At 60.7% G+C, this 57671-nt stretch carries 46 protein-coding genes and 1 pseudogene (2 of these 47 cut by a window edge); 30 read left to right on the top strand and 17 right to left on the bottom strand.

Going from position 1 to position 57671, the window contains the following annotated elements:
• Positions 1–412: pseudogene (gene groL / locus ACFSQT_RS21200) on the bottom strand (chaperonin GroEL) (it extends 1208 nt beyond the left edge of the window).
• Positions 413–1225: 813 nt separating this feature from the next.
• On the opposite strand from groL, the gene mdcA reads away from it, so the two are divergent.
• From mdcA to rpoH, 14 genes are all read left to right on the top strand, one after another.
• Positions 1226–2872, top strand: a complete 1647-nt coding sequence (mdcA, locus tag ACFSQT_RS21195; RefSeq protein ID WP_379021755.1) for a malonate decarboxylase subunit alpha — start codon at positions 1226–1228, stop codon at positions 2870–2872.
• A 14-nt stretch (positions 2873–2886) separates the two neighbouring features.
• Positions 2887–3204 carry a malonate decarboxylase acyl carrier protein gene (gene mdcC, locus ACFSQT_RS21190; RefSeq protein WP_379021753.1) on the top strand — a complete coding sequence of 106 codons (318 nt, stop codon included), beginning with the start codon at positions 2887–2889 and terminating at the stop codon, positions 3202–3204.
• The gene (locus tag ACFSQT_RS21185; protein WP_379021751.1) at positions 3201–4145 is read left to right on the top strand and encodes a biotin-independent malonate decarboxylase subunit beta; all 945 of its coding nucleotides are present in this window, start codon (positions 3201–3203) and stop codon (positions 4143–4145) included. Before mdcC ends, ACFSQT_RS21185 begins: the two co-directional genes overlap by 4 nt.
• Positions 4132–4854, top strand: a complete 723-nt coding sequence (mdcE, locus tag ACFSQT_RS21180) for a biotin-independent malonate decarboxylase subunit gamma (protein ID WP_379021749.1) — start codon at positions 4132–4134, stop codon at positions 4852–4854. Before ACFSQT_RS21185 ends, mdcE begins: the two co-directional genes overlap by 14 nt.
• Positions 4829–5509, top strand: a complete 681-nt coding sequence (gene mdcG, locus ACFSQT_RS21175; protein WP_379021747.1) for a malonate decarboxylase holo-[acyl-carrier-protein] synthase — start codon at positions 4829–4831, stop codon at positions 5507–5509. The genes mdcE and mdcG overlap by 26 nt, the downstream gene beginning before the upstream one ends.
• Positions 5506–6393: a triphosphoribosyl-dephospho-CoA synthase MdcB gene (gene mdcB / locus ACFSQT_RS21170; RefSeq protein WP_379021745.1), complete on the top strand. Its 888-nt coding sequence runs from the start codon at positions 5506–5508 to the stop codon at positions 6391–6393. The genes mdcG and mdcB overlap by 4 nt, the downstream gene beginning before the upstream one ends.
• Positions 6393–7340: an AEC family transporter gene (locus ACFSQT_RS21165; protein ID WP_379021743.1), complete on the top strand. Its 948-nt coding sequence runs from the start codon at positions 6393–6395 to the stop codon at positions 7338–7340. Before mdcB ends, ACFSQT_RS21165 begins: the two co-directional genes overlap by 1 nt.
• A gap of 5 nt (positions 7341–7345) precedes the next feature.
• Entirely contained in the window at positions 7346–8281 is a 936-nt protein-coding gene (locus tag ACFSQT_RS21160; protein ID WP_379021741.1) for an acyltransferase domain-containing protein, read from the top strand.
• A gap of 318 nt (positions 8282–8599) precedes the next feature.
• On the top strand, positions 8600–8875 hold the full coding sequence (locus ACFSQT_RS21155; protein WP_379021739.1) for a hypothetical protein: 276 nt from the start codon (positions 8600–8602) through the stop codon (positions 8873–8875).
• A gap of 181 nt (positions 8876–9056) precedes the next feature.
• Positions 9057–9482, top strand: a complete 426-nt coding sequence (locus tag ACFSQT_RS21150) for an organic hydroperoxide resistance protein (protein WP_379021737.1) — start codon at positions 9057–9059, stop codon at positions 9480–9482.
• Between the two features lie 719 nt (positions 9483–10201).
• Entirely contained in the window at positions 10202–11641 is a 1440-nt protein-coding gene (locus tag ACFSQT_RS21145) for a sensor histidine kinase (RefSeq protein ID WP_379021735.1), read from the top strand.
• Entirely contained in the window at positions 11638–12303 is a 666-nt protein-coding gene (locus ACFSQT_RS21140) for a response regulator transcription factor (protein ID WP_379021733.1), read from the top strand. Before ACFSQT_RS21145 ends, ACFSQT_RS21140 begins: the two co-directional genes overlap by 4 nt.
• A gap of 117 nt (positions 12304–12420) precedes the next feature.
• Positions 12421–12795, top strand: a complete 375-nt coding sequence (locus ACFSQT_RS21135) for a response regulator transcription factor (RefSeq protein WP_379021731.1) — start codon at positions 12421–12423, stop codon at positions 12793–12795.
• Positions 12796–12906: 111 nt separating this feature from the next.
• Positions 12907–13797 carry an RNA polymerase sigma factor RpoH gene (gene rpoH / locus ACFSQT_RS21130; protein WP_379021729.1) on the top strand — a complete coding sequence of 297 codons (891 nt, stop codon included), beginning with the start codon at positions 12907–12909 and terminating at the stop codon, positions 13795–13797.
• Positions 13798–14160: 363 nt separating this feature from the next.
• On the opposite strand, the gene ACFSQT_RS21125 is transcribed toward rpoH, so the two are convergent.
• Complete coding sequence (locus ACFSQT_RS21125; protein ID WP_379021727.1) at positions 14161–14397, bottom strand: hypothetical protein; 237 nt, start codon at positions 14395–14397, stop codon at positions 14161–14163.
• A 378-nt stretch (positions 14398–14775) separates the two neighbouring features.
• Here ACFSQT_RS21125 and ACFSQT_RS21120 point away from each other — a divergent pair, with 378 nt between their 5' ends.
• Entirely contained in the window at positions 14776–15078 is a 303-nt protein-coding gene (locus ACFSQT_RS21120; RefSeq protein ID WP_379021725.1) for a hypothetical protein, read from the top strand.
• A 125-nt stretch (positions 15079–15203) separates the two neighbouring features.
• Here the strand turns inward: ACFSQT_RS21120 and ACFSQT_RS21115 are convergent, their stop codons facing one another.
• From ACFSQT_RS21115 to ACFSQT_RS21100, 4 genes are all read right to left on the bottom strand, one after another.
• A complete protein-coding gene (locus ACFSQT_RS21115; RefSeq protein ID WP_379021723.1) occupies positions 15204–16748 on the bottom strand; it encodes an efflux transporter outer membrane subunit in 1545 nt (514 codons plus the stop codon).
• 2 nt (positions 16749–16750) lie between these two features.
• Complete coding sequence (locus ACFSQT_RS21110; protein ID WP_379021721.1) at positions 16751–18337, bottom strand: DHA2 family efflux MFS transporter permease subunit; 1587 nt, start codon at positions 18335–18337, stop codon at positions 16751–16753.
• Positions 18334–19626, bottom strand: coding sequence for an HlyD family secretion protein (locus tag ACFSQT_RS21105; protein WP_379021719.1), 1293 nt, complete (start codon positions 19624–19626; stop codon positions 18334–18336). The genes ACFSQT_RS21110 and ACFSQT_RS21105 overlap by 4 nt, the downstream gene beginning before the upstream one ends.
• 687 nt (positions 19627–20313) lie before the next feature.
• A complete protein-coding gene (locus ACFSQT_RS21100) occupies positions 20314–20991 on the bottom strand; it encodes a hypothetical protein (RefSeq protein ID WP_379021717.1) in 678 nt (225 codons plus the stop codon).
• A 72-nt stretch (positions 20992–21063) separates the two neighbouring features.
• On the opposite strand from ACFSQT_RS21100, the gene ACFSQT_RS21095 reads away from it, so the two are divergent.
• The 4 genes from ACFSQT_RS21095 to ACFSQT_RS21080 all read left to right on the top strand — a co-directional run bounded on the left by ACFSQT_RS21095 (position 21064) and on the right by ACFSQT_RS21080 (position 27937).
• Positions 21064–22236, top strand: a complete 1173-nt coding sequence (locus ACFSQT_RS21095; RefSeq protein WP_379021715.1) for an efflux RND transporter periplasmic adaptor subunit — start codon at positions 21064–21066, stop codon at positions 22234–22236.
• The gene (locus ACFSQT_RS21090) at positions 22233–25427 is read left to right on the top strand and encodes an efflux RND transporter permease subunit (protein WP_379021713.1); all 3195 of its coding nucleotides are present in this window, start codon (positions 22233–22235) and stop codon (positions 25425–25427) included. The genes ACFSQT_RS21095 and ACFSQT_RS21090 overlap by 4 nt, the downstream gene beginning before the upstream one ends.
• 1026 nt (positions 25428–26453) lie before the next feature.
• Positions 26454–27359, top strand: coding sequence for a hypothetical protein (locus ACFSQT_RS21085; protein ID WP_379021712.1), 906 nt, complete (start codon positions 26454–26456; stop codon positions 27357–27359).
• Between the two features lie 227 nt (positions 27360–27586).
• Positions 27587–27937 carry a hypothetical protein gene (locus ACFSQT_RS21080; RefSeq protein WP_379021710.1) on the top strand — a complete coding sequence of 117 codons (351 nt, stop codon included), beginning with the start codon at positions 27587–27589 and terminating at the stop codon, positions 27935–27937.
• A 399-nt stretch (positions 27938–28336) separates the two neighbouring features.
• Here ACFSQT_RS21080 and ACFSQT_RS21075 read toward each other — a convergent pair whose 3' ends face one another.
• Positions 28337–28654, bottom strand: a complete 318-nt coding sequence (locus ACFSQT_RS21075; protein WP_379021708.1) for a hypothetical protein — start codon at positions 28652–28654, stop codon at positions 28337–28339.
• 129 nt (positions 28655–28783) lie between these two features.
• Here ACFSQT_RS21075 and ACFSQT_RS21070 point away from each other — a divergent pair, with 129 nt between their 5' ends.
• A complete protein-coding gene (locus tag ACFSQT_RS21070; protein WP_379021706.1) occupies positions 28784–29842 on the top strand; it encodes an AraC family transcriptional regulator in 1059 nt (352 codons plus the stop codon).
• Positions 29843–30160: 318 nt separating this feature from the next.
• Here the strand turns inward: ACFSQT_RS21070 and ACFSQT_RS21065 are convergent, their stop codons facing one another.
• From ACFSQT_RS21065 to ACFSQT_RS21055, 3 genes are all read right to left on the bottom strand, one after another.
• A complete protein-coding gene (locus tag ACFSQT_RS21065; protein WP_379021704.1) occupies positions 30161–31687 on the bottom strand; it encodes a DegQ family serine endoprotease in 1527 nt (508 codons plus the stop codon).
• A 269-nt stretch (positions 31688–31956) separates the two neighbouring features.
• Positions 31957–32253 (bottom strand): hypothetical protein, encoded by a 297-nt coding sequence (locus ACFSQT_RS21060; protein ID WP_379021702.1) that lies wholly within the window; start codon positions 32251–32253, stop codon positions 31957–31959.
• An 87-nt stretch (positions 32254–32340) separates the two neighbouring features.
• Complete coding sequence (locus ACFSQT_RS21055; protein ID WP_379021700.1) at positions 32341–32547, bottom strand: hypothetical protein; 207 nt, start codon at positions 32545–32547, stop codon at positions 32341–32343.
• Positions 32548–32866: 319 nt separating this feature from the next.
• Here ACFSQT_RS21055 and ACFSQT_RS21050 point away from each other — a divergent pair, with 319 nt between their 5' ends.
• From ACFSQT_RS21050 to ACFSQT_RS21025, 6 genes are all read left to right on the top strand, one after another.
• The gene (locus ACFSQT_RS21050) at positions 32867–35299 is read left to right on the top strand and encodes a PAS domain-containing protein (RefSeq protein ID WP_379021698.1); all 2433 of its coding nucleotides are present in this window, start codon (positions 32867–32869) and stop codon (positions 35297–35299) included.
• Positions 35296–35943 carry a response regulator transcription factor gene (locus ACFSQT_RS21045; protein ID WP_379021696.1) on the top strand — a complete coding sequence of 216 codons (648 nt, stop codon included), beginning with the start codon at positions 35296–35298 and terminating at the stop codon, positions 35941–35943. Before ACFSQT_RS21050 ends, ACFSQT_RS21045 begins: the two co-directional genes overlap by 4 nt.
• A complete protein-coding gene (locus tag ACFSQT_RS21040) occupies positions 35940–36341 on the top strand; it encodes a response regulator (RefSeq protein WP_379021694.1) in 402 nt (133 codons plus the stop codon). Before ACFSQT_RS21045 ends, ACFSQT_RS21040 begins: the two co-directional genes overlap by 4 nt.
• The gene (locus ACFSQT_RS21035) at positions 36331–37083 is read left to right on the top strand and encodes a response regulator transcription factor (RefSeq protein WP_379021692.1); all 753 of its coding nucleotides are present in this window, start codon (positions 36331–36333) and stop codon (positions 37081–37083) included. The genes ACFSQT_RS21040 and ACFSQT_RS21035 overlap by 11 nt, the downstream gene beginning before the upstream one ends.
• A gap of 604 nt (positions 37084–37687) precedes the next feature.
• Positions 37688–40576, top strand: coding sequence for an ATP-binding protein (locus tag ACFSQT_RS21030; RefSeq protein WP_379021690.1), 2889 nt, complete (start codon positions 37688–37690; stop codon positions 40574–40576).
• A gap of 193 nt (positions 40577–40769) precedes the next feature.
• Entirely contained in the window at positions 40770–41822 is a 1053-nt protein-coding gene (locus ACFSQT_RS21025) for a LacI family DNA-binding transcriptional regulator (protein WP_379021688.1), read from the top strand.
• A 191-nt stretch (positions 41823–42013) separates the two neighbouring features.
• Here the strand turns inward: ACFSQT_RS21025 and ACFSQT_RS21020 are convergent, their stop codons facing one another.
• Positions 42014–42271, bottom strand: coding sequence for a hypothetical protein (locus ACFSQT_RS21020; RefSeq protein WP_379021947.1), 258 nt, complete (start codon positions 42269–42271; stop codon positions 42014–42016).
• On the opposite strand from ACFSQT_RS21020, the gene ACFSQT_RS21015 reads away from it, so the two are divergent.
• Complete coding sequence (locus ACFSQT_RS21015; RefSeq protein ID WP_379021945.1) at positions 42176–44908, top strand: ATP-binding protein; 2733 nt, start codon at positions 42176–42178, stop codon at positions 44906–44908. The two genes, ACFSQT_RS21020 and ACFSQT_RS21015, sit on opposite strands and share 96 nt — an antisense overlap.
• A gap of 400 nt (positions 44909–45308) precedes the next feature.
• Positions 45309–46109 (top strand): sensor histidine kinase, encoded by an 801-nt coding sequence (locus ACFSQT_RS21010; protein WP_379021686.1) that lies wholly within the window; start codon positions 45309–45311, stop codon positions 46107–46109.
• 176 nt (positions 46110–46285) lie between these two features.
• On the opposite strand, the gene ACFSQT_RS21005 is transcribed toward ACFSQT_RS21010, so the two are convergent.
• The 6 genes from ACFSQT_RS21005 to ACFSQT_RS20980 form a co-directional block, all read right to left on the bottom strand.
• Positions 46286–46558, bottom strand: coding sequence for a hypothetical protein (locus ACFSQT_RS21005; protein WP_379021684.1), 273 nt, complete (start codon positions 46556–46558; stop codon positions 46286–46288).
• A 324-nt stretch (positions 46559–46882) separates the two neighbouring features.
• The gene (locus ACFSQT_RS21000) at positions 46883–48133 is read right to left on the bottom strand and encodes an efflux RND transporter periplasmic adaptor subunit (RefSeq protein WP_379021682.1); all 1251 of its coding nucleotides are present in this window, start codon (positions 48131–48133) and stop codon (positions 46883–46885) included.
• The gene (locus tag ACFSQT_RS20995; RefSeq protein ID WP_379021680.1) at positions 48130–51303 is read right to left on the bottom strand and encodes an efflux RND transporter permease subunit; all 3174 of its coding nucleotides are present in this window, start codon (positions 51301–51303) and stop codon (positions 48130–48132) included. Before ACFSQT_RS20995 ends, ACFSQT_RS21000 begins: the two co-directional genes overlap by 4 nt.
• Positions 51304–51696: 393 nt before the next feature.
• A complete protein-coding gene (locus ACFSQT_RS20990; RefSeq protein ID WP_379021678.1) occupies positions 51697–52482 on the bottom strand; it encodes an alpha/beta fold hydrolase in 786 nt (261 codons plus the stop codon).
• Positions 52483–53006: 524 nt separating this feature from the next.
• Entirely contained in the window at positions 53007–55295 is a 2289-nt protein-coding gene (locus ACFSQT_RS20985; RefSeq protein ID WP_379021676.1) for an FdhF/YdeP family oxidoreductase, read from the bottom strand.
• A 99-nt stretch (positions 55296–55394) separates the two neighbouring features.
• Positions 55395–56471 (bottom strand): helix-turn-helix transcriptional regulator, encoded by a 1077-nt coding sequence (locus ACFSQT_RS20980; protein WP_379021674.1) that lies wholly within the window; start codon positions 56469–56471, stop codon positions 55395–55397.
• A 420-nt stretch (positions 56472–56891) separates the two neighbouring features.
• Between ACFSQT_RS20980 and ACFSQT_RS20975 the strand changes: the two genes are divergently transcribed.
• A complete protein-coding gene (locus ACFSQT_RS20975; RefSeq protein WP_379021672.1) occupies positions 56892–57281 on the top strand; it encodes a response regulator transcription factor in 390 nt (129 codons plus the stop codon).
• Between the two features lie 369 nt (positions 57282–57650).
• Positions 57651–57671 carry the beginning of a response regulator transcription factor gene (locus ACFSQT_RS20970; protein WP_379021670.1) on the top strand. 639 nt of this gene lie beyond the right edge of the window, so the window shows 21 of its 660 coding nt (coding positions 1–21); the start codon lies at positions 57651–57653; its stop codon lies beyond the right edge, outside the window.

The following is a 57671-nucleotide window of genomic DNA, read 5'->3' as shown; positions in this document are numbered from 1 at the left end:
GACCGGCCGAGATATCTGCTTGAGTGTCTCGATCGCGTTTGGTGGCGCGGTCAAGACCCCGCTTGATGTCGATCGCGCTGGCGCCGGCGACGACGTTGCGCACTCCGTCGGCAAACATCGCGTGAGCCAGAATGGTTGACGTGCTGGTGCCGTCACCGACCATGTCACCGGTTTTCTCAGCCGCCTGCCTCAGCATCCGCGCGCCAAGATTCTCCTCGGGATCCTTCAGGTCGAATTCCTTGGCGATGGTCACCCGGTCATTGCAGACGATGGGAGCGCTCCATTTCTTTTCGATCAAAACCGACTTCGAGCGCGGTCCGAGCGTCACGCGCACGGCGTCGGCGAGTTGGGTCGCGCCACGAAGGATCTTTTCGCGCGCTGCTGAACGAAACAATACCTGTTTGTGAGCCATGACCGTCTCCGAACTATGATGCGTCATAGCTAACAGGCCTAGCGTTCAGCCGGCTTTGATACGCATCAATCCGTGCTCCAGCGCCATGTTGACGAGGATCAAAGAAGGCTGGGCGGGTTCCCCGTTGGATAGCCTGCAGATTAGGAATTTGTCAGACAGCCTTGCCTGCTGTTTCCCAATGCCTGTCGTTGTACGATTGCGATGGCTTTAACATATTCAAGTTGTTGTGGTTTTCGTACTGCGCGGCTTCGGGCCAATATTTTGCTCGAGACACCGATCTGCCAGGCTTCATGGTGCTTGTGGGCAAACGGCGCAAAACATTCGTTGTCCAGCAAGGTTTCGGTTGCGATCCAACCACATGGGCCTAAGGCGCGCGTTGCCGCCGGCAGTCGCTGCTCAAGGGCCTGGAACAGACAATTCGCAACCCGCATTCTACTGTGTTGGCACGCATTGCAGCCCTCCCTCGATCCACTGCGGCGATGAGGGCTTTCGTCAGCTGGTTTCCTGAAAGTCTGGCGATCGGAGCCAGACTGTCAGGCAAGACGAAAGCGCTACCCAGCTCTACGGTGATCGCTCCACTCAGGCTAACAAGGGCATGCTTTTGATCGGCCTTCAGTCCCTGTCACCAAGCGCTACGGCATCGATCAGAAGACGGTTGCGAAGCGGAGGAACCGGACAGCGTTCGCTCTGTCATGCAATTGCCGAGTTCGGCAGCGTGCGAAGTCGAAAACATGTTTGCTTGAGGAAATACTCCAGGGAGCTCCGCGAATAATTTCGGCCAGCAATCAGGAGCCTGCTGGTGGAGCAAAGACGATGACGACCTGGCAGCGTGGCCGGGAAGCGCGCAACACCCGTATCCAAGCCGGGGCGAGGCTGGCGAAGGGCAAGGTCGTCGATGCGCGCGACGCCACCAGACTGATGGAAGCGGTGGTCCGCCCTGGCGATCGCGTCTGCTTGGAGGGTGACAACCAGAAGCAGGCGGATCTGCTCTGTGCCGCCCTCCTTGCTGTCGATCCAGCCAAGGTGCGTGACCTGCACATGGTGCAGTCCGGCGTCGTGCTGCCCGAGCATCTCGATCTATTCGACCGCGGCGTGGCGAAGAAGCTCGACTATGCCTATTCTGGTCCGCAGTCGGCGCGCATCGCGAAGATGCTGTTCGGCGGCAAGATCGAGCTCGGTGCGGTCCACACTTATCTTGAGTTATTCGCGCGCTACTTCATCGACCTCACGCCGAACGTCGCGCTGATCGCTGCAGTCAGCGCCGACCGTGACGGCAACCTCTACACCGGGCCTAACACCGAAGATACGCCGACCGTCGTGGAGGCCACAGCCTTCAAGAACGGCGTCGTTGTCGCCCAAGTGAACGAGATCGTCGACAAGGTTCCGCGCGTCGACATCCCGGGCGACCGGGTGCATTTCGTTGTCGAGGCCGACAAGCCGTTCTTCGTCGAACCGCTGTTCACGCGCGATCCCGCTGCAATCACCGAGTCGCAGATCCTGACCGGCATGCTGGCGATCAAGGGCATCTACGCGCCATATGGCGTCAAGCGATTGAACCACGGGATCGGCTTCAACACCGCCGCGATCGAACTCCTATTGCCGATCTATGGCGAGAAACTCGGGCTGAAGGGCAAGGTGGCGAGCCATTTTGCGCTAAACCCTCACCCTGCGTTGATCCCGGCCATCGAATCCGGCTGGGTCGAGCAGATCCACTGCTTCGGGTCCGAGGTCGGGATGGATGAGTACATCCGCGCCCGATCCGACGTCTTCTTTACCGGACCCGACGGTTCGCTGCGCTCTAACCGGGCCTTTTGCCAGACGGCCGGCCTATATGCCTGTGACATGTTCATAGGCTCGACGCTGCAGATCGATCTTCAGGGCAATTCCTCGACCGTCACCACTTCGCGCATCGCCGGCTTTGGCGGGGCGCCGAACATGGGCGCTGATGCACGCGGGCGGCGACATCCGAGCGAGCCCTGGCTGCAGGCCGGCAGGGAAGCCGATCCCGAGGGGTCAACGCTGCTGCGCCGTGGACGCAAGCTGGTCGTGCAGATCGGCGAGACCTTCGGTGACAAGAACGTGCCGCTGTTCGTCGAGAGGCTCGATGCTCTGGAACTCGCCGAAAGGCTGAATCTCGAGCTGGCGCCGGTGATGATCTACGGCGACGACGTAACGCACATTGTCACGGAGGAAGGCATCGCCAATCTGCTGCTCTGTCGTGATGCCAGCGAGCGCGAGCAGGCGATCCGCGGGGTGGCGGGATACACCGACGTCGGCCGTGGCCGCGACGCTAAGATGGTCCAGCACCTGCGCGAGCGGGGTGCCATCCGCCGTCCTGAAGATATCGGTATCAATCCGCTCGACGCCGACCGGAGCATGCTGGCGGCGCGTTCCATCAAGGATCTTGTCCATTGGTCGGGCGGGCTCTACGCGCCGCCCTCAAGATTCCGCAACTGGTGAGAAGGACAGCCGCGATGGAGGACCTGAGCTTCCGCCACGCCACCCGCCGGCGCGCTGCCGGCACGAGGAAACTGGCCGTCATCGGCGTTGTGGCGTCCGGCAATCTCGAAGTTCTGGCCGAACGCGTGCTGCCCGACTCCGAATGCCTGGTGGAGATCAGGACTGCGGCCGCGGGCTTCGGCGAAGTGTGGGATGCCGTGATCGCAGACTTCGTCAAAGGCTATTCGCCTGGCGGGCTCCGGTTCTCCATCAATGACGGCGGAGCGCGTCCCGACACGGTATCCCTTAGGCTGGCGCAAGCGGCCCGGCTGATGGAGGAGGACGACCAATGAGCGCCCCTCACACACAAAGGACCAGGTCCTCGGCGGAACTGGATCGCACCGCAAGCTGGTACGAGGCCTCGGCGCGGACTCGGGTCCGGCTGCTGCTCGATCCCGGAAGCGTTGTCGAGTTCATCGGACCGGAGAAGCGCGAGGTCAGTCCGCATCTCAAGCTCTTCGATCTTCCCGAGCAGTTCGACGATGGCATCGTTGTGGGACGCGGCAGGCTCGACGGTTCGCCGGTGTTTGTCGCAGCACAGGAGGGCCGTTTCATGGGCGGTGCCTTCGGTGAAGTTCACGGTGCGAAGCTGACCGGCCTGTTGCGCGCCGCGCGCGATATTGGGTCTGTTCCGGTGCTGATCCTGTTCGATACGGGCGGCGTGCGCCTGCAGGAGGCCAATGCAGGCGAGCTTGCCATCGCCGAAATCATGCGCTCAGTGATCGAAGCGCGAACCGCAGGTGTGAAAGTGATCGGGCTGATCGGCGGCCGGGCCGGATGCTATGGCGGCGGCGGTTTGATCGCTGGTTGCTGTTCGGCGTTGGCGGTCTCCGAGCAGGGTCGCATTTCGGTGTCCGGTCCCGAGGTGATCGAGACCAATCGCGGTGTCGAGGAGTTTGACTCCCGTGACCATGCGCTGGTCTGGCGTACCATGGGCGGCAAGCATCGCCGGCTTCTCGGCGGTGCCGAAGTCTTCGTCGATGATACCGTGCAGGACTTTCGCGCCGCCGCGCTGGAACTGCTCAGTTCAATCCGCGCCTTCGGCATCGACACTTTGAAGGCCGAGCAATCTCGCCTTGAAGATCGGTTGCAGCGTTTCGGCGCCTGTCCGGATGCGGTCGATATTTGGACGGCAGAGGGCATTCCTGACGCCGTTTCCATTCCTGCGCTGCCCGCTGACCAGTTCATTGCTCTCGCTGACAAAGTCCGGAGGTTCAGCCGTGACGCTCGATGACATTCTCGCCTCGCTGTTTCCCGACGGCCACGACGTGAAAAATAGTGGCGGAGTTCTGTCAGGTTCCGGCGCACTGCGATCGGGTGGCCGGGCGCTCGTCATCGGCGTCGCGGACCGGACCGCGCTCGGCGTGGACGAGGCCATCCGCCTTTCGAACTACGTCCTGGCGTCGGTTGAAAACGGAAACGCCCCGATCCTCGTCCTGGCGGACAGTGACAGCCAGCGCATGAGCAAGCGGGACGAGCTTTTGGGGTTGAACGAGTTCCTAGCTCATCTCGCCAAGTCCCTCATCTATGCGGATATGCGCGGGCGGCCCGCCATCGGTCTTCTCTACGGCCACTCCGCTGCCGGCGCCTTCCTCGCCACGGCGCTGGCCACCCGCGTGCTGGTGGGGCTGCCGTCCGCCGATCCGGCGGTGATGGATCTGCCATCCATGGCCAGGGTGACGAAGCTATCGATCGAGGTTTTGCAGGAAAAGGCGAAGTCCACGCCGGTGTTTGCTCCGGGCTTGCGAAATCTTGCTCAGACAGGCGCGTTTCATCTCACCTGGGACGAGGCGGCCCCCCTGGCTGAGCAGTTGGACTCACTTCTGGCGAACATGCCGGATGCGCGCGACCGCCGAGATGCGCTCGGCATGGAGCGCGGCGGGCGGCCGAAGGCATACGACATCGCGGAGCGCGTCCGTGAACTCGCACTTCAAGCTCTGTGAACTGCCGATGCGGCGTCACGATCTGATATTCGTCGGGCCGGCGGCGTGGCGTTCGCTGATGCTGACACGCGGCGATCTCGCCGCGAACGAACTCGTCTCATCTTGGGTCGATAGAGGCTGGCCGCTCATTAGACGACGTGCCATGCCGGGCGAGGGGCATGGCGTGCCTTTGGGCCTTGCGCTGCCGTACTTCGCCGGAAAGAAGCGACTTTCGTTTCTCATGCGGCACGAGGATATCCTGTCGAAGTCTCCGCCGCCCTCGCTGCGGTCCGCCGGCCTGTCGGCGCCGCGCGCCTGGCGACCCACGCTCGCCAAGCTTGAGGATCTCACCTCACGGCATCGTGTGGAAGCAAGGGTGTTCGGCAGCCTTGCTTTGGCTGTTGTCACAGGATTGGACTATCTGACTGACCGCTCCGATCTCGACCTCCTGCTGCAGGTCAATCGCGACACGGATCTTAGCCGCCTGACCGCCGATCTGGCGCGGATCGAGGTGGCCGCGCCGATGCGGCTGGATGGAGAGCTGATCCGCCATGACGGCGCGGCCGTGAACTGGCGGGAGCTCCATGCCGGCCCACGAAAGGTTCTGGTCAAGACCGTCAGCGATGTCGCGTTGCTCGACGCGCAGCTTTTTCTTTCTGAACGGATGCCGTCGTGACCGTCGCCCTGGCTTTCGGCACCGAGCGGCCGCTTCCGTCAAGGGCGCGGGTACCACGTTTTCCGGATGCCGGGGCCATCGCCGCGAGCGCGGTGCGTTGCCTTGTCGACGAGCTGGAGACGTGGCCCAAGCCGGGCCTTGTAAGCCACATCGATTCCGGCAGCCATGAGGACATGGATGCCGGCACTTTTCGCGCCAGCGCCTCGGCCATCGGGCCGTGCTTCCAGGCTTTGGCGGAAGCCGGCGCCGCTGGCTGCGCAATGGGCGCCTTGAGGAAAATCGGTCTCGATGCTGAGGCAGCCATGCTTGCGGCGACGTCGGGGGTCAACACCCATCGCGGCGCCATATTCGGATTGGGTCTGCTATGCGCGGCAGCCGGCGCCAGGATCGGCGGGCAGGTAGATCCCACGCTGTCGTTGGGAACTGTGGTCCTGCGGCTGTGGGCCCGCAGCATATTCGAAGGACCGATGGTTCCGCAGAGCCACGGTCAGGTGGCCCATCGCCGCTTCGGCGCTGGTGGTGCGCGGATCGAGGCTGCCCTCGGATTCCCCAGCATTTATCATGTCGGCCTGCCCACCCTGCGAAGGACCGTCCTTGAGGCCCCCGACGACGCCGAAGCCCAGCGTATCGAAACATGTTTCGCCCTCATTGCGGTTGTCGAGGACACCAGTCTGCTGCACCGCGGCGGCCTCTCCGGTCTCGGCTTTGCGCGTCGAGCAGCGCGCCGCTTTCTCGACCAGGGCGGAGTCGGCGCACCTGGCTGGCGAGAGCGCGCCCATTTTGTGCATAAGAGCTTCGTTGCCCGTCGGCTCAGTCCCGGGGGCTCGGCGGACCTCCTTGCCATGACCCTGTTCGTCGACGCGCAGGAAAGGATGCTTGCCTGATGGCTAATACAATCCTGCTGGCGCTCGCCCCGGTCTTTTTCGTGATGGCCCTCGGCTATGGAGCCGGACGATTCGGCATCGTCGAAAACCATCATGTCGACGGCTTCAACACGCTCGTCATGAGCTTCGCGCTGCCGGCATCCCTGTTCGCGGCGACCGCGTCGGCCCCACGTGGGGAGCTGCTTGTCCAGGTGCCGCTCTTCGCCATTTTCGGCGGGGTCATGCTGCTGGTCTATTTCGCCTGGTACTCCATCGCGCGGCGTTTCCTGGCGACGGGCAAGGTGGGCGCGTCGGTACAGGCTCTGACCGTTGCCTTCCCCAACCTTGGCGGCGTCGGACTGCCGATTGCATCTGCGCTGCTCGGACCGACGGGGCCGATCTCGGTCGCCGTTGCCATGGCCGCGGGTTCGATCCTGGTCAGTCCGATCACGCTAGTTGTCGCCGAAATGGGCCGCCTGAAGGAAGAGGGCGCCGTCAAGACGCCAGGAGCGCGGATGTTCGACGCGCTGAGGCGCGCGTTGACAAAACCCATTGTTCTTGGCCCCGCGCTTGGAATCCTGCTCTCACTATGCAGCCTGACGCTCAATCCTGTCATCGAAGCCTGTCTGACGGTGATAGGGCAGGCCGCAGCCGGCGTAGCGCTGTTCCTGACCGGGTTGATCTTGTCGGCTCAATCGTTCGAGTTTAACTGGAAGATCGTGGGCGCGACCGCATTGGCCGACATCGCTCGACCTCTCCTGACGGTCGCGGTCGTGTTCCTGCTACCGGTTCCCTTTGAGATCGCCAGGACGGCGATCCTGTTCGCCGCCGTGCCGGCAGGGTTCTTCGGCATCCTTTTCGCCGTGAGCTATCGGCTCGACTCTTCGACGGTAGGCTCCATGGTCATTGGCAGCACCATCGTGAGCATCGTGACGATGGCGATCGCCATCGCCGTTATGTTTCCATAGCGGCGATGGTCCTTGCAATTCTCTGCTCCGGACAGGGGCGGCAGCATCCGGACATGTTCGCCCTGACCGCCGATGCTCCGCAAGCTGCCGGCCTATTTGCCCATGCCGCAACGTTGCTCGGCGACAGGGATCCGCGCGAGATCGTGCGGACCGGATCCGGGGACGTCCTGCACCGCAACCGCATTGGCCAGATCCTCTGCTCGTTGCAGGCGCTGGCAGCCGCGGCGGCGCTGCGGGATACGCTGCCCGACCGGCTGACCGTCGCCGGGTATAGCGTCGGCGAAGTGGCGGCTTGGGGTGTTGCAGGCCTGTTCAGAGCGACCGACACGCTGGACCTCGTCGCGCGTCGGGCGGAAGCCATGGACGCTGCTTCCCCCGATGGAGACGGGCTGCTTTTCATTCGTGGCCTTTCCCGCAAATCCATCGAGAAACTATGCGAACGGCACAATGCCGCGATCGCTATCGTCAATCCGGGTAACGCCTTCGTCCTCGGCGGGAGCCGCGCGACATTCGAAGCCCTTGCCGACGAAGCGAAGGCGGACGCAGCCAGGGTTGTCGAGTTACCTGTGGAGGTTGCTTCTCATACGAGGCGACTCGCCAGGGCGTCTGCCGCATTTCGCGCGAGCCTGCGCCATGTTCGTCTGATGCGCTCTCCGACTGACGGGGCGCGTGTCTTGACCGGAGTTGACGGCTCTCCTGTCATCGACACCAAGGCGGGTTTCGACAAGCTGGCGGCGCAAATATCTCAAACGGTGCAATGGGCCGATTGCCTGCAGGGTTGCATCGAAGGCGGTGCAACGGCCTTCCTCGAACTCGGACCCGGGCGGGCGCTGAGCGAAATGGCAGTCGGCGCGTATCGCGACATCCCAGCACGAAGCCTGGAAGACTTCAGAACTCTTCAGGGCGCTTACGCTTGGCTTGCAGATCACTCAAGCAAGTGAATCTCGAGCACGTCGGTGTGCCATGGCACAGGTATTTTGACGGTGCTGGGCGGCGACCTCGCCACCAACTTGCGGGGACCTCAATCCCGTCGCCCCCCGGATAGCCCAGCCGACGCAAAGTGATGCTCGTCGTCGCGTTCATTTGCCCAACACGGCGAGCATCGTGGCTGGAGAATATTCATAATAGGAAAGACCTTCATCGGTAAGATAGACAAAAACTAGTAGTTGGAAGAAATACACAAGTCAGATTGGGCTTTAATTTCTTTACCTACCACCTCGGTTTGTCGGTGGGACCACGTTGACCCGAAGGATCACACCATGAACGTCAAAGCTATCTGCTTCGGCGCGGCAGTCGTGCTTTCCGCGTCTGCCGGCATGGCACCCGCCGCCGCGCTGGATGAGCCGGATATTATGGGGCCGTTCTTTACAGATGCCAGCATGAAGACCCTGAAGCCGCTGGACGAGTTCAAGGTCGTTTTCACGGCCCTGCCGGCCGAAAAGCAGGAGGCAATGAAGAACGCGTGCAAAAGGCAAGTGCAGCAGCCATACACCGCCTTCTGCGCAAACGTGAATACGCTGGGTGGCCATAACTAAGGCACATGTCAGTCACGCCCAACGTGATAAAGATGGCGCGGCCGAGTGGCCCGCCATCTTTAGGCGTGTGTACATGCACTGGATCTTCGAAACCGTCGCAAACCCCGCGCCGCTGCATGGAAGCGGCATCTTTACGCCCGCTCGGATAGTGGACCGAACCAGTTCATGAAGGAAATAGCAGATGACCATTCTGTACTCGACCAGGGTCACCGCGACCGGCGGCCGCAAAGGCACAATCCGCAGCGAAGACGGCATACTCGACCTGAGGCTCGCTATTCCCAAGGAACTGGGCGGCATGGGCGGAGCCACCAACCCCGAGCAACTCTTCGCTGGCGGCTACGCCGCCTGTTTCGAGAACGCGCTGCTGCGGGTGGCGCGCCAGTCGGGCCATCGCTTCGCCGATGGCGATGTCAAAGTGGTCGCCGAGATCGGGCTCAGCCGGAACCAGGCTGATGCCTTCCTGCTGCACGCGACGCTCGTGGTCAGCATCGCCGGCGTCGACCGACCGACCGCCGAGCTACTCGTGTGCGGCGCCGATGCCATCTGCCCCTATTCGAATGCAACGCGCGGGAACGTCGATGTCGTCAAGACGGTCGTTGCGCTGTGATATTAGCGGATTCGAGCGGCCAGTTCCTTCTCCGGCTTCCTGCTTTGCCCGGGCTCTTGCGGTCGCGACCAACATCTATTGGTCACCGGCGGCGGGCCAGCGTGAGCCCGGAAGCCGCTTTTGTCGGACTTTGAAAACCACCCGAGCGCTGGAGGGTGACGGCCGCTGCGGCGATATGGCGACCTATCGGTGAGATCGAAAACTGGCTGCCTTGCATCGGAGTCTCTTGGATGCTCCTCCGCTAAGGAAGGTGAAGGATTGCTAGACGGCCTTGCGGCCGATCCCAAAAATGCCCAAAGCCGGCCTCGTGCATAACTTGTGCTGCTGCGGAACCATACGGGAATACTTCTGATTTTGGTCCACGAAAAATCCAAATGAAATCAATATTATTGGCACATCCTCCGGGCGCACCAATCGCACGCTGATCGTGGCCGTGGCTCACCCGAGTCTGTGTCGTGTCGCTGCCAGAACTTGGGCGTCGCGTTTTGCCTGCGTGCTTTCCGCCAGATCGAATGCGGTGGTCGCTCTCAAGCTGTTTCGTCGATGGAGCGCTCGATCCCTGGGGATTTGGTTCGCGGTTGCAGTGACAAAGGTGCAATCAGGCACCGACGACCGCAATTTCAAACAAGCAGAAAGGTTTCAGTTGCCTAGGCTGGACGGCGCGCCACGGAGAGTCGATCGGCAGCGCAAGCGTCGACCAGGAACCGAGTAGAGACCTTATGCGGCACAGACTATCTCCGCCAGCATCCGGCAATTCGTGGCTGGTGGCGCCTCTAGCCATCCTGCTGGCGGCCGGGATATTCGCTGTCGATACGATGGATCCATTTTCTGGAGCGGTCGCGGTCCTCTATGTGGTCGTTATTCTGCTCGCAGGCGCCGCCTTCCGTAGGCGTGGCATTGTCTTGTGCTCATTCGCCTGTATAGCCCTCACCACATTGAGCTTCTGGTTTGTTCACGGAGAGGAAGCCAGTGGAGGCGCGCTCAGCCGCTGCGTCATGAGCATCGCGGCCATTGCCATAACCGCCCTTCTTGTCCTTAAGAACCAGTCGACCTCGACCGATCTATCTGAAAAAGCTCAACTGCTCGATTTGACGCATGATGCGATTTTCGTACGCAGCATGGGTGGTCTGATCGCTTATTGGAATCGTGGCGCTGAAGCCATTTACGGCTGGTCGGCCGAATACGCAGCGGGAAAGTCCACCCATCAGCTCTTGCAGACGGTCTTTCCAGCCAGGCTGGATGAGATCAATCGAGAGCTGCTCAGTTCCGACCGATGGGAAGGTGAGCTCGTGCACACGAAGCGGGACGGATCAGCCGTTTTCGTTTCCAGCCGCTGGTCGCTCAAGAAGGATGCCGATGGCAAACCGTTGGCGGTTCTCGAAACGAATACGGACATATCACAGCGCAGGCGAGCCGAAGCCGAGGTCCTGGAGGCCCAGGCCGAACTCGCCCATGTGACACGCCTCACCACATTGGGTGAATTGACGGCCTCGATCGCGCACGAGGTGAATCAGCCGCTAGCCGGCATCGTTATGAACGGCGAGGCGTGTCTACGATGGATCGATCGAGACAAGCCCGATCTGGATGAGGTCCGCAGTGCAGTCAAGCGGAGTATCGCTGACGCACAACGCGCCAGCGATATCGTCCACCGAATCCGGGCGTTGTCCAGGAAGGGCGAGGTCCAGATGGCCCTTATCGACGTGAACGAGATCGTCAACGAATCGCTCGCGTTGGTGCAGCGTGAGCTCGTTGCAAATCGAATCACTCTGAAACTGGATCTAGCCAACCGCCTGCTGCCTGCGCTTGGTGACCGTGTCCAGCTTCAACAGGTCCTGATCAATCTGCTGATCAACGCGATTCAGGCAGTGGCCTCTGGTAACAGCGACTTACGCGAAATTCGCGTTGTGACGTCGATCGATGAAACGAGCCAAGCAAATGTGAGGGTCCAGGATTCTGGACCGGGCATCGATCCCGATAGTGCGCGTCAGTTGTTCAAGGCTTTCTTCACCACCAAGGCGGACGGAATAGGCATGGGGCTGTCGATCTGCCGGTCGATCGTTGAGTCACATGGAGGCCGTGTATGGATCGTGCCCAATCCAGGCGGCGGCGCGATATTCCAATTCTCCCTGCCACGCGTCGAAAAGGATGCCGGGTCATGATCCAACGCCCCGCCTCTCCCTCCCAATCACAAGGCAACGGTGCCGTGCCTCCGACTGTTCTGGTCGTGGACGACGATCCGTCGTTGCGTGAAGCTTTAAGCAGCCTCTTCCGATCTGTCGGTACGCGCGTCGAACTTTTCGGTTCTGCTCCCGAACTGCTGAACAGTCGGCTTCCCGACGGTCCAAGCTGCCTTGTGCTCGATATCAGGCTGCCGGAGGTGAGCGGACTCGAATTTCAAACGCAGTTGGGCAAAGCAGGTATTCATCTGCCGATCATTTTCATGACCGGTCACGGCGACATTCCGATGTCCGTGCGAGCCATGAAGGCCGGCGCGGTCGATTTCCTCACCAAGCCCTTCCGAGATCAGGATATTCTGGATGCAGTCGCCGGCGCTCTGGAGCGCGACAGGCAAAGGCGAGAGAGAGACCGGGTGCTGTCCGAGCTGCAGAGCCTTGTGCGCACCCTGACCCCCCGGGAGCGCGAGGTGATGGCATTTGTCGCGACTGGATTGATGAACAAGCAAATCGCCGGCGAGATGCAACTTAGTGAAATCACGGTGAAAATCCACCGCGGTCGCCTCATGAAGAAAATGGGCGCCAGAACTCTAGCCGACCTGGTGAAGATGGCCGGCGCCCTGGGGATAGACGCTCCCGGGAAATAAGTTTGTTACACCTCTGTATAACTTTCGCTTTCACGGCCGCGGGCGCAATATCTCACCGAGAAACAGTCGTTGAAACAGCAATGCTTGGGTCATCGGCAAACACGGAGGAATAGTAAATTGACCCGTAACGCGATGATCTCGATCATCGACGACGATGAGTCCGTTCGACTTGCAACCGCAAGCCTCGTTCGATCGTTGGGGTTCATCGCATCTGCATTCGAATCCGCCGAGGATTTCCTGAGGTCATCCAATCTGGAAAATACGTCATGCTTGATCTGCGATATCCAGATGCCCGGAATGACAGGAATAGAGCTGCAGGATCATTTGATCGAACATGGCTATCACATACCGACCATTTTGATCACCGCCTTTCCCGAGGAACGTGTCCGCAAACGCGCTCGGGAAACGGGCGCCATCGGCTTCTTCCGCAAGCCTTTGGATAGCCAGGCCATGATCAGCTGTATCGATTCTGTGCTTCATGGCACGCGCTAACGGCACCTGAGTGCCCTTCGCCTTTCAAGCGAAGAGCGCGGCAAACAATTGCAGCGTCGAACCGAAAAGCCAACATCCTGATCCCCTGCGACACAAGTAAGGAGTGCTTTCATGGCACGCGCAGCAACGACAGATTTGTCGAGCGAAAGCGGGCTTCGCCGTTATCTCGACACGGTCAAACATTTCCCCATGCTGACGTCAGAGCAGGAGCAAGCGCTGGCAAAACGCTGGCGCGAGCATAGCGACCCGGAGGCCGCTCACCAGCTGGTGGTGTCGCATCTTCGCCTCGTTGCCAAGGTTGCCATGCGCTACCGCGGGTACGGGCTGCCGATGTCGGAGGTGATATCAGAGGGCAGCATCGGTCTGATCAAGGCGGTAAATCGCTTCGAACCGGAGCGCGGCTTTCGTTTGGCGACCTATGCGATCTGGTGGATCAAGGCGTCCATTCGGGACTATGTCATGCGCTCCTGGTCGCTGGTGAAGATGGGCACGACGCCCAACCAAAGAAAGCTGTTCTTCAATTTGCGGCGGCTCAAGGCCCGCCTCTCGGCGCTGAATGATGGTGACCTGCATCCAGATCAGGTGGAACTCATTGCAAGCACCCTTGGCGTGACGGAGCAGGAAGTTGTTTGCATGAACAGCCGCATGGGCGGGGACACGTCGCTCAACGCGCCCCTGCGAGGTCAGGCCTATGGCGAGTGGCAGGATCTGCTGGTCGAGGGCGAGGACAACCAGGAATACAAGCTCGTTCAGTTCGAGGAAGCCTCCAGCCGGCATCGGGCGCTGATCGACTCGCTTGGCGTGCTCAATGCACGCGAACGGCGCATCCTTGAGGCGCGTCGGCTTGCGGACAAGCCGAGGAGTTTGGGAGATCTCTCCAGCGAATTCGGCGTTTCGCGCGAGCGTGTGCGCCAGATTGAGATGCGCGCCTTCGAAAAATTGCAGAATGCGGTGAAGGTTGTCTATGCGAAACGGGACGAACCCAGGCCGCTGTCAGTGTGAAACAGATGGACGACAAGGCCGATGACGATCGGCCGCGGAGCGCAAATCGGCGCAGAGCAATACCGATCAAGGTGCGCTAATGGCTCTCGCCAAAAGTGCGCACGATGCCTTGCAGCCGAGACCTCGACGGATCGGCGCTGCCCGTAGGGCGCCTTTGCCGGCAACACATGAAATCAACAAATAATATTTGTAGTTAAAGTATATACATATATCAAACATTCGTATTATGCCGAGGAGCTTCTCCTGTATCTATATCAGTTTGGCTTTCAACGACCAAGAAAGCTTCAACTACAGGAGCGTATTATGAAAAGAGTAACAGGAGTCTTGGCGACGATCGCCTTGGGCGCAATGCTGGCAGCCGGCTCAGCAACGATGTCGATGGCGCACGGTGGTGGCGGTGGCGGCGGCCATGGTGGTGGCGGCGGCTTCGGCGGTGGCGGAGGCTTTGGTGGCGGCGGCCATGGTGCGAGCATGGGCGGTGGCGGCCATGCCGGAGGCTTTGGCGGTGGCGAAGGCTTTGGCGGTAGCCGCGGCGTAGGCTTTGGCGGTGGTGGTCGTGTCACAAGCATGGGCGGTGGCGCCCATGTCCGTGGTGTCCATGTCGGCGACGGTCATAGGTTTGGAAGGGACCGCGGTTTCGGCAGTGACTTTTATGATGACGGCTACTGCGGTTACCCGTACCCATACAATGAGTATCGCGGACTTTACCCATATTGTCCGTGATCCATGACAGTCTCTTCGAATCCGGACTCCACAGCGTGAGCGGGGACCGGATTCGAACTCCGAAGGATTGGCGCGCATGTCTGCCGAACTGCCGGCCTGACCGGAATTTCGTTTCGCACTGCCGATACCACCATGCACATCCATGGATACATGTATATGTATCTGTCAAACACGGATACTATTCCGAGATCGACATACATAGCGATATAAGTGTTGTTCAACAGCCCGGGAATTCTCAACCTGCAGGAGTGTATCGTGAGAAAATCAGCAGCAACATTGGCGAAGATTACTTTGGGCGTGATGCTGGCGACCGGCACGGCGACGGTCTCCATGGCGCGCAGCGGCGGCAGTGATGGTCATCCCCTACACGCTCGCAGCGGTGCCATCGGCAACCGCCAGCACCACAAGGTCTTTTTCTTTGGCGGTCGGGAATTAGGCGATCGGGAATATGACAACCAGTCCTGGTTGAACGACGACACCGACACTGCCTACTGCTCGTTCGACGCCGTGAACCCGAGTTACTATGGATCCAATGGAATCTGGCACTCTTGCCTGTGACCCAATCTCGCCAATTGGAGTGGTTTGGATTGAAGCGGTTCTGTTTTCGGCTCCAATTGGCAAATTGACCGATTCCCAGACCAGCTTGCCCAAAGGTCGACGTCGAGACCTGCTCGCCGTCAAGGTCATGCCGGTTTCCCTGCTTTAAACGTTCGTTTAGCGCTGATCGGTGGTTCTGGCGGCGCGCTCGGATATGTCAATTCCCACCCGCCACCAAGCGCCTTGTACAATTGGACGAGATTGATCGAGATGTCGGTCGTGGTCTGCGCGTGATCCTGTTCTGCCTGCAGCAGGGTGCGTGCGGTGTCGAGCACGGTCGTGAACCCGGTCACTCCGTCATTGTAGCGGTCGCGGGCCAGCGACAAGGCTTGCCGCAGATGCTCGACCTGCCGAGCCAAGCGGGCGCGCCGCTGCCGTTGGCTACGGTAGGCGATGAGGGCATCGACGACCTCGTGCCAGGCTCGCAGCACCGTCCTGTGATAGGCGATCGCCGCCTCCACTTGCTGCGCCTTGCGAAGCTCCAATGTCGCCTTCAGCCGGCCACCCTGGAAAATCGGTATCGAAATGCTCGGGCCGAGATTGGTTGTGATCGCACTGGCCGTCAGCAGGTTCCCGGCTTTGAGAGCGTCGAAGCCCACCGATCCATTCAACTGAATGGATGGGTAGAATTCGGCCACTGCCACTCCGATGTCGGCGGTGGCCGCGTGAAGCTGCGCTTCCGCGGCGCGAATGTCTGGGCGCCGCCGCGCGAGATCGGAAGGAATGCCGGCCGGAACCTGGGCAGGCCCCGGCACCACTTGTTTCCCGGTGGCGAGTTCGCCGCGCAGCGCATCGGGCGGCAGGTCGAGCAGAAAGCTCACGGCGTTGATCTGCTGCGCTTCCTGTTGTTGCAAGCTGGGCAGCTGGGCACGGATGGCTTCGACCTGCGCGGCGGCGCTCTCGACGTCCAGACTGGTCGTCAGGCCCTTCAGCTGGCGCGTTTGCGTCAGCTGAAAAATGTCCTGCTGGACCTTCAGATTGTCGTTGGCGATCCTGATCAGGGTCTGCGTGCCGCGCAACTGGATATAGTCGCGTGCGGTTTCAGCGAGACTCGAGACGAGCGCGTCACGCCGCTGTTCCTCGGAAGACTGAACTCGCGCATCCGCCGCTTCGACCTGGCGCCGGACATGCCCCCAAAGGTCGAGTTCCCACGAAGCATCGAAACCGCCGGTAAACAGGTCGGCCGGCTTTGCGGAAGAAATGTTGCCGCTCGGCGAACCAAGGAGACCGCCGATCACACTGCCTTTAGCACTCACATCGCCAAGAATTTGATGTTGGTATCTGGCACTGCCATTCAGGCCAGGCAGTTGAGCGGAGGCCACGGCACCGCGCTGAAAACGACTTTCTGCCAGTCGGACGGTTGCAGTCTTCACATCGAGGTTGGCGTCGGCGACGCGCTGTAGGAGCGAGGTAAGCGTTGCGTCGTGAAAGGCCTGCCACCAAGCGGGGTCGATGGGCTCGAGAACCGCCGCACTGGATCCTGCGGAATTCGCCGGCGCAGTTGCCGCACCGTTCGTAAACCAGCGTTTCGGCAATGCTGGATCCGGCCCGACGAAGTCCGGGCCGACAGTGCAAGCAGCCAGCGCGAACATGCCTGAGATCGCTGCAATGGTGCGTAAATCATGGCCCATGATCAACCCTCGCCACTGGCGCCCACGCCATCGGCAGCCTTCTTGCCGGACAGCAGGAGGCAGAAAGGAACAGCGAGAAAGGCGACGAAGGAGAAGAGCAGAAAGACGTCCGAATAGGCGAGGACGGCAACTTGCGTCCGGAAACCCTGGTAGACCCTTCCAACCGCCAATGCATGGACCGATCCCGCGGCATGCCCCGTCGCGGTTAGCGCACGTTCGTATTGAGCAACCAGCGCATTGTAGGGTTGATGAAAGGGCGAGGCCCATTCCGATAGATAGGATTGCCGGATCTGGCTCCGCTCCGTGACGAGCGAGGTCGCGACGGAAATCCCCACCGAGCCAGCCACGTTGCGGACCATTGAGAAGAGGGCAGCCCCGTCGCCGCTCAGTTCGCGTGGCAAACTGAGATAGGTGGTCGAACTGATGGGCACGAACAAAAACGCCAGCGCGACCGCCTGCCAGCTGCGCATCAGCACGAGCGTCGGGAAATCGATGTTCGGCGCCAGATGGCTCGAGAAGAAAAGCGCACATCCCATCACGAAAAAACCGGCGGCCACGACGAATCGCGTCTGGACGACCTTCATGAGACGTCCAACCAATGGAATGAGGACGATGACGATGATACCGCCTGGAGAAAGAATGAGCCCCGCCCAGGTTGCGGTATAGCCGAGAACCTGTTGCGCGAGCTGCGGAATCACGACGGCGCTAGCGTAGAGGATACTGCCCATCGCCGCGATCATTGTGCAGCCGGCAGCGAAATTCCTGTCCTTGAACACGTCGAGATTGACGATCGGTTTCTTGGCAATCAGCAGCCACCCGATCGCGCCGGAGATTCCCAGGAAGGCGAGAAGCGCCATGAACACGATGAAAGATGAACCGAACCAATCGTCGTCTGTGCCGCGATCCATCATGATCTGCAGGGATCCAAGACCAAGCGTGATGAGCGACAGGCCGACGTAGTCGAGCCCCCGGCGCTTCTTGTTTTTCACCCAGGGCGGATCTTCGAGGAGAATCGAATTCAAAATAACCGCGACGATGCCCACGGGTACATTGATGAAGAATATCCAGCGCCAGGTCGACTGATCGGTGATGATCCCTCCCAGCGTCGGACCGAGGACAGGAGCGACGACCGTGGCGATCGCCGTGACGCCGAATGCGGCCGCGCGCCTGGCTGGCGGGAACGTATCCAGGATGATCGACTGCTGGTTCGGCTGCAGGCCGCCGCCGAAGAAACCCTGCAGCAGCCGGAAGACGATCAGTTCGCCTAGACTCGTCGACGTTCCGCATAGGAACGAGAAGACCGTGAACATGGTGATGCAGATCAGGAAATAGCGTTTGCGCCCGAAAAGATCGCTGAGCCAGCCAGAGATGGTCAGCACGATCCCGTTTGCCACCAGGTAGGAGGTGAGCGCCCAGGTCGCCTCGTCATTGCTCGCCGACAGACTGCCGGCGATATGCGGCAAGGCAACATTGACGATCGTCGTGTCGAGGACTTCCATGAAGGCGGCAAGGGTCACCGAAACCGCGATGAGCCAGCGATTGTAGCGGGGCTTCCAGGCGATGCTGGCTTCGGCTGGAGCGCGACTCATCGAACCGATACCATCGGAACCACCGATATCCCGAGCGGCAGAGGAAGCTTGGGATCGAGCCCGCTGTCGATGACGATCTTGACCGGCACCCTTTGAACGATCTTTACGAAATTGCCGGTGGCGTTTTCGGGCGGGAAGGCGGTGAACCTCGAGCCGGACCCCATCTGGACACTGTCGACATGGCCATGCAAGTCGAGCTGAGGATAGGCGTCCACGTCGATCTTCACGCTCTGGCCGGGGCGCAGACCATCAAGCTGATCTTCCTTGAAGTTGGCGGTAATCCATACGTCCGGTGAAACGATTGAGAAGATCTGCTGTCCAGGCGTGACGTAGTTGCCCATTTCCACGTTGCGCCGGGTTATCCAGCCATCCTGCGGCGCTGTCACGACCGTCCAGGAGAGGTTGAGCGCCGCTTGATCAAGCTGTGCTTGAGCCTGCTCGACTTGCCCGTTCAGTTGTTCGACCCGCGCATCGTTCTGGCCGATGTGCTGCTCGACCGGTGAACTCAGTTGAACCTGGGCTTCGGCTTGCATAGCCTGGGCTTTGCTTTGGCGCAGCGCGGCCAACGCGGCGTCGACGTCCTGCTGCGTTGTCGCGGCTTTCGGCAGAGTGCTCTGCCGGTCGTAGTCGGCCTGGGCCTTGGTCAAATTGGCCTGTGCCATCAGCAATTGAGCTTGAGCCTGTCGGAACAGGGCGGGGAAATTCTTGCGGGCGATTTCGGCCGCCAGCCGTTCCCCCGCAGCTTGCGCCTTGGCGCTGTCCAAGGCCCCTTGCGCCCGATTCCGCTCGCTGGTGTAAAAGCGCGGATCGATATGGATCAGCGGATCACCCTTGTGGACATATTGGTTGTCAGTCACGTCCAGCGACACGACGAGGCCCGAAATTTGCGGCCCGATGGTGACAGCGCGCCCATCCGTATAGGCGTCGTCCGTGCTCACCAAGTTGAGGTTCGCGTACCAGTAGTAGGATCCGCCGAGGAAAAGAGCAGCCAGGACAATGAAACCGACGATGAAGACCGCTGGCCGGCGGCTTCGATGTCCAGCATCTGAACCGCCTGGTCCGCCCGCGTGCTCGCTTCCGACGGTCGCCTCGGGCTGCTCGTCCGCGGGCAGCGGGCCTCGGGGAGCTTGTTGGCCATGATCGCCTTCACCAGGGCGGCTATCGGCGGTTATGGAGATAGCGCGGTTCGGGACGCGAGCGTCGGCGAACAGCGCCTTTGTGCGCGCCGCGCGCGGCTCGGACACTGCGATCGCGGATGTCTCGCGAATAAGGACGCTTGCCGGCTGCATCTCGGACCCGCCACTCGCTTGGCGGAGTGGACTGATCCTGGCGGTCTGGGACATTGGGCGCCTCTCTCATACGAGCTGATTTGAGACGTCTCCCGATGTCATCGCTTTCGCCGGTCACAACCGCTATCGGCTAGCGGGACCGCCCACATGCCTTCGGCGAAGCCAGGTTGCCGTTCAGGAACCAGCGATCCGTGATCGTTTCGCCGCAACTGACGATCAATACGAAATGCTGACGATCAAGGCGTCATTCAGGCAATTGGCTGTCTCTCCTTCTACTCACATTAATGTGCCAGCGACCAGGCGGTCCATCCCACATAGGTATGCGAGAATGAAGTATAAGTCTGATGGGCTCATACGTTGGTTTGTAGCGAAGACTTGACCTTGCAGATGCTTTTCTCGGATCGCCCAAAAACAAATCCACCCGAACAACGAAGTTCCCTTCGACACACCCTCTACAAGGAGCGCGGCGCTTGTCGAAATCTCACAAATGCTCGGGGTCGACGTGCGAATAGAGAAATCCAGCCGTCTTTAGGGAAGAGCGCTTCCCCTCCATCTGACATCATCTCCGATCTGACCGGGTGAAATCCGACCCCCCAACGACCCGAGAAAGTGTTGCTTGCATACATGAAATCCTTGGCCTCAGGCGGTCAGGGCGGCGGCATTGGCCCGATGCTTTGTGCTCCCTGCCTAGACACGCGAAACGACGGTAGTTCCGATGCGAAATGAGAATGATGTCGCGATGACAATCTTGCCGATCACTCTTGCGGTCGCTCTCTTGATCGGCGGACCGGCCTTGGCGCAAGTCAGCACCACCGCACCCGCGACAGGAATGACATCGCCCCTCTCTGCAATTGGTTCGCCCCTCAATCCGGCTGCTATTCCCCTGGGCGCGGTCGAGCTCGATCCGGGTGGCTTGACGGGTAGCACCGTGGGCCTGGGGAATAGTTCCATGAGCAACTCCGGGTGTACCAATGTCTTGACGTCGAGTTCCGAAGTTGCCGGAACGACTTCCGCCCTTTCCACTTTCGACGGCGGCGGCATGAACGCAACCACATCCACGAGCGGGACGTCGTTGGTGAACCCGACGGGTTCAACAGCGTTGGGCACCTGCAACTCGACGGCGTCGAGCACGTCGTCTTTCGGCACCACAGCCATACCATCGACGACCACTGGGACATCGTCCGCCAGTCTGGGGGCCGCAGTTGGGATTCCGTTGGGGTCTTCGGAACTCAGCAATTTGGGAGTAAGCCCGATAATTAGCATTCCAACACCCGAGTTGGTCGATCCGGTAACAAATCCACAGGTAGCGATTCCAGCGCTCGATGCATCAGGCACGTCCTGCGGCGGCACGGGGGTGACAGGCATGAACCCCACGCTGTCGACATCCGGCTGCTGAAAAAGCGATCCCTCAAGAGTCGTCTGTCTTAGGAGCCCTCGATGCGCGAGCGACCCTTCATTGTTGCTGCGCTGCTGATCATGATCGGCGGCGCTGGGCTTGCGGCCAAGCACGTCTATGACCATTCCGAACCTGCGGCGGCCTCTGGTCCTGCCTCGGCGGTTCCGGTCATTGCCGGGAAAGTAACCAGTCACGACGTGCCGATCTACCTTCGCGGTGTAGGAACGGTGATCGCCTACAACAACGTGGTGGTGCACAGCCTGATTTCAGGGCCGATTACGAAGGTCACATTCACGCAAGGTCAGACCGTGAAAAAGGGCGATCTGCTGGCGCTGATCGACCCCGATCCCTATCAGGCACAAATCGATCAGATAACCGCCACTCGCGACCGCGACCAGGCGCTGCTCGTCAATGCGCAGGCAGACCTGGATCGCTATATGCCACTTCTGGCGAAGGGCTTTGCCACTTCCCAACTGGTAGCCACGCAGAAGGCCCAAGTCATCCAGCTCCAGGCGACAGTCAAGGCGGACGAGGCTTTGCTACAGGCCGAGCAGATCAATCTGAGCTACACCCGTTTGACCTCGCCGATCGACGGTGTAACGGGTATCCGGCAGATCGACGAAGGCAACATCATTCACCCGACCGATACTTTTGGTCTGGTCGACGTCGCGCAGGTCCAACCGATCTCGTTGATCTTTACGCTGCCCGAGGACACCCTCCCACAAATCCAGCAGCAGATGGCCAAGGGGCAGCTTACGGTCTTTGCATACAGCCAGGACGACAAGACCAAGCTCGACGAAGGCAAACTTTTGCTTGCCGACAACCAGATTGTCCAGACGACGGGCACGATCCGCCTCCGGGCCACGTTTCCGAACGCCGGGAACCAACTCTGGCCGGGTGCGCTCGTGAATGCACGTTTGCTTCTTGATACCCGCAAAGGGGGGCTGACTATAGCCGGGTCGGCAGTGCAGCAAGGTCCGAACGGCTCCTATGTCTACGTGATCGCACCTGACGGAACCGCGCAGATGCGGCCTGTCACTGTCGCCCAGTTGACCGAAGGAGAAGCTCTTATCGATTTGGGCCTCAAGGCGAACGAAACGGTCGTGGTCGACGGACAGTACAGGCTCGTGCAGGGCACCCCCGTTCAAGTGCTGCAGGGCAAAGCCGCTGATGAAGCCGCCCTGCAAAGCGCAGTGCAGCAGGCGATCCCGTGAACGTCTCTGCCCCTTTTATTCACCGGCCGATCGCGACAGGCCTGCTGATGGTGGGTCTGCTGCTGGGTGGGCTGGCTACCTACCGGCTTCTGCCGGTCGCATCCCTGCCGAACGTCAACTTTCCGACGATTCAGGTGTCAGCGCAGTTGCCCGGTGCCGATCCCGAAACCATGGCGTCGTCGGTGGCCACCCCGCTTGAGCAACAGATAAGCCAGCTCCCCGGCGTGACCCAGCTGTCTTCGACCAGCGCGCTTGGCAGTACGCAGCTCACCGTTCAGTTCGACCTCAGCCGTAGCGTCGACAGCGCAGCGGTTGACGTGCTGTCGGCGATCAACGCCGCCAGCCCCGATCTGCCGCTGGGCATCCCCTATCCTCCCACCATCCGTAAGGTTAATCCGGCGGATACGCCGATCCTGGTGCTCGCACTGACATCCGACACCCTGCCACTGACGACGGTCGACGCCTATGCGGAAAACATCCTGCTGCCGAAGATCTCGCAAATCTCAGGCGTGGGTCTGGTAGGCATTGGCGGCCAGCAGAAGCCGGCGATCCGTGTACAGGTCAATCCGCAGGCGGCAGCGGCCCGCGGCATTGGCCTTGAAGATATTCGCAACGTGCTCGGCGAGGCCAATGTTGATATTGCGAAGGGCACGCTCAATAGCCCGCGTCAAACCTTCACGCTCAACACCAACGACCAACTGCTCAAACCTGACGCCTACAATGATATTGTCGTCGCCTATCGCAATGGCTCCCCGGTGCGCATCCGCGACATCGGCACCGCGATCGACGGGCCGGAGAACCACTTTGTCGCCGGCTGGTTCGACAAGAAGCCTGCCATCTTGCTGGCTATCCGGCGCCTGCCCGGTGCCAATGTGATCGAGACGGTTGGCCGCATTCAGGCTCTGTTGCCTCAACTGCAAGCGTCGATCCCTCCAGGCATCAAGGTATCGGTCGTTTCAGACCGCACACAAACCATCCGTGCTTCGGTCGCAGACGTGCAGTTCACGTTGATACTGACCGTCGCTCTGGTGGTGATGGTGATATTCCTGTTCCTCCGCAATTTCTGGGCAACGATCATTCCCGCGGTCACCGTGCCGCTGTCGCTCGTCGGTACATTTGCCGTGCTGTATATGCTTGGCTACAGCCTCGACAATCTGTCGCTCATGGCCTTGTCGATCGCGGTCGGCTTCGTCGTCGACGATGCGGTCGTCGTGATCGAGAACATCGTCCGCCACGTCGAAGAGGGCCTCACTCCGATGGAGGCTGCGCTGAAGGGCTCGAGCGAAATCGGTTTCACCATCATTTCGATTACGCTGTCGCTCATCGCAGTATTCATTCCACTATTCCTGATGGGAGGCTATGTCGGTGAACTCTTCCAGGAATTCGCCGTGACGGTGAGCGTCTCACTGATCCTGTCGCTGCTGATCTCGCTCACGCTGACGCCAATGATGTGTGCGCGTCTGCTCAAGAATGAGGCCAACGTCAGGCACGGGCGGCTCTATAATATTTGCGAAAGCGGCTTCGACGCGCTGCTTGGATTGTATGAACGGGGCCTAAGGATCGTCCTGCGGCACACTTTCGCCACGCTGCTCATCATGCTCGGAACGATTGCTGTCACCGGCTATCTCTACGTCATCATCCCGAAGGGCTTTTTCCCGCAACAAGACACCGGCCTGATTATCGGCGTCACCGAGGCCGACCAGGATATCTCGTTTCCGGCCATGGCCGAGCGCCAGCAGGCGGTAACCGACATTGTGTTGAAGGATCCGGCGGTAGCTTCGGTCGGAGCCTCGATAGGAGCAACTGGCGGGAGCACGCTCAATCGAGGGACGATGTACATTGCCTTGAAGCCCAACGACCAACGTGACGTCAGCGCCGATCAGGTGATCAGCCGGCTGTCATCCCAACTCGCGAAGACCCAAGGCATCGCGCTCTACATGCAAGCGGCGCAGGACATCACTGTCGGCGGTCGGGTTTCGAAGACGCAGTATCAATATACCCTGGCCGATGCCGATTCCAACGAGCTCAACCATTGGGCGCAGATATTCCTCGACAAGCTTAGAGCCATGCCAGGAATCGTTGACGTGGCCACCGATCAGGAGAATGCAGGACCACTGCTCGATGTGACCGTCAATCGCGAAGTCGCATCGAGTTTCGGGATCCTCCCATCGACGATCGACAACACGCTCGACGATGCTTTCGGTCAGCGCATCGTCTCCACAATGTTCACACAGCTCAATCAGTATCACGTCATTCTCGAGGTCAGCCCGGAATTCCAGTACGGTCCCGAAGCGCTCAAGGATATCTATCTGAATTCTTCGACAGGGCAGCAGGTGCCGTTAAGCGCCCTGGTGACCAGCGTGACGAAGGCTGCGCCGATCGTGATCAATCATCAAGGCATGTTTCCGGCGGTCACGATCTCCTTCAATCTAAAACCGGGGGCGGCGCTCGGAAATGCGGTCGCCGCCATCCAGCAGTTCGAGCGCGACGCCGGAAAGCCGGCTTCGCTTGCAACCAGCCTCCAGGGCAACGCGCAAGCCTTTCAGTCGGCGCTGTCGGGCACACCAATCCTGATAGGAGTGGCGCTGGTGGTGATCTACATCATCCTTGGAGTGCTCTACGAGAGCCTGATCCATCCGATTACCATTCTATCGACGCTGCCTTCAGCCGCGATCGGCGCCTTGTTGTTGCTGATGGCGGTCCATATGGACTTCAGCGTCATCGCCATGATCGGCGTTATCCTGCTGATTGGCATCGTCAAGAAGAACGGCATCATGCTTGTCGACTTTGCGCTCGAGGTCGAGAGGAACGAAGGTCTCAGTCCACGGGAGTCGATCTACCGCGCTTGCACCATACGTTTCAGGCCGATCATGATGACCACCATGGCGGCGATGCTAGGCGGCGTGCCGATGATGCTGGGCACCGGCGCCGGATCGGAAATCCGCCAGCCGCTCGGCTACACGATCGTGGGTGGCTTGGTGCTGTCGCAAATTCTCACGCTTTACACGACGCCGGTCGTCTATCTCTATCTTGAGCGGCTCGGCAAATTCCTGGGTGGCTCGCGAGGCGCAAAAAACACCGCCTGCGGAACCCGAGCAGGGCGAACTCTTCTCCGAAACGACGCAGCTGGCCAGGCGATGATTGGCGCGGCTCGACGAGGGAGGTTCAGGTCCCGTTGTCGGGGGGTATGAAGCAGTAGACGGTGTTCCCAGCCGCGCAAATGTGGGCTGTTTCGTTCCATGAGTAGGGGTGTTCAGGTACCCTTCTGGACGGCTCGATCGGCGTCCATACTCCGTTGAGTTTACCCCACCACTTTCCGCCCTCGAACTTGGCGACCGTTGGCCGACAGTCGCCGCCGTTGCAGCATGAGCTGCCCAGCGTGTTATGCATCCCCATGTAGATGTGGTGCCACTTCTCGTGCCCCTGGCCGTAGTTGCCCTCGGGAGGGCCAGCCGGGGCGTGGGAGATGTGGTCCTGAGCCAGTGCGGGGCTGGCCACCAGCAGGAAAGCCAGTAGGCGGAAGTCCATCGCTCAGCATCCTCCATTTGGTGTTGCGGGTTGTCTCGTCGAAACATTCCAGAGAGCAAAAGTAGTACTGGTGAGGTATTTTCACCTCACGCACGCAGCTTAGACATTTCATTCGTTGCTCCTTATCCTTCCTGGAAGCATGCATGGGTTTCGCCATTGGCTGAATCATCCATTGGTATGGCTGGGTAAGCTAATTGGTGAAACGGTTACTTATGGCGTCTTATCCAGCGGGCATCAGACGGGCATTCCCTGGCAAGAACGGCGAACACTGTTAGGGCCGCGCGCGATCAGCGCTCGACACTTCGGCTTTGCTGGAAGCCCGTCGAAGAAGCCAAGGAACGCGACGGGCGAAACTCGAACTAGAGCGGCGTTTGCGAAAGATAATTCTTCGCTTCAGCGCAACACTCGACGCTCGACCACGAGGATTTCAATGCATGACGCTAGGAAGTCGATGCGGCCCTACAAGTCCTCCGCCGGAGGTTGGGGCGTGCTGCGCGCGACCGGCCTGGCTCTCACAGAGGCCGAGGGGATGATCGTCCGCAATTTCCTGCAGCCAGTAGGCGAAACCCATGGACGATGAAGCGCCGGGCATCGGGCGCTTCGAGGTGATCAAGGCCGAAACCTGATCACCGTCGCCTTCAATTGTGAGCGCCTGGCCTGAAGGGCGAATTTTTCGGTAGGAGAGTGGTATGGCTAACCGGGCCTGGTACCTGGCGGTGCCCAGCTTCTTGTTATCTCTCGTTGCAAGTTCGGAAGCGTCGGCGTCCTACGTCGGGGACCGCTTCTTTCCCTCGACTCTGGCGACCGTCGTTCCCACCCCGGCTGACTTCGTCAATTTTCCCCAATTGACGCAGTTGCCTGACAACACCTCGCGCGAGATCGACTTTCCGTTCTCCTACAGCAAGCTCATCACCCCGGATTGGTCGGTCTCCTTCACAGCGAACTACCGCATGATCGATAAGGGGAGCACGCGCGCCGGCTTCGACGACTTTGTGCTCGGCACGCAGTACGAACTCTATTCCAGTGCCGAGCATGAGTTCGTGCTCTCGGCAGGCGGCACGCTGGCGCTGGGCGGCACCGGATCGTCTGATATCGGTGCCAATTCGTTCTCCACGCTGACGCCGACCGTCTACATGGGCAAGGGCTTCGGCGATCTGTCGGATTCGATGGCGTGGCTGCGGCCGGTCAATGTCACCGCGACGCTGGGAGTCGCCCTGCCGACCGAATCCACCACCGTGACCGGCACCACCAGGGTCGACAACCCAAACATCCTGCAATGGGGCTTCGCCCTGGAATACAGCCTGCTGACCAATTCGTATCCCGCCGACAAGGGGGATGCTCACCGCTTCGCGGAGGGTTTGGTACCGCTGGTGGAATTCGCGATGCAGACGCCACTGGGTGGGCCGTCGGCTGGAGAGACCACGGGCACGATCAATCCTGGCGTCATCTGGGTGGGCGAGTACAGCCAGCTCGGGGTGGAGGCGATCATTCCAATCAACGAGAGCTCGGGCCGCGACATCGGCGTGCGCGCACAGCTCCACTTCTATCTCGGCAACATCTTTTCGAACGTGATCGGAAAGCCGATCTTCGACTGACCGCGCGCCGCGTTGTGTATGGACATGACCAGCCCTCGCGACCAGAGGCGAGGCCGCCATGCGAGGACTCGGACCAATCGTGAGAGCCGACGACTAGGAACGCCCTGGTCTTATGCTTCGCCTCACTTCCTGTTGGCCGAATTATACTTCAAGACAACGAAGATAAACAATTACAGCCACGTTGGGTGCGTTACGTATAGTGCCTCAGGACGTGTTTCGAAACTTATATGAACATCGCCGGCATGAGCGACAATTCTGTCGTCAATTCGAGTTTCCCCGGCTGTGCAATAGAACAACAGGTGAAACACATGAGCTCTCTCTCAATCGCGGCTGCATTCGCGGCAATCCTCCTGTCGACCGCTTGGGCAGCTGCTGCGGCAAGTTCGCCTCCTGGACACATGCAGGCGAAGTTCGTTCATGTCGAACGAAAAACGAACGGCAACCACTCATTGTTGCCGAGGCACGTTCAAGCACCGACAACCAGGTCGGCCAAGAAGCCCGTAGCGCAGCCCGACAACAACGGGGACGAGTATCCCTCGGCCGATTCCGGCCTGTTTTCGGGCATGAACGGGTTTTGATGACAAGGCCTCATGCGACGCGGTGATTGCGGTTGAGGCTGCCTTGACCGCGCCGTCGACTTGAATTGGCCTCATCTGTGACAGAGCTTGGCGAATCGCCGACAGCGCTGTCGATTCCTTCCTTGTCCAAGACGTCGCGATGAGGCGGTCGAGCGCCGGCGTCGGATCCGTATCTGCGAAATCGCGCGATGCATCGCAGCAAGTCGCGTCGCCGAAGGTGCCGACACCGGCAACGCTTCGGCGATCGCCGTGAATCGGTTTTGCTCGGGAGGCAGGAGCAAAAAATGGGCCGATGACGGTATGTCATCGGCCCAAGAACTCGAGCGGTGAGAAACGCTCCCGGGGGGAAGAGCGCCTTCACAATCGATCAGCGGGCGAGGGAGGGAGGGGCCCGTAGGATCAATCTGGCACGAGTTGGAGCGCTGCCATGATGGTGGACGGAAATGGGATCGAAACCACCGATCGCAGCGCCGACCTACAACCTAGTGCTTTTTGCCGCCGGTGCTTTGTCGTTCTTGCCGGCTTTGCATCCAGCTTGCGGATTTCGCGCCGAACGTCAAAAAAGCCCAGGCCATGCAGGGAACCCCGTTCAAGATCATCAAGAGGTGACGTCCAATAGCGCCAAATCGACCAATCACCCGGGATCGGCCGCAATTGAAGAACCGGCCAATTGGTCCGCGCGGCACGAACACCATTACTATCGATCGCGGCGTCCAATCACAAACCAAAGTATGAGTAGTTCAAACCAATACTCTATAACCGCCGACGGATGTAGAATGGGATAAATCATCGCCGGCGCCTTACGCTGGCATCCGATGGGATAACCCGAAGGATGTGCGCCAAGCCATGTTAATGAATCCAGCCTCCAGTGACATCGATACACTCGCGATTGCTGCCTTCGCGGCCAATGCTCGGCGACCGGAGCAAATGGGACCATTCCTGTCGGCGGATTGGCGTGCTCCGTTCAACGGCGGAAAGGCACAACGTACCAACTCAGTGGCGCATGCGCAGTTCCGGCGCCGGAGCGCCGAAGGGGCCGATTGCCGTGTCGAGATATCGTCAGCCGACGCGGTGAGCAGCCGCACGGAGATTTCGGATGGGATAGTTGCCGAGGTGGTCCAGGCCGCCGGTCATGACCAATTCGAATTCCGGTTTCGCGCGCCCATGCACTTGCTGGTGGTCTACGAGCAGGGTACGCGGCGAGACGGTGATACCTTCGTCGAGGGTTTGCCCCGATCGAAACTGCGGGATTTTGGCCGCCGGCTTACCTTGGTGCCCGCCGGTCGCGAATATCTTGAATGGCATGCGCCGCGGACGTTTGCGCGTCTCATGTTTGTCTACCTTGATCCTGCCAAGCTGCAGGTTCCGTTCAGCGCTGGCATGACGGATGTGACGTTCGCGGCGAGGCTTTTCTTTGAGGACGCAACGCTTTTGGGCACGGCCTTCAAACTGATGAGGTCGCTCGAAAGTCCAATCCCGGAGAATCGGCGCTACCTGGAAGCACTGGGCATCGTCCTGGCTCATGAGCTGATCCGTTTCCACGAGGGGACGCCGAGAGCCGAACCTCAGTTTCGAGGCGGGCTGGCGCCTTGGCAGCAGCGGATAGTCACGACGCATATCGAGGCGCATTTGGGCGAACCGGTACCGCTCGCCACTCTCGCGCGGCTTGTCAGGTTGAGCCCATGCTATTTTTGCCGCGCCTTCAAGCTGTCTTTTGGGATGCCTCCGCATCGGTACCTTACCAGCCGTCGAATCGAGCATGCCAAAGGTCTCCTTGCGTCGCGCGCTCATTCGGTGACGGACATCGGATTGACTGTCGGTTACAGCGAGACCAGCTCATTCACGGCTGCATTTCGCAAGGCGACCGGCCTGACTCCGAGTGCTTACCAACGCAGCCTTGGATAAGCCCCAGACGGCCCGGCTGGCTGTGATCCAGTTTGGCCGGGAATTTCGCAGTTCGTGGAACTCGTCCCCTGTGAAGCCAGCTCTCTTCGATCGAGACTTCGTGCTGGCTCTCACCTTTCCTGCCCTTGATCGGGGATCTGGTTTCTGGCGCAATTGGCGGGCGCGTTTTCTGTGCCCGTTCCGCTTTCCGTCTCATCGTTCTCGCCAAGGGGGCGCCAACTCGGCGACCTGCAATTTCGCCCCCTCCAGGAGACTGAAATCGTTTCGCGTCACTCTGACAGTCCCGTCCCGGCGGTTTTGGCATCCGCACGTTTCATGTCAACCATTGCCGTATGGCACGGCGATGAAGGTCTGCTGTTCGCCACGCTTGATCAGCAGCAGCACCGACTTCTTGCTGGATTTTGTTGCGGCGCTAATGGCCTGGCTCGTCTCCTTGGCAGTCTGTACCGGCACGCGATTGACCGAGACGATGATGTCGCCCAGTTCAATGCCGGAGGTGGCTGCCGGTTGGTCTGGATCGACACCCTCGACCACGGCGCCACGCACCTGCGCAGGCACACTCAGGGCCTTGCGGACGGTTTGATCGAGGTCACCAAGCGCAAGGCCCAGTGTTGGAAAACTGGAATGCATCGGCTGAGAGGAGTTGACTGCGGCTACCTGCTTGACGCTGTCATCATTGCCGCCGACGACGACCGACAACGCAACTGTCTTTCCATTGCGCCAAACGGACAGCGCCTCCCTTTTTCCCGGCGAGAGATCCGCCACGGCTCGAGACAGGATCTTGGGCTCCGTGATGGTTTGACCGGCAAATCCGGTGATGACGTCGCCGGTCTCGATGCCCGCATGAGCGGCGGGTGATCCATCGCCGACTTGAGCGACCAAAGCACCTTCAGGCGTCGGCAGACCGAGGGCGTTGGCGAGATCCGTTGTAACCGGCTGCATCTCGATGCCAAGCAGCCCATGCTCGATCGAACCGTTCTTCACCAGCTTGGCGACGATCTGTTTGGCCTCATTGGAAGGGATCGCAAATCCGACGCCGACGCTGCCGCCATTGGGCGAGTAGATCGCGGTGTTGATACCCACGACAGCGCCGCTGGTGTCGACAAGCGGTCCACCCGAATTGCCATGGTTGATCGGCGCGTCGATCTGAAGGAAGTCGTCGTAGGGACCACCGTTGAGGTCGCGCCCGCGGGCCGACACGATTCCCGCGGTGACTGTCGTTCCGATGCCGAACGGATTGCCAATCGCCAGAATCGGATCGCCTGCCCTCAGTCCGTCGGAATTACCCCAGGCAACAGTGGGAAGGGGCTCCCCAGCCTTTACTTTCAGGACCGCAAGATCCGACTTTGCGTCGTGGCCGACAAGGGTCGCCGGCAGCTCGGTCCCATCGTCAAGCGTCACCATGATATCGGAAGCTCCGTCGATGACGTGGTTGTTGGTGACGATGGTGCCGTCTGAGCTGATGATGAAGCCGGAACCGAGGGCCTCTGCCAGTTGCGGCGCTCCTTGCGGTGGTGCCTTGGGTGCCGGGATACCCCGATTGCTGAAGAATTGAGGCAACCGCTCATCGGACGACGGACCGCTGTCCGAGGGCTGGATTTGATCATCGGGCGCCGATGAAGTTTTCACGATCGACGTGATCGTTACCACCGCCGGCTTGTCGGCCGCAACGATCGGAGCATAGGAGGTGGCCGAAGCGGGAATGGCGGAGGCAACCGGGGACGGGCCCGTGTGCGTATCGGCCAAACTCGCGTCCAGAACGACCACGGTGGCGAGCGGCGCTACGAGGACGGCGGAGAAAAGCAGCACGGCGCGGTGCCTGCGGAGGATATTGAAAGTTGACATGGTCGCGATCCGTGCGAGGCCTTGGTCCTGGCGCCGTGGCGTGTTCCTCGTGCGGAACCGTCTATCCGGCGTATGGCCGATCGGATGCGCTAGCCTCGCTGATGAACTTCCGATCAAGCCGATTTATTTAAGCTGGTACTGGTTGCTTCCGGGTTGTATTTTTGTTTGCGAGACTGCGGCGGTTACTTGCGGGACGACGCAATGTCTTTCAAGAAAGATCGACCATTTCGATTTTGGAAGTGTCTCCTCGCTGGGATCCGCATTGGGCTTCAGTCAACTCTGGCCACTTCAGCCGCCTGATCCGGAATCAAGAGCACCCGGTAGGTCATGCCCTCGCACTTGAGCAGGTAGACGGTCTGATTGGGGGCGGACTCGGCCTCAATGCGCTCCGCAGAACTCGGATTTTTGCAAGGGAAGCCTTGGCTTCGCACTTGGTCGGCAACGACGGCTGCCGCAGTGTCCTGATTTTTGGCTGTGGCGGTCGCCACGGTACCGGCGAGACAGATCGACATGAAAACGCCGGCACCAATCGATGAAACCTGCAACAGCGCTCGTTTGCAGTCCATTAGTAATCTCCTCGTCATATTTCGCCGGCAGCCGCTACCGCAGAAAATCGGTGGCCTCGACCTTGGAAGCCGTCCGTCGCAGGTAGGTCACATCGTGACCGATTCCGACAGGTTCGCTGCCGCCAGCGGCCTGTCCCCAATGCGACGGATACGACCTTCATCTGCCCGACATTCATCTGCTTGCCACTGTTGGGCGGTCTTGAATTGGCCGTCTTCAATTGGGCCGCCTTCCATCACGTTCGACACCAGCGTACCGGCTGGTTTGTGGAACGGCTTTATCTGCTTTGCCGCCACTGGCCCTTCCTTGCGGTTATCACCGCCGGGGTCGCAGAGTGTAGGGATGCTCGGCAGACCGGTGTCAGTTGCCTGCGCGCCGGGATTCCACGTATTTGAGCGTCGCCCGGTGCTGTCCGCCCAGTTCACGGTGCTGCGGCAGCGGCGGGCGACCGGCTGTCTATCACATCTTTCCATTATGCCTGGGCGGCATTCTGTTCTGATATAGTGTGGTAGAAGTCCGACATCTCGGGGGACCGATTGTGTTGTCTTCTTACAGGGCGAGGCCCTGATGCCGCTTTGGCGCGGCAGCAGGAGCCGCGTCGGGAGGTGTCCAAAAATGAAAGCAATGCCGCCGCTGCGGAAATATGGCTCGACAATAGCCATTTCCGGCGCCGGCTTGTTGGTGTTCTGGCTGTCCAGCGAACTGGCAGTGACCGCCGGACCGACTATTTATCTGCGTTTGGTCCTCCTCGCCGCGATTGCGATCTTGGCCGGCTTTCTTATTCAAGGGCTGCAAAGCCGGGGTGCGTTGGGTCGCGCGGAAGCGCATGAGATCCTGGAGCGCATTCCCGGCCTGGCATGGATCGTCGATATGGAAGGTCGGTTGACCAACGCGAACTCGAACCTTCGAGCCTATCTCGGCATCGTCGACACCAGCGATCTCAGGCAGGTTATTCATCCGGAGGATTTTGACCGAACTGCAAGTCTCATGTCGCAATGCCTGGAGGATGGCCGAGAATTTCACGGCGTGCACCGGCTTCGTCGCCACGATGGCGCCTATCGCTGGTTCCGTGTCGCCGCTCGCCCCAGGCGCGATCGGAACGGCAAGTTCGTCGGGTGGTACGGAATCCTGCTCGATATCGACGACCAGAAGGTCGTGGAGGAAACGCTGCGCGCAAGCGAGCGCAATGTCCGGTCAATTCTCGACAACATTCCGGGGCTGATCGCAACCGCCGACTCCGAGGGCAATCAGAACTACGCCAACAAGACGAGCACCAACTATTTTGGAATGGATTTCTCCGAGCTGAGTGGGATGGGATTTCTCAATATCATTCATCCGGAAGAACGCGACGGCGTTGCGGCGGCGCGGATTCACTGCATTCAAACAGGCGAGCCACTGGATCGTGCGTACCGGATGCGGCGGTCCGACGGCGTATATCGCTGGTTCCATGCACGCGTCGAGCCGATCCTCGACGAGAATGGCAAAGTCGTACGCTGGTACGGCCTGTTCACCGACATTGATGACTTCAAGAGAGTGGAACAGGCTTTGGAGGCCAAGGAGTTTCAGCTCCAGCGGCTGATCGATGCTCTTCCGACACTGGTCTGGTCCGCCCGCCCAGACGGATCCATCGAATTCCTGAACCGGAGATGGCTCGAATACACGGGGCTGTCTCAGGAGCAGGCAACCGGCTGGGGTTGGACTGCCGCCATATATTCGGACGACCGGGACCGGGTTGTCGAATACTGGCGATCTCTCCTGGCAGCTGGCGCGCCGGGCGAGATCGAGGCACGGCTGCGCCGCTTCGATGGCCAGTACCGCTGGTTCCTTTTCCAGGGCGAACCAGTGCGCGATGCCTCCGGCGCTGTGTCCCATTGGTTCGGGAGCAACACCGACATCGACGATCGCAAGCGGGCCGAGGAGGGATTGCGAGCCAGACAGTATGAACTCCAGCAGCTTGTCGACACCATACCGACACTCGTCTGGTCCGTCAGTCCCGAAGGCGAACCAGCCTACATCAACAAGCAGTTGGAAACCTACTACGGCCGCAAGATCGACCACAGCGAGCCCAAGGAGGGTTCCAAGCTAGACGGGGCACTCGGACGTCTTATGCATCCCGATGACTTGGAGGCTGTGAAGAGAAGCCTGATGCACTCATTGAAGACCGGGGAGCCTTTCGCCATGCGGTACCGCAACCGCCGGGGCGATGGCATCTATCGCTGGGTTGACAATCGCGCCCAGCCGCTACGCGACGACGATGGCGGCATCGTGAAGTGGTATGGCGTCATCATCGACATCGATGACGAGATGAGAGCACATGACGTCGTTCGTGCGACGCAGGACAAGCTTTCGCGCGCGTCGCAGCTTGCGAGCCTCGCCGAGCTGTCGGCCTCGATCGCGCACGAGGTCAATCAGCCCTTGGCGGCTGTCATCACCAACAGCCATGCCTGCCAACGCTGGCTGTCGGCGGATCCTCCAAACCTGCAGCGGGCACGCATTACCGCGGAGCGAATGGTTCGCGATTCCATGGCAGCAGCCGAGGTCGTCAGCCGAATAAGAGCACTCTTCAAACAGACCGCTTCGTCCAGAGCTTCAATCAATCTCAACGAGGTGATCAGCGAGGTGCGTCAGCTGATGTTCGACGAAATAATCTCGCAGGGCATCTTCGTTGAGACGGATCTCGATGCGGCCCTACCGCCGGTGCTCGCGGACCGCGTACAGATGCAGCAGGTGCTGGTCAATCTGGTCCGCAACGGGATCGACGCAATGAAGTCGACAATCGACGTGTCGAAATCGCTGAAGTTTGGATCCCGCCGCCATGGAGAGAATGCGATCCTGGTCGACGTCCGCGACAACGGCGGGGGAATTGCCGAACCAGAACGAATTTTCGAACCGTTCTTCACGACCAAGGCGGGGGGGATGGGCATGGGTCTGGCAATCTGTCGCTCGATACTGGAATCGCATGACGGCCGGCTTTGGGCAGAGAACATCGAGCCAAGGGGAACGGTGTTCTCGTTTACGCTGCCGATCCAATCGGGCGACGCGGTATGACCCAGGACGACTGCATCGTTTTCATCGTTGATGACGACCAGCGCATATGCGAGGCGCTGTGCGAGCTTCTGACGGCAAGAGGCCTGGCTTCCGTCGCCTTCAACTCGATTGCCGACTATCTAGCTTTTCCCCGGCCGGACCTGCCCGGTTGCCTGATCCTCGATGTCGAACTCCCGGACATCAACGGGCTGGAATTCCAGAAACAGACCGACCACGAGCAACATCCGCCTATCATCTTCATCACAGGACACGGCGACATTCCATCTTCTGTACGCGCCATCCAACTCGGCGCCGTGGATTTCCTCACCAAACCGTTCAGCGAAACCGAGTTGATGAAATCCATCCACACGGCGATCGATCTGGATTGCGGCGCCCGCCTGGAACGGGCCGAGCTTGTAACGCTAACGCGCCGCCTTTCCTCCCTGACCTCTCGCGAACGCCAGGTTCTGCCGCTGGTCATCAGCGGTCTGCTCAACAAGCAGGCGGCTGCGGAACTTGGGATCAGTGAGGTGACGCTGCAAATCCACCGCAGCAAGATCATGCACAAGATGCAGGCTGCGTCGCTGGCCGATCTCGTGAGGATCGCCGAAAGGCTGCAAGTACCAGTAACCCATTCTCGGCGCGCGGGAACATCTTCGAAATGAAAGCTGCACGGAAATCAACGATCGCGGTTGTCGATGACGACGTTCGGGTCCTCGAGTCGATCGAGGACCTCCTGGAGTCGGCGGGGCACTCGGTTTGTTTGTTCTCATCCCCTCAGTCTCTCCTCGAACGCGACATGTTGCGTAAGATAGATTGCCTGATTGCCGATATCGGCATGCCAGTTGTCGACGGCTTCGAGCTTCGTCGGCGAGCGCGAAAAGTTCGCCCCGACTTGCCCGTCATTTTCATTACGGCGCGCCATGAAGCCGCAGACCAAAGGCGCGCGGCGGCTGAAAGTCATCATGGTTTCTTTCGAAAGCCCTTCGATGCTTCAGCACTGCTAGCGGCGGTCGCCCGGGCCGTTTTGGCCCCACCCGAGGGGAGTAGTGATGACAAGTGATCTGATGACCCGAAAATATGAACGCCTGCTGCTGCGGCCGACGCAGTCATACGCTTGTTCGGTGGCTGCCCCCATTTATGCGCGGACTACCCAAAATGCGTTCGTCTTCATCGTTGAAGACGATGTCTCGATGCGAGAAGGGCTGGTCGATTTGCTGGAATCCGTCGGTTTGCAGAGCAAGGCATTCTCGTCTCCGACCGAGCTGTTGAACATGGAATTGCCCGATCTTGCGAGTTGCTTCGTGCTGGACATTCGTATGCCCGGCATCAGCGGTCTCGACTTTCAGGCCCGCCTTGTCGCAGCCGGCGTCCGTATTCCAATCATATTCATGACCGGCCACGCCGACGTGCCGATGGCGGTGAGTGCCATGAAGGCAGGTGCAGTCGACTTTCTGACGAAGCCGTTTCGCGAACAGGAAATGCTGGATGCCGTCACAAGAGCCATCGAGTTGGACGGCATGCGCCTGGACAGCAATCGGCAGGCGATCGAGACTTTCACCCGATTTCAAACGCTAAGCGAGCGCGAGCGCGAGGTGATGGATCTCGTGACGGCGGGGTTGATGAACAAGCAGGTTGCCGGAAGGATTGGGGTGGTAGAATCCACGGTTAAGATTTATCGTGCTCAAGTCATGAGAAGGATGGGCGCGAAATCCCTGGCAGATCTGGTCAGGATGGCCGAACTGCTGCGCTCGGCACCTGCTCCCATAACTAGCCTCAGGGCTATTTTGGATAGACCTAGGTAGTAGTCCAACCCACCGATCGCATACGGATCTGTACCAAGCCAGAATGGAGGCCCGGACACGCTTCCTTTATCCTTGCGCATCTCTCCGCGGCAGCGTGTGGAACGACATTTCTCCGATCGCTGTCGAGGGGAGCTTGGAGCGGGGTCATCGATGTCGGAGTTGCAGGGCATTCTCTGTGGCATAGCGCCCCGCCCTTCGTGGAATCGCGTTGCGTTGCATGAAGCGCTACGGCGAGTTTGAGCGGGCGGTCTACGCCCAACAGCTTAGAGTCTTCCAGAGCGACGATCAGAAAGCGGACCTGCCAGGGCCAAGATTGGTCCAATACAGATTTGCGGGAGCAAGATCCCTTACTCCCGACCGCGCCTTTCAGCCTTGAATGGACCTTGGTCCCAGACTTCATCAACAAGGACTAGCGCAATGCATTCCATCTGCTGCCATCGAGAGAATTTGTCGTTTTCGCGTCGCGCAGCCACAGCACCAGGATGCGTTGACGGCTCTGGTTCGCTGCTTCCTTCGGGTACTGCTCAACATGACCCCGCAGGACCGGCCTTGACGAGTTAAAGGTCGTAAAAGGATGCAAAGAAGGCCACCCGGATCTTCGAGCATGGGGCTGCCAGCGGCCAGGTCGGCTGCCATCACAAATGGCGGCGAACTGGAGCCGGGTGAGGCCCTGTCTTTCGGCTCCTTTTGCTTGATCGGGGCAGAGCGGGTGCTGCTCAGGGATGACAAACCTGTCGCCATCGGCGGCCGCGCTCTCGACGTTCTGATTGCGTTGACCGGCCGGCCGGGTGAGGTCGTGAGCGGGCGAGAACTGATCGATCTGGTTTGGCCCGGCGTCTTCGTCGAGGAAGCCAATCTTCGCGTGCACATCGCCGCCCTTCGCAAAGTGCTGGGGGACGGCAAGGATGGCGTCCGGTACATCGTCAACGTTCCCGGCCGGGGTTACACCTTCGTTGCACCGGTCCGGCGCTCCGGCGCGGGCGGCACTGCCCCGATTGCCGCTCCTGCAGGCCCGGCGCGGGCTCCGAATTTCCCGACACCATCGCAGTTGCTGGTCGGCCGCAGCGAGACCGTCGCCACACTGTCCTCGCTGCTCTTGTCGCGACGCCTGGTCAGCGTGGTCGGACCAGGTGGCATAGGCAAGACGACCGTCGCCGTGGCAGTCGCCAATGCGCTGCGCCAGGAATTCGGCGACGATGCGATTTGCTTTGTCGACCTCGGTTCGCTCACCAACCCGGCAGACGTTCCCAGTGCCGTCGCCTCGGCACTCGGCTGCTTTGTCCAGGGCCCGGATCACGAGCCGTACATACGCGCCTTCCTGGCTGACAAGCGGATCCTCGTCGTTCTCGACAATTGCGAGCATGTGATCGAGACGGCCGCGCCGCTCTGCGCGCGCCTCCTTCACGCAGCGCCGTCGGTGCACCTGTTGGCGACCAGTCGCGAGGCGTTGCGCGTTGAGGGCGAGTATGTGCATTTGCTGCTGCCTCTCGACAGTCCGCCTGACGAAACGCCATCCGCCGTTCAAGCGCTGGCTTCGCCCGCCGTGCAGCTCTTCATGGAACGGGCGGCATCGAGCGGGCACCATGCCCGGCTCAGCGACGCCGAAGCTCCAATCGTCGCCAAGATCTGCCGCCGGCTCGACGGGATCGCTTTGGCGATAGAGCTTGTCGCCAGCCGTGTGGGCACCCATGGCATTCAAGGAACCGCCGATCTCCTGGACAGCGGCGGCGGGCTGTTCCTGCAGGGCTGGCGCAGCGCATTGCCCCGGCATCAAACGTTGCAGGCCATGCTCGACTGGAGTTTCAGGCTCCTGTCGGCGGACGAACAGAGAATTCTCTGCAGGCTGTCCGTGTTCGTTGGCCAATTCACGCTGGCGGCGGCGCATGCGGTTGCCGGGGATGCCGATGGCAAGACGCAGACAGTGACCTCCGCGATCGCCAGCCTGGTCGACAAGTCTCTCATCTGGATCCCGTCGGCAGGCGGGCCTGCCTACTACCGGCTCCAGGACACGACACGCGCCTATGCTGCGGCCAAGCTCGCGGAAAGCGGCGAGGCAGAGGCGACCGCAAGACGCCATGCCTGCTACTTCACCGCTTTTCTCAAGGCAACCGCGATTGAAGGCTCGGCCTTTGATGGCCGCAACGCAGCGACCTACACCCCGCATATGGCTAACGTCCGCAAAGCGCTCGCTTGGAGCTTTTCCAGCTCGGGCGACCGTTCCATCGGCGTTGAACTCGCCGCCCATGCGGCTCGGTTGTTCCTGGAGGTTTCACTGTTCGGTGAGTGTCAGCAATGGTGCTGGCGAGCCCTCAGTGCGCTGCAGCAGGCGGACCGCGGGACGCGACGGGAACTGGATCTCCAGGAGACTCTGGCAATGTCTTCCATGTGCACGTGGGGCGACAGCAAGGAGATCAGGGCTGCTATCGAGCGCGGCCTGGAACTCTCGGGGAATTTGCGAGATGGGCGTCGTCAGCTTTACCTGCTTGGCGATCTCAATGTTTTTCTCACGCGTCTCGGCGATTTCAGCGGCGCATTGGCAGCGGCCAAGCGAGGTGCCGCCATTGCCGAAGATTCTGGAGGCGCGGCCGAAAAGGTACTGGCCGAATGGATGCTGGGTGCATCGCATCACTTTGCCGGCGACCAAGCGGCCGCGCAGCGCCACTGTGAATTTGGCTTTGAGCTCGCGTCGGATGTCGCCCCGGTGCAGTTCAACTTGTTTTTTGAAACGCGCGCGCGGTGTGCACTGGCACGTTCTTTGTGGCTGCGTGGCTTTCCGGATCGAGCCTGCAACGCTGCGCGGCAGACCATCAATGAGGCCGCCAAGTATAACCATCATTTTTCATATTGCGTTGCTCTCACCTATTCCGCCCCTGTCTTCCTCTGGAGCGGTGATTTCAAGGAAGCGGCGGAGCCGATCGAACGCGCGATCGCGCAGGCCATCAAGTATTCACTCGTTCCCTTTCGGGCCCTTGGCCACGCGTTGAAAGGCGAGCTCATGGTCGCGAACGGCGAAGTGTCGTCCGGCGTTGGGATCTTGCGGGCGGCGCTGGAGGTAATGCAAGCCGAGCAGTTTGTCGTCGTGATACTGGCCACATCGCGTGCCTTGGCCGAAGGGCTGGCCCTTTCCGGACGGCCGCAGGAAGCGCTGGCCACGATAGACGAGGCTGTGGCGCGTGCGGAGCAGGTCGGCGGGATATTGTGGTTGCCCGACTTGCTGCGGGCCCGAGGCGAAATCCTGCTGGCGCAGCCGCGACCGGACCTTCCGGCGGCTGAGTGCGCACTGCTTCGCTCGATCGATTGCGCCCGCAAGCAATCGGCCTTGAGCTGGCAGCTGAGAGCTGCAATCCCGCTGGCGCGCATGTGGAAGGAGCACGACCGGGGCAGGGACGCCCGCTCCATGCTCGAAGACATCCATCAGCGATTTACAGAGGGATTTGAAACCCAAGACCTCATTGCCGCGCGCCGACTTCTCGACGAGCTGAATTCCGCATAAAGACAAAGGCTTAAAGCGCGTCGGCAAAAGCCGTTTCAACGCGGCGCGCCTTCACCCTCCACGCAAGCCTCTCCCGGGCTGGCGTGAGCGGTCTCAGATCAAAAAACGTTTCCAGCCCATATAGAGAAACGTTTACAGACCGTCGGGAAATGCTACTGTGCCATAGCTGACCTCTGTATCCGGAACCGATCCAATGGTGGCCAAGGCAGTCGGCATTCGCGCGCTGGCGGCGCATCTGGGCCTCTCGATCGGGACGGTTTCGCGTGCCCTGAACGGACGCCGATATGTCGATCAGGAGACTCGCAGGCGCGTGATCGAGGCCGCCGCGACCTTCGGCTACGCGCCGAACCAGTCGGGCCGCAGCCTTCGTCAGGGGGCCACTGGGATGGTTGCCATGATGGTACCGGTCAGCGGCAAGGTTGCCGTCGCCGACACGATCTTCATGATCGTCATGGAGGGCTTGCGCGTTGCCATCGCCGAGAGCGGGCTCGAACTCATGGTCCTTTTCGACGACCCGAACGATCCGGACTTCGCCTATCTGCGGCGGGTCACCGAGCGGCGCCTCGTCGACGGCCTGATTATTGCCGATATCCAGCGGATCGATCGTCGCATTGACTATCTTCTGCAAAAAGAGATGCCATTCGCCGCTTTCGGCCGAAGCACCTCACCGGGCGACTTTCCTTGGGTTGACCTCAACTTCGAGGGTTTCGCCGAAACGGCCATCGACCGCTTCGCCGCACTGGGCCATAGGGAGATTGCGTGCGTAACGAGTTCGGATGAGATCAACTACGGCTTTGTCATGACGGACGCCTACACAGCGGCCCTGTCACGCCATGGCATCCCTTTCCGCTCTGATCTCATATTTCGTGTAGAGGCCAGCGAGCGGGGAGGGTACGAGTTCGGCGAACGGCTGCTATCGGTCTCGAAACGCCCGACGGCTGGCATCCTGGCCAACGAAACGATGGCGATCGGGCTCTATCGGAAGATGTCCGAAGCCGGCCTGCGTCCGGGCAGCGATTTCTCGATGATCAGTTTCATCGAGGAGCCGTCGGCCCGGTTTCTGTCACCCGAGGCAACATGCTTTCACACCGATTTCCGCCTGCTTGGCATGCGGCTTGCCGAGGCCCTGCTCGGCGCCATGGCGCCGCGCACGAAGGGCGATGCGGCTCTGATCCAGGAGGTGCTGCCAACGGAAATCCGTGCCGGGGGCCACAGTGCACTCGAGGTAGCGGGATTCGCGCCGTGAACCCGCATGTTCGTCGTTCATCAGGCCGCCTGGCCAAGGTCATTCATCCAGAAGAACGCAACGGCGTTGGGCAGGGTTGCGTCGTTGCGGTGGCGCTTGTCGCCGGGTTGACGGTCGCGCGATGGTGAATAATCATGGCAGGTGATCCGACGGTTCGAGAGTATGAATCCTGGTCACGGTGGCTCGCTCCGTCATCTCGTCTCCCCATGACCGCCATCACAAATGGCGGCGAACTGGAGCCGGGTGAGGCCCTGTCTTTCGGCTCCTTTTGCTTGATCGGGGCAGAGCGGGTGCTGCTCAGGGATGACAAACCTGTCGCCATCGGCGGCCGCGCTCTCGACGTTCTGATTGCGTTGACCGGCCGGCCGGGTGAGGTCGTGAGCGGGCGAGAACTGATCGATCTGGTTTGGCCCGGCGTCTTCGTCGAGGAAGCCAATCTTCGCGTGCACATCGCCGCCCTTCGCAAAGTGCTGGGGGACGGCAAGGATGGCGTCCGGTACATCGTCAACGTTCCCGGCCGGGGTTACACCTTCGTTGCACCGGTCCGGCGCTCCGGCGCGGGCGGCACTGCCCCGATTGCCGCTCCTGCAGGCCCGGCGCGGGCTCCGAATTTCCCGACACCATCGCAGTTGCTGGTCGGCCGCAGCGAGACCGTCGCCACACTGTCCTCGCTGCTCTTGTCGCGACGCCTGGTCAGCGTGGTCGGACCAGGTGGCATAGGCAAGACGACCGTCGCCGTGGCAGTCGCCAATGCGCTGCGCCAGGAATTCGGCGACGATGCGATTTGCTTTGTCGACCTCGGTTCGCTCACCAACCCGGCAGACGTTCCCAGTGCCGTCGCCTCGGCACTCGGCTGCTTTGTCCAGGGCCCGGATCACGAGCCGTACATACGCGCCTTCCTGGCTGACAAGCGGATCCTCGTCGTTCTCGACAATTGCGAGCATGTGATCGAGACGGCCGCGCCGCTCTGCGCGCGCCTCCTTCACGCAGCGCCGTCGGTGCACCTGTTGGCGACCAGTCGCGAGGCGTTGCGCGTTGAGGGCGAGTATGTGCATTTGCTGCTGCCTCTCGACAGTCCGCCTGACGAAACGCCATCCGCCGTTCAAGCGCTGGCTTCGCCCGCCGTGCAGCTCTTCATGGAACGGGCGGCATCGAGCGGGCACCATGCCCGGCTCAGCGACGCCGAAGCTCCAATCGTCGCCAAGATCTGCCGCCGGCTCGACGGGATCGCTTTGGCGATAGAGCTTGTCGCCAGCCGTGTGGGCACCCATGGCATTCAAGGAACCGCCGATCTCCTGGACAGCGGCGCCGAGCTGTTCCTGCCGGGCTGGCGCAGCGCATTGCCCCGGCATCGAACGTTGCAGGCCATGCTCGACTGGAGTTTCAGGCTCCTGTCGGCGGACGAACAGAGAATTCTCTGCAGGCTGTCCGTGTTCGTTGGCCAATTCACGCTGGCGGCGGCGCATGCGGTTGCCGGGGATGCCGATGGTGAGACGCAGACAGTGACCTCCGCGATCGCCAGCCTGGTCGACAAGTCCCTCATGGGGGTCTTTTCGACCAGCGGACCTGCTTATTACCGGCTATTGGATACGACACGCGTCTATGCTGCGGCCAAGCTCACCGAAGACGGGCAAGCAGAAGCTGCCGAACGACGTCACGCTGGCTACTTCACCGGCCTTCTCAAGCAGGGCATGGCCAAAGGGTCGGCTTTTGATGGCCACAACGTTACCGTCCACGCTCCCCACATCGGTAACGTTCGCAAAGCGCTCGCATGGAGCTTTTCCAGCCCGGATGACCGGTCTCTCGCCATTGAGCTGGCTGCCCATGCGGCTTCGCTATTCCTGGGGCTTTCACTGCTGGATGAGTGTCGGCAATGGTGCCGGCGAGCCCTCAGCGCGCTGCGAGAGGCGGATCACGGAACGCGATGGGAACTGGAACTCCAGGGAGCCCTGGCGATGTCATCCATGTATGCCCGCGGTAACAGCCTGGAAGTCAGGGCCGGGATCGAGCGCGGCCTGGAACTCTCCGAAATATTGCAGGACGGACGGCATCAACTCCAGCTGCTTTCTGGACTCTACATTTTTCTCACGCGCCAGGGCGACTTCAGCGGCGCGTTGGCGGCCGCCAAACGAAGCGCTGCCGTTGCCAAGGCAAGCGGAGGCCCGACCGAAAACGCAATGACGGAATGGATGCTGGGCGGATCATATCACTTGACCGGCAATCAGGCGGCTGCGCTGCGCCACTGCAAACAAGGCTCGAAGCTGGCGGCGGATTTCAGGCTGGGAAGGGTGAGCTTCTTTGGCCACGACCACCATGTATCGGGGCTCGCAACGCTCGCCAGGTCCTTGTGGCTGTGCGGCTTCGCGGATCAGGGTTGCAAAGTCGCACGTCAGGGAATCAAGAGGGCGCAGAGCTACGATCACCCAGTCTCATATTGCATTGCTCTCATCTATCTCGTCCCTGTTCTCCACTGGAGTGGCGACTTCAGGGCAGCGGAAGAGCATACCGAAATCGTAATCGAGCAGGCAATCAAATACTCCCTTGCTCCCTATCGCGCCGTCGGCCTCGCGCTGAAAGGTGAACTCATGGTCGCGAACGGCGATGCGCCATCGGGCGTCGAGATCTTGCGGGCCGGGCTGAGGGCGATGGATACCGATCAGTACCGCGTCGTGACGCTGCCGACGCGGCGTGCCTTGGCCGAAGGACTGGCCCTTTCCGGACGGCCGCAGGAAGCGCTGGCCACGATAGACGAGGCTGTGGCGCGTGCGGAGCAGGTCGGCGGGATATTGTGGTTGCCCGACTTGCTGCGGGCCCGAGGCGAAATCCTGCTGGCGCAGCCGCGACCGGACCTTCCGGCGGCTGAGTGCGCACTGCTTCGCTCGATCGATTGCGCCCGCAAGCAATCGGCCTTGAGCTGGCAGCTGAGAGCTGCAATCCCGCTGGCGCGCATGTGGAAGGAGCACGACCGGGGCAGGGACGCCCGCTCCATGCTCGAAGACATCCATCAGCGATTTACAGAGGGGTTTGAAACCCAAGACCTCGTTGCCGCGCGCCGACTTCTCGACGAGCTGAACTCGACCAACTGAGCTCGCCAAACCAGCCGCGGTTCGCCTTCAACCCCAAGGCTCTTTCATGTCACAGCCAGGCGCCTGGAGCGATCCTCCACGCATGTGGCTATTCACTGTCTGTCTTGGCCGCCAATATTTTGGGCGCGAATATTTACAGCAATTTGCAACGCTAAACTCGCATCGCCGCTCATAGGGCGGATAATCCATGGCATGAAATTCCAGGCAATCGACACTGGAGGGGATCATGATGTTGGACATTCGCATAGCTTCATCACACCGAACGCTCCGGAAGATTTCCTCCCCGGCAGAGGAATAGTCTCATCGCACCCGTTCGCAAGGTCAGGCTGATAGATCTTCTGCAGCCCTCGGTACCGCCCACGATCAAATCGCACCCTCTTGCCGTAGGAGCCCGTACCTGATGTATGGCACCCAATCGACAACAATAAGCGAGCGCGCAGTGTGCATCGCGCATGAAGTGAACCAGCCGCTTACCGCCATCCTGACAAACGCGGAAACCGCCTTGCTGTGGCTGACGAGAGACCCGGCGAATCTCGATGAGGCGAAACAGGCCATCGAACGGATCATCGGCAACACCCTTCGCGCCGCCGCCGTCGTCAGAGGTGTTCGGGATCTGGTCCGAAAATCCCCACCCATGGCGGCCAACCTCGACATCAACGACTTGATCAAGGACCTCCTCAACCTCGTCAGCCTCGATCTGCGCCTTCACCGCATCGCGGTCGAGGTCGAACTCGCTGAGAACCTGGAGCCGGTCAGGGGCGATCACGGTCAATTGGAACGGGTCGTCGCCAATCTGGTCGCGAACGGCATCGAGGCGATGAGCACCGTGCAGGATCGGCAACGAAAGTTGCGGATCAGCACCCGGTTCGACAAAAATGGGAATGTGCTGGTTGCAGTCGAGGACACGGGCACGGGGCTCGATCCAGCGCTTGTCGACCGCATCTTCGATCCCCTGTTCACGACCAAGTGCGAGGGCATGGGTTTGGGACTGTGGATATGCCGCTCTATCGTCACGGCCCACGGCGGTCGGCTGTGGGCCACGCCCAATCTTCCGCACGGCAGCATTTTCCGGTTCGTCGTCCCGGCCACGGTCGGGACAAGCACGGTTGGGGCAAAAACAGTTGCGCCAAGTCGATGCCGGCAGACGATGCGAACGAACCGCCAAGTCGAACGGTTTGTCAGCGGCGCTGCATGTTCATGATCTCGTTCGGCGGCATGAGAAGTCGAAAGCATGGCTGGTTTGAGGGATACTCCAGGTAACCAGGCTTTCCCGCAGGCGGCTGGGTTTCTGCGCCTGTGGCATGCGCGTGGACTTCATGCTGCAGACCCCGCCGTTCCTGAGAGACGGCGGGGCTGCGGCGAGACGGTAAGGCCTTCTCAGTCGCCCATGAACTGCTGGAGGAGATTCTTGCCCGCAGTCGGATGGGCCCTGAACGAGTTGATGCCGTCAAACCATCCATTCTGCGAGAAGTCGCCATATTCGCTGCTGCCACGCCCGTCGTTACGGCCGTGATCGCCGTCGCGGCCGCCGTGCGACGAGGCGGCAAAAGCGCCGGTGAGTGGGATGGCGACGATCATCGCGGCAAGCGCCGCCTTCAGAGGGATAGAACGCATGATTAAACTCTCCTTTTCGTTGAGGAAGGCGGCCATTTGTCCACCGCATTCCGGCTACAGGCACTCGGGAACCTTCGGGTTACGATGTTCGTCTCGCCTCTGCTGTTCTCGGCCTGCATCGCTTATTTAGCAGAGATCGAAAGTAATACGCAGTATATCAAGGTATCATGCATGTATAATGTAGTATGGAGTGTTGGTCTCAATTTTCATGCCGGGCGCCCTTGAACTGAACCAGGGTGAACGGAACTAGAGCATGATGCCGAAAAGTGCGAAGCGGTTTTCGGACGACATCATGCTCTATCTCTTTGAGTTAGAGGCGGATTCAGATTTCAGGTCGATTCGACCTGAAATCATCCGGCTCTAGGGTATTCCGGCGGCTGCAGGACTGATCTGCACCTTGCTGCCCTCGGCAAGTTCGACCGGCGGATTGAGAATCACCAGGTCACCCTGTTTGACGCCGTCACGGACCTCGACCTCCGTTCCGAGATCGCGCGCCACCGATATCTTTCGGATGTGCGCAACGCCATCCTCGACCACGGCAACCTGCAACCCGTCGGCGTTGAAGATGAGCGCATCCGCCGGCACGGAAAAGCTGGGCGTCTTGCGCGGAATCTGGAGCTCGACCGTGCAATAGGTGCCGGGCGTGAGGGCTCCGTCAGGGTTCGGAATGTCGATTTCGGTCAGCAAAGTCCGCGTGCCTGGCGCCAGCGCATCGGCAATCCGCGTCACTGTACCGGGGAAGGTCCGGCCGGGGATTTCGGGAACCTGGACTGTGGCCTTGACCCCTGGGGTCACGCCAACGGCCAGGTCTTGGGGTACAAAGACTTGGGCACGGATCACATCTCCCTGCATGATGGTGAACAGGAAAGTGCTGTTGGTCGTATCAGCCTGCACCAAGCTGCCGATATCGATGTTGCGTTGGGTGATGATGCCGTCGAACGGGGCGACGACCTGCTGGTAAGCCTGTTGCTGGTTGAGCACGCGCAACTGGTCCTGCTGCGCATTCACATTGGCCTGCGCGACGCCGACAGCCGCCTCCTGCGCCTTGAGGGTTTGTACATCGATCGTACCCTGCTGCTTGGTGATCCAGCCCTGGATCACCAAGGGATTGTCTCGCTGCCATGTCACCTTGGCGAGGTCGAGATTGGCTTGTGCCTGTCGCAGTGCCGCCTTGAGCTGCCCCAGAGTTGCCTGGGCCTGCAGAATCTGGTCGTCGAGTTCCGGCACGGCAATCTTGGCCAGCAACTGCCCTTTCTTGACCTTGTCCCCGATATCGGCCTCGCGCTTCTCGATATAGCCGCTGGCTCGCGCAAAGATGGTGGCAACGTCGTAGGCAGTCGTGGTGGCGGGCAAACTGACGTGCACGATGTCGCCGCTCGGCCTTACCGCCGCACCGCGCACCTTCGGGACGAAGTCGCGCGCTTGCTCGGCGACGGCCGCCGTCTCCCGGTTCCGCGAGTAGTATCCCTGAGCGCCATAGGCCAGTCCCGTGGTCAGTAGGATGAGCGCGCCCAACGCGAGCAGCCAGCCTCCACCCCGGCGCGGCGGCCGCTCTGTCGCGCGATCCATCGCCGTGTCGGCGGGCAGATCCGGAGGGTCCCTCGGTGTCATGCGATTTCCTCTTCGAAGACGCCATGGGCCGTCTTGCCATCCTGTCCCTTGCGCAGCATCGCGAACAGGTACGGCACGACGAGCAGCGTCGTGGGTGTTGCAAACAGAAGTCCCCCGATGACCGCGCGCGCCAGCGCGGCATTCTGTTCTTCGCCCGCCCCGCCGATCGCCATGGGAACCATACCAACGATCATCGCGGCTGCGGTCATGAGCACCGGCCTGATCCGGGTATGACCGGCCTCGATCGCCGCTTCGAACGCGGACTTGCCCGCGAGCTGCTGGTCTCGGGCGAAGGTCACGAGCAGAATGGAATTGGCCGAAGCGACCCCGACTGCCATGATCGCTCCCATCAGTGAGGGCACGTTGAGCGTTGTGCCCGTGATGAACAGCATCGTCACGATGCCGCACAAGGTCGCCGGCAAGGCAAGGATGACGACGAAGGGGTCGCTGAAGTTCTGATAGTTCACGACCGTCAGCAGATAGACGAGCACCGCTGCGAACAGGATGCCTACGCCGAGATCCCAGAAGGCATCGTTCATGCTCTGGATCTGGCCTATGACCTGGATGTTGTTTCCGGGCGAAAGCTGCTTCTGGAGGTCGGCGACGATCGCGCTGATCTGACGGGAGACACTTCCGAGATCGCGACCCTGCACGCTCGCGTAGACTTCGTAGACCGGCTGGACGTTCACCTGATTGGCGTTGGTCGGCAGGCTGTCGCGCTTGAACGTCGCGACATTGCTGAGCAGCCCCGGAACCTGTGCGCCGGCGGTGTTGACCGTCGAGGACACGGGCATGTTGCCGAGATCGTTCAGAGAGGCGATCTCGTGTTCGGGTGTCTGGACGGCAAGATAATAGGGAATGCCTGTGGTAGGGTCGGTCCAGAAGTTCGGCGACACCTGTTCGGAGGAACTTAGGCTTACGTTGATGTTGTTGGCGATCGTGCTGGCATTGAGGCCAAGCTGCGCCGCCCGCGTGCGGTCTATATCGGCGTAGAACGCGGGGCCATCGACCTCCTGCTGCAAGTGTGCGTCGACGACGCCGGGAACGGCCGCGATGCGGCGCCGCAGCTCCATCGCGGTCCGCAGGTTCGTGGCACGGTCGTAGCCGACCGTACGGACGTCGATCTGCGCCGGCAGTCCGAAATTGAGGATCTGCGTGACGATATCGGCCGACTGGAAGTAGAACTGAACGTCTGGAAAAGCGGTGGGCAATGCCGCGCGCAACGTGCGCACATAGTCGGCAGTCGGCGCGTGGCCGTCTTTCAATGCGACCTGGATCACGCCGTCATTCACACCAATGGTCGATCCGTCGGTGAACGCCAGGTTGTAGGCACGCGCCGGCAGGCCGATGTTGTCGACGACAAGCCCGAGATCGCGGTCGGGAACGATGTCGCGGATCTTATCCTCGACGGCCTGGAAGATCTTTTCCGTTTCCTCGATCCGGGTTCCCGCGGGAGCCCGCACATGGAGCTGGATCTGGCCGCCGTCGATCGCGGGAAAGAAATCGCGACCGACGAGCGTCGACAGCACTCCACCCAGTGCGAGCACCAGAACGGCAATGACGGGAACGATGAACCGCCGCTTCAGGAGTACGGCCAGCAACTCTGCATAGCGCTGGCGCATGGTCTCGAAACCGCGTTCGAACCTGGCGTGAAACCTGCCGAACCAGCCCGTCGACGCGCCGTGGCGTTCCCGCTTGAGCAGCAACCCGATGGTGATCGGCGTGAGCGTCCTCGAAAGCCCATAGGACGCGAGCATCGCGAAAACGACGGCGAGACCGAGCGGTGTGAACAGATATTTTGCTGGCCCTTCTAGAAAGACCACCGATGTGAACACACAACTTATGGCCAGCGTCGACACCAGGGTCGGCACGGCGATGCCGGCTGCGCCATGCAGCGTCGCCTGCGGCAGCTGCAGCCCTTCCTCGGTAAGCAGGCGATGGGTATTCTCGAGCGTCACCGTTGAATCGTCGACGAGGATGCCGATCGCCAGCGCCAGGCCCCCCAGCGTCATGGTGTTGAGCGTCTCGCCAAGAAAATACAGCACGACGACCGACGACAGAATCGCAAGCGGGATCGAGATCATGACGACCAGCGTCGATCGCCACGATCCCAGAAACAGCAGGATCATCAGCGCGGTGAGCGCGGCCGCAATCGCGCCCTCGCGCAGCACGCCCGCGATCGATTGCCTGACAAACACCGACTGGTCAAAGAGCTCTCTGATCTCCATGTCCGGAGGCGCTGCGGCACGCGCCGTCTTCAAGGCGTCCCGAACGGCATTGACCACCTCCAGCGTCGAGGCATTCCCGTTCTTGATGATGCTGAGGAGGACCGAATGCTTGCCGTTCTCGCGAACGATATTCTGCTGAACGAGCCATCCGTCATGGACCTGGCCAACATCCTTGACGAACAATGTGGCCCCGTTCACGACCTTGACCGGAATATCGTTGAGCTCGTCGATGGTTGCCGGCGTTGCGTTGGTGCGGACGACGTATTGTGTGTTGCCGATCTTGGCGGTGCCCGACGGCAATGTCAGGTTCTGCGCGTTTACCGCGTTGACGACGTCAAGAGGCGTCAGGCCCTTGGCAAGAAGCTTCGATGGGTCGAGGTCGACCATGATCTGGCGGTATTTTCCGCCCGCCGGTGTCGGCAGGGTGATACCCGGGATCGGGGCCAATTGCTGGCGGATCCGGTAGATGCCGTAGTCGTAGAGCTGCTGCTCGTTGAGTGTGTCCGAGCTCAGGCTGATCTGCAGGACCGGCACGCTGGAGGCGTTGAACTGGACCACGAGAGGTGCCTGGATTCCCGGTGGCAGGAGGGCACGAATGGCGTTTGTCGCCGAGACGATCTGCGCGATCGCGAGGTCAAGATTCACGTCCTGTTGAAAAAAGATCTTCTGGACCGACAGTCCCCCTAAAGTCTGCGCCTCGATGTTCCTGATACCATTGACGTTCGAGCTGATCGCATACTGGCTGTACGTAGTGACGCGCTGTTCCATCTCCGGCGTGCTGAGGCCGCCATAGCTCCAGATTACCGTCACCACCGGAATGTTGATTTCCGGAAAGATATCCGTCCGCATCTCGCGACTTGCGACGGCGCCGAGAAAGAGGATCAAGGCAGCCAGCACGTAGAACGTGTGCGGAAATCGCAGCGCGAACCGAACGATGCCCATATCTCAGCCGATGACCTTCCTGGCGACGTTAGTCGGAACGGCTCAAGCGATGAACGTCGCCGTATAGCCGGATTTTAGTGCGTGTCTGCGAAATGACTTTGCGCCCATTGCTTTGAATGTCCGGTGCTTGCGCTCAAAAAAGACGTCGGTGCCGAGCCTTGCCCTGTGACGCCGCCAGGCTCATGGCCGGGCGCAATTCGCCCCGGACGCGACCGTCAGTCATCGTCAGCTTTGCCGGGCAAGGGCTGGTTTGGGCACATCAGTGCAGCGAGCGAGACCATTCCTGCCTGCATGTGGATGCAGCGCGCAGCGGGCGGGTCGTCGTCGGGACGGCCCGCCCAGGCCGGCAGGCCCGTCCGCATCGCTTCGCCGGGGGCAGTTTCAAATCCAATGTCATCGGCCCGCGGCAGCCAGAATGAGGTCGGCGACCTCCTTGGGATGGGAAACCAGCGACAGGTGGCCCGCATCGATCTCCACCGTCGTCGCGTGCATGCGTTTCGCGAGAAACCGTTCGAGGTCAGGATTGATCGTCTTGTCCTGCTTCGACACCGCATAGAACGATGGCTTGGAATGCCATGCGGCTTCGGTGGTTCGTCCGCCGAAGATAGTCGCTGCGGTGGGTTCCTGAACCGCATACAGGATCTTCGCTTGCCTGGGCGCGACACCGTTCGCGAAATACTTCAGGAATGAATCTTCGGACAATCTGGTGAAACCATCATTCACCTGGATGCCGGCCCGGACGGGTCCGGCGGGAAATTCTGCGGAGAGAGCGACGAAATCCTCACCGGCATCCGGTGCTCGCGCAGCCACATAGACCAGCGATGTAACCTTGGGATCAGTCCCCGCTTCGCTGATGACGGTGCCGCCCCAGGAATGCGCTACCAGCACGGTTGGCCCATCCTGCAGCGCCAGCGCCCGGCGCGTCTCCGCGACCGAGTCCGCCAGCGACGTCAGCGGATTCTGCACCGCGGTCACTTTCAGGCCGGCTGCCTGAAGGAGCGGGATCACCTCGGCCCAGCTCGATCCGTCCGCCCACGCTCCGTGCACGAGCACGACGTTGCGCGCCACGGCATGCGCGGGCTTGGGCGCGGGCTTGGCATTGTCTGCGGCGTCCGCCACGGCGGCTCCGGACAGGCCGAGAGTGATGGCAATTGCGATGGCATTGATAATCTCGCGCATGGGTCTCTTCTTTCCTTCTTGCAAACAATCGAACGCGCCGATGACCGAGATGAGGCCGGCGATGCGGCAGCAAATCCTGCGGCCGGCTCCGCTGCCGAGGCGTTGGCGGAGGCAGCTCGTTGCGACAATCTCGATTTCGCGGTTCGGCGTCTTTCAGAAACGCCCCTGCCTTTCTCGCCGCGCACGGACAGGTCCGGCGGTGAACGTGACGGGCGCGCCAGCCGTCCGCAACGACCGAAGCCACAAAAAAGGCGGGGATCGCTGATGCGACCCACCGCCAGTTCGGGCACCCGCGGGAGGAGCGGACGGGCGCCTCAGGAGTTCGGCAGAATGGCGCGTGCGCAGCGTGCATGCGAGCTTCGCCTCCAACGCAACGCTTCGCCGTGGGCAACGCCTCGAAAAGTATTGATATTGAGTCCGTTCGCTTTCGCGAAGGAACGTCTGTCAACGAGAAGCACACGACATCGAGACGGTAGGAAAAGTCCATGGCGAGGATGAACTGAGGCACGCGGCCACGCCGATGATCAAACCGCCTCGGCACGCGAGCGCGAAATGCGAATTGGAATTGCTTTGTAGGTGGGCGTGAAGCTCATCGGATCGTGCAAATAGAGCGGCACGAGAGGGTTTGCCTCGGGGTAGTAGGCAGCACAGCTGCCATTCGGGAACGCATACGGGACGATCCGAAAATTGGACAGGCGGCGCTCAACGTCGTCGGTGGACACAGTGATCAAGTCGACGCGGTCGTCGGCCTGGAGACCACGCCTTTCCATCTCCTGTTCGTTGAGGAAGACCACGTCGCGCTGACCGAAGACACCGCGATAGCGGTCGGACATCGAATATATCGTGGTGTTGTACTGATCATGACTGCGCACCGTCGCCAGCCATAGTACGTCGAGACTGTCCTGGGGCGGATCCTCGCCGAGACCGTCGAAGACAAGGAAGTTCGCCTTGCCGGAAGCTGTCGCCCAGATGCGTTCGCGCGCGTTTGACGTCAGATGGAAGCCGCCTGGAATGCGAATGCGGGCATTGTAGCCCTGGAAGATCGGGAACACGTCTTCGATCGCGTCGCGGATAAGGTCGTAGTCGGCGGCAAAGCTTTCCCAGTCGACGACGGAACGTGCACCCAGCGTCGCCCGCGCAATGCCGGCGACTATTGCAGGTTCGCTCCTCAGGTGCTCTGACGCCGGAGCATTGCGGCCTGCCGAGGCGTGCACCATCGACATCGAATCCTCGACCGTGACCGACTGCGGCCCTGTTGCCTGGACGTCGATTTCGGTGCGCCCGAGGCAAGGCAGGATCAGCGCTTCGCGCCCGTGTATCAGATGGCTGCGATTGAGCTTGGTCGACACTTGGACCGTCAGGTCGAGCTTGCGCAAGGCAGCGCGTGTCACCTCCCAGTCGGGGATGGCGGATACGAAGTTGCCACCTATGGCGAGGAACACTTTCACCTTGCCGTCTTTCATGGCCTCCAGTGCGGTGACGACGTTGTGGCCGTGCTGGGATGGCGGCTTGAAGCCGAAGCGGCGCTCGAGCCGATCGAGAAATTCCTTCGTCGGCGTTTCGGTGATGCCAACCGTGCGATCGCCCTGGACGTTGGAATGGCCACGTACGGGGCAAAGTCCGGCGCCCTCCCGGCCGATATGGCCGCGCAGCAGCGCGAGGTTGGCCAACTGCTGCACGCTTTGTGCGCCCCGCCGGTGCTGCGTGATGCCCATGCCATAGACAATGATCGCTCGTTCGGCCTGCATATAGGCGCGAGCGGCATATTCGATGTCGTCGCGAGCGAGCCCCGACTGAGACACGATGTCCTCCCATCGCGTCGCCCGCAGGTCCGCGGCGAGAGCCTCGATACCCGTGGTATGGCCCTTGATGAAATCCCAGTCGAGGATCGCCGGCAGTTCGCCTGCGCGCGCCGCATCGTCTGCCTCCATGAGAACTTTCATCACTCCCTTGACGACCGCGACGTCGCCGCCGACTCGCACCTGATAAAGCTTGGCGCTGATCGGCGTCGACGTAAGCGTTGCCATTTCGACTGGGCTCTGGGGCGACTGGAATCGCTCCAGGGCGCGCTCGCGGAACGGATTGAAGGACATGATGGTTGCGCCGCGCCGCGAGGCGTTGCGCAGGCTCGTCATCATGCGAGGGCTGTTCGTGCCCGGATTCTGTCCGAAGATGAAGATGCAGTCCGTCTTGTCGAAATCGGAAAGCAGGCAGGTACCCTTACCGACGCCAAGCGAGTGCGGCAGGCCGACACTGGTAGCCTCGTGGCACATGTTCGAGCAATCAGGGAAATTGTTGGTGCCGAACTCGCGCACGAAGAGCTGGTAGAGGAACGCTGCCTCGTTCGAGGTGCGGCCGGATGTGTAGAACTCGGCCATGTTGGGATCCGGCAACCCGTTGAGGTGGCCGGCAACGGTTGCAAAGGCCTCGTCCCAACCGACCGGCACGTAGTGGTCGGATGCGGCGTCGTAGGCCATCGGATGGGTCAGTCGCCCAACCATCTCGAGATCGAAATCGCTCCAGCTTGAAAGCTCGACAACGCTATGGGCCGCGAAAAACTCCGGCGTGCAGCGTTTCGCCGTGGCTTCCCAGGCAACCGCCTTGCCCCCGTTCTCGCAAAACTCGAAGGATGAAGTGTGCTTGGGGTCCGGCCAGGCGCAGCCGGGGCAATCAAATCCCTCCGGCTGGTTCATACGCCCCAGGGTGACCGCCCCCTTGATCGGGATTCCCTGCTCGACAAGGTGTTCGCCCAGCGCCTTGAGCGCTCCCCATCCGCCGGCCGGGGCATTGTAGGGACGGATATCATTGGCCATTGGAGATGCCTTTACGGAGAGCTGAAGAATCCTCCCTGGGCAAGGAGCATTCCAGTAAGCAACATCGTTCCACAGCAGCGGTGCCGCCGGCGATGTCGACTATGTTGCGCCGGCAGCGCTGCGGGGTGGCAACTCTCCCGGAGATGCCAGCTGAATGGGCCGCATATCCGACCCACGAGGCGTGTAGCGCCAACTGGCGGGATCGCTGTCGGAAGCGCGATCTGCAACATCCGAGCGATTGCCGCAACGCCAGCGATAGGGTGTCTCGCCAACGAAACGTCTGAAGATCGTGGTGAAATGGGCTTGGTTCTGAAAGCCCACGTTCAGCGCCACTTCGACCAGGGTCATCTCGGTCTCGAGGAGCATCTGCTTGGCGCGGTCAATCCGTCGCCGCAGTAGGAACTCATGCGGGCGAATGCCGGTGGCGGCCCGGAACTGTGCGGCGAAATACATTCGGCTGAGCCCCGCCACTGCCGCCATGTCGGCAAGCGTAATCGTCTCATCGAGATGTGAATCGATGTATTCGACGACGCGCTTCCACCGCCATTTCGGCAGCGCGGCCGTGGCGCGTGCCGCCGGCTCATCCAGGTCCGGTTGCGGATCTGAGCGCAACGTGAGCAAGCGGGTTACGATGGCAAGGCGGACCGCGTCGGCATAGAGATTGCCAAATCCATCATGGCTGCCTTGGGCCGCCTCGAGCGCTCTGGAAAGACGCTCGACGACCGGATCAGAGGAGTGCCGTTCCGGAACCAGCTCGGCAAGGCCGAGGTCCCGGGGCGCGTGCAAGATATTCAGCCCGTCGATCACGCTTCGGCCTACTTCGGCGAATTGCGCCATGCCCCCCCTGGGCACCGCCGCGGGATCAGGGTCTGCCACTGCATTTGCATGCATCGTCAGACCGCCGCGACAGGGTTGCAGCATCGCTGCGGTGGACACCGAGAGAACGACATTCATATGAGTGAGGGGGATCGAAATCATGCCGGAATCTGGTGCTACCGGGTAGGCGCTGCAGCTTGCGTCGAATGGGTCGAACAATGAGGAGCCGAATTCAGGCGTTTGGGGCGGGCCGGCGGCGTGCATCGGTCGGGCCATGCCGTCGCGCCGAGGAAGGACGGGCCGATCCTCTCCCGGCTGCCGATCGTAATATTCGGATTCAGATAATGAGTGGAACTGCATTGGGACGATGCTCCTCTGCCCTCAGAATTTCCTTCTGCTTGCCGGGCAAAGGTACACGGGTGGGAAACCTGCTCCATTGAATGGCAGTCTGAATGAATCATATCATCATCTATGCGGCATATACGATGGTATCTACTATTGGCGGCGGGGCCTTGGGCGCTCTGGTGATGACGGCAACCTTGCGCGGGAGGTCGACGGCGCCGTGCGATAGTGATATCCCACCGCGCAGTTGAACCTTGACACCGAGGCGTAACCGTACGGTTCTCCGACCGGTCGCCAGGTCACGGCATCGCTGCCTGTGAACCTCAGCTCGCTCAAACCTCTGTATAGTTTCGGTCCTGGCTCTGCGCTGTATGCTGACGCCGAGATGACATCGCGCCGGGCGACGCCGGATGACACAGTCTCCGGGAGGACACCGAGATGCCGAAAATTCCGATGATTGCCATCGTTGACGACGACGAGGCGGTCCGCACGTCCACCGCGAATCTGATGCGTTCATTCGGCTTTGCCGCGAACCTGTTTGCCTCGGGTGAGGAACTCTTGCGTTCGCCCCGGCTCGCTGACGCATGCTGTGTCATTACCGATGTGCAGATGCCGGGAATGAACGGTTTGGAGCTGCAGACGTTGCTCTCGGCACGTGGCCACACCGTTCCGGTGATCTTTATCACGGCCTATCCTGAAGAACGCATCCGGCAAAATGCCCTTGCTGCGGGGGCGGCAGGCTTCTTCTACAAGCCTTTTGACGCCGTCGCCATGATCCGGTGCATCGACAATGCCCTGAACTGGCCTCGCGAAAACAAGCCGGAATGACCTCTTCGTGGTGATCCGAGCGCTGCCACCTCCATGATCTTGGAGCAAAGTCGCGTCCGCTCCAAATCGGCATTTGCGTTCGTTCCGGGAAGATTGCCGCCAACCTGTGCGGTTGAATTCCAGGCAGGTTTCGGTGATCGCCTGTCTGGCACCGCTGCGCATCAGCGCGCATGAACTGCGCCGGCAGGTGGATCGGTGGTACAGACAGTGCATTTGAACGACCCATCGCGCAAGCGGTCCGATCTCTCTCGGCGTTGCCGACAAGTCGCGACCACGTCTCGCCCTGTGGCGGGCCTCCTTGCCAGATAAATATGCTAAGATGGCGCTGTGCCATTCTGCAGCAGGAATCGTGAGAGGCGTTTCGCTATCGTGACAGCAGGCTCCAATCCA

This window comes from Mesorhizobium calcicola, from assembly GCF_042682105.1.
GTDB classification, from domain to species: Bacteria; Pseudomonadota; Alphaproteobacteria; order Rhizobiales; family Rhizobiaceae; genus Mesorhizobium; species Mesorhizobium calcicola.
Note: the sequence above shows the minus strand (reverse complement) of the source record. Positions and strands in the feature narration are given on the sequence as shown.

Coding starts and splice junctions, on each gene's coding strand:
- ACFSQT_RS21115 (WP_379021723.1), bottom strand. CDS start 16,748: ATGGGCCATGATTTACGCACCATTGCAGCGATCTCAGGCATGTTCGCG.
- ACFSQT_RS21050 (WP_379021698.1), top strand. CDS start 32,867: ATGAAAGCAATGCCGCCGCTGCGGAAATATGGCTCGACAATAGCCATT.
- ACFSQT_RS21005 (WP_379021684.1), bottom strand. CDS start 46,558: ATGGCCGCCTTCCTCAACGAAAAGGAGAGTTTAATCATGCGTTCTATC.
- ACFSQT_RS21095 (WP_379021715.1), top strand. CDS start 21,064: ATGCGCGAGCGACCCTTCATTGTTGCTGCGCTGCTGATCATGATCGGC.
- mdcC (WP_379021753.1), top strand. CDS start 2,887: ATGGAGGACCTGAGCTTCCGCCACGCCACCCGCCGGCGCGCTGCCGGC.
- ACFSQT_RS21160 (WP_379021741.1), top strand. CDS start 7,346: ATGGTCCTTGCAATTCTCTGCTCCGGACAGGGGCGGCAGCATCCGGAC.
- ACFSQT_RS20995 (WP_379021680.1), bottom strand. CDS start 51,303: ATGGGCATCGTTCGGTTCGCGCTGCGATTTCCGCACACGTTCTACGTG.
- mdcA (WP_379021755.1), top strand. CDS start 1,226: ATGACGACCTGGCAGCGTGGCCGGGAAGCGCGCAACACCCGTATCCAA.
- ACFSQT_RS21010 (WP_379021686.1), top strand. CDS start 45,309: ATGTATGGCACCCAATCGACAACAATAAGCGAGCGCGCAGTGTGCATC.
- ACFSQT_RS21155 (WP_379021739.1), top strand. CDS start 8,600: ATGAACGTCAAAGCTATCTGCTTCGGCGCGGCAGTCGTGCTTTCCGCG.
- ACFSQT_RS21145 (WP_379021735.1), top strand. CDS start 10,202: ATGCGGCACAGACTATCTCCGCCAGCATCCGGCAATTCGTGGCTGGTG.
- ACFSQT_RS21035 (WP_379021692.1), top strand. CDS start 36,331: ATGACAAGTGATCTGATGACCCGAAAATATGAACGCCTGCTGCTGCGG.
- ACFSQT_RS21060 (WP_379021702.1), bottom strand. CDS start 32,253: ATGGACTGCAAACGAGCGCTGTTGCAGGTTTCATCGATTGGTGCCGGC.
- ACFSQT_RS21045 (WP_379021696.1), top strand. CDS start 35,296: ATGACCCAGGACGACTGCATCGTTTTCATCGTTGATGACGACCAGCGC.
- ACFSQT_RS21100 (WP_379021717.1), bottom strand. CDS start 20,991: ATGCCTGTCACCCCCGTGCCGCCGCAGGACGTGCCTGATGCATCGAGC.
- ACFSQT_RS21140 (WP_379021733.1), top strand. CDS start 11,638: ATGATCCAACGCCCCGCCTCTCCCTCCCAATCACAAGGCAACGGTGCC.
- ACFSQT_RS21185 (WP_379021751.1), top strand. CDS start 3,201: ATGAGCGCCCCTCACACACAAAGGACCAGGTCCTCGGCGGAACTGGAT.
- rpoH (WP_379021729.1), top strand. CDS start 12,907: ATGGCACGCGCAGCAACGACAGATTTGTCGAGCGAAAGCGGGCTTCGC.
- ACFSQT_RS20990 (WP_379021678.1), bottom strand. CDS start 52,482: ATGCGCGAGATTATCAATGCCATCGCAATTGCCATCACTCTCGGCCTG.
- ACFSQT_RS21110 (WP_379021721.1), bottom strand. CDS start 18,337: ATGAGTCGCGCTCCAGCCGAAGCCAGCATCGCCTGGAAGCCCCGCTAC.
- ACFSQT_RS21025 (WP_379021688.1), top strand. CDS start 40,770: ATGGTGGCCAAGGCAGTCGGCATTCGCGCGCTGGCGGCGCATCTGGGC.
- ACFSQT_RS21080 (WP_379021710.1), top strand. CDS start 27,587: ATGAACATCGCCGGCATGAGCGACAATTCTGTCGTCAATTCGAGTTTC.
- ACFSQT_RS21165 (WP_379021743.1), top strand. CDS start 6,393: ATGGCTAATACAATCCTGCTGGCGCTCGCCCCGGTCTTTTTCGTGATG.
- ACFSQT_RS20980 (WP_379021674.1), bottom strand. CDS start 56,471: ATGCAGTTCCACTCATTATCTGAATCCGAATATTACGATCGGCAGCCG.
- ACFSQT_RS20975 (WP_379021672.1), top strand. CDS start 56,892: ATGCCGAAAATTCCGATGATTGCCATCGTTGACGACGACGAGGCGGTC.
- ACFSQT_RS21040 (WP_379021694.1), top strand. CDS start 35,940: ATGAAAGCTGCACGGAAATCAACGATCGCGGTTGTCGATGACGACGTT.
- ACFSQT_RS21125 (WP_379021727.1), bottom strand. CDS start 14,397: ATGGACACCACGGACATGGGCGCCACCGCCCATGCTTGTGACACGACC.
- ACFSQT_RS20985 (WP_379021676.1), bottom strand. CDS start 55,295: ATGGCCAATGATATCCGTCCCTACAATGCCCCGGCCGGCGGATGGGGA.
- ACFSQT_RS21085 (WP_379021712.1), top strand. CDS start 26,454: ATGGCTAACCGGGCCTGGTACCTGGCGGTGCCCAGCTTCTTGTTATCT.
- ACFSQT_RS21150 (WP_379021737.1), top strand. CDS start 9,057: ATGACCATTCTGTACTCGACCAGGGTCACCGCGACCGGCGGCCGCAAA.
- ACFSQT_RS21065 (WP_379021704.1), bottom strand. CDS start 31,687: ATGTCAACTTTCAATATCCTCCGCAGGCACCGCGCCGTGCTGCTTTTC.
- ACFSQT_RS21030 (WP_379021690.1), top strand. CDS start 37,688: ATGGGGCTGCCAGCGGCCAGGTCGGCTGCCATCACAAATGGCGGCGAA.
- ACFSQT_RS21105 (WP_379021719.1), bottom strand. CDS start 19,626: ATGCAGCCGGCAAGCGTCCTTATTCGCGAGACATCCGCGATCGCAGTG.
- ACFSQT_RS21070 (WP_379021706.1), top strand. CDS start 28,784: ATGTTAATGAATCCAGCCTCCAGTGACATCGATACACTCGCGATTGCT.
- ACFSQT_RS21000 (WP_379021682.1), bottom strand. CDS start 48,133: ATGACACCGAGGGACCCTCCGGATCTGCCCGCCGACACGGCGATGGAT.